At 44.8% G+C, this 57,671-nt stretch carries 34 protein-coding genes (2 of these 34 running past the window's edge); 12 read left to right on the top strand and 22 right to left on the bottom strand.

Features of this window, described 5'->3' with window-relative positions; genetic code table 11:
- Positions 1–148 carry the final stretch of a 7-carboxy-7-deazaguanine synthase QueE gene (gene queE, locus ATB78_RS10170; RefSeq protein ID WP_061008595.1) on the top strand. The gene continues 503 nt to the left of window position 1, outside the view, so the window shows 148 of its 651 coding nt (coding positions 504–651); its start codon lies beyond the left edge, outside the window; the stop codon is at positions 146–148.
- Between the two features lie 14 nt (positions 149–162).
- Positions 163–861, top strand: a complete 699-nt coding sequence (queC, locus tag ATB78_RS10175) for a 7-cyano-7-deazaguanine synthase QueC (protein ID WP_061008596.1) — start codon at positions 163–165, stop codon at positions 859–861.
- On the opposite strand, the gene ATB78_RS10180 is transcribed toward queC, so the two are convergent.
- The 4 genes from ATB78_RS10180 to ATB78_RS10195 all read right to left on the bottom strand — a co-directional run bounded on the left by ATB78_RS10180 (position 818) and on the right by ATB78_RS10195 (position 5,371).
- Entirely contained in the window at positions 818–2,785 is a 1,968-nt protein-coding gene (locus tag ATB78_RS10180; protein ID WP_061008597.1) for a GGDEF domain-containing protein, read from the bottom strand. The two genes, queC and ATB78_RS10180, sit on opposite strands and share 44 nt — an antisense overlap.
- A gap of 191 nt (positions 2,786–2,976) precedes the next feature.
- Positions 2,977–3,330, bottom strand: a complete 354-nt coding sequence (locus ATB78_RS10185) for a DUF2750 domain-containing protein (protein WP_005443612.1) — start codon at positions 3,328–3,330, stop codon at positions 2,977–2,979.
- 106 nt (positions 3,331–3,436) lie between these two features.
- Entirely contained in the window at positions 3,437–4,057 is a 621-nt protein-coding gene (locus ATB78_RS10190; protein WP_061008598.1) for an OmpA family protein, read from the bottom strand.
- A 3-nt stretch (positions 4,058–4,060) separates the two neighbouring features.
- Complete coding sequence (locus ATB78_RS10195) at positions 4,061–5,371, bottom strand: TolC family outer membrane protein (protein ID WP_020197554.1); 1,311 nt, start codon at positions 5,369–5,371, stop codon at positions 4,061–4,063.
- A 404-nt stretch (positions 5,372–5,775) separates the two neighbouring features.
- Between ATB78_RS10195 and ATB78_RS29390 the strand changes: the two genes are divergently transcribed.
- Entirely contained in the window at positions 5,776–20,625 is a 14,850-nt protein-coding gene (locus tag ATB78_RS29390; RefSeq protein WP_061008599.1) for a tandem-95 repeat protein, read from the top strand.
- 101 nt (positions 20,626–20,726) lie between these two features.
- Here the strand turns inward: ATB78_RS29390 and ATB78_RS10205 are convergent, their stop codons facing one another.
- Both ATB78_RS10205 and ATB78_RS10210 read right to left on the bottom strand, forming a co-directional pair.
- Complete coding sequence (locus ATB78_RS10205; protein WP_020197448.1) at positions 20,727–21,350, bottom strand: OmpA family protein; 624 nt, start codon at positions 21,348–21,350, stop codon at positions 20,727–20,729.
- Position 21,351: 1 nt separating this feature from the next.
- Entirely contained in the window at positions 21,352–22,668 is a 1,317-nt protein-coding gene (locus tag ATB78_RS10210) for a TolC family outer membrane protein (RefSeq protein WP_061008600.1), read from the bottom strand.
- 394 nt (positions 22,669–23,062) lie between these two features.
- Between ATB78_RS10210 and ATB78_RS10215 the strand changes: the two genes are divergently transcribed.
- Positions 23,063–29,974 (top strand): Calx-beta domain-containing protein, encoded by a 6,912-nt coding sequence (locus ATB78_RS10215; protein WP_061008601.1) that lies wholly within the window; start codon positions 23,063–23,065, stop codon positions 29,972–29,974.
- A 67-nt stretch (positions 29,975–30,041) separates the two neighbouring features.
- Here ATB78_RS10215 and ATB78_RS10220 read toward each other — a convergent pair whose 3' ends face one another.
- Both ATB78_RS10220 and ATB78_RS10225 read right to left on the bottom strand, forming a co-directional pair.
- Positions 30,042–31,235 (bottom strand): class I SAM-dependent methyltransferase, encoded by a 1,194-nt coding sequence (locus ATB78_RS10220; RefSeq protein WP_061008602.1) that lies wholly within the window; start codon positions 31,233–31,235, stop codon positions 30,042–30,044.
- A 186-nt stretch (positions 31,236–31,421) separates the two neighbouring features.
- Positions 31,422–32,825, bottom strand: coding sequence for a methyl-accepting chemotaxis protein (locus tag ATB78_RS10225; protein WP_061008603.1), 1,404 nt, complete (start codon positions 32,823–32,825; stop codon positions 31,422–31,424).
- Between the two features lie 90 nt (positions 32,826–32,915).
- Here ATB78_RS10225 and yccX point away from each other — a divergent pair, with 90 nt between their 5' ends.
- On the top strand, positions 32,916–33,188 hold the full coding sequence (gene yccX, locus ATB78_RS10230; protein ID WP_061008604.1) for an acylphosphatase: 273 nt from the start codon (positions 32,916–32,918) through the stop codon (positions 33,186–33,188).
- A 45-nt stretch (positions 33,189–33,233) separates the two neighbouring features.
- Here the strand turns inward: yccX and ATB78_RS10235 are convergent, their stop codons facing one another.
- The 7 genes from ATB78_RS10235 to ATB78_RS10265 all read right to left on the bottom strand — a co-directional run bounded on the left by ATB78_RS10235 (position 33,234) and on the right by ATB78_RS10265 (position 39,895).
- Positions 33,234–33,563, bottom strand: coding sequence for a TusE/DsrC/DsvC family sulfur relay protein (locus tag ATB78_RS10235; protein WP_005443942.1), 330 nt, complete (start codon positions 33,561–33,563; stop codon positions 33,234–33,236).
- A 289-nt stretch (positions 33,564–33,852) separates the two neighbouring features.
- The gene (locus ATB78_RS10240; RefSeq protein ID WP_061008605.1) at positions 33,853–34,458 is read right to left on the bottom strand and encodes a hypothetical protein; all 606 of its coding nucleotides are present in this window, start codon (positions 34,456–34,458) and stop codon (positions 33,853–33,855) included.
- A gap of 233 nt (positions 34,459–34,691) precedes the next feature.
- On the bottom strand, positions 34,692–35,354 hold the full coding sequence (locus tag ATB78_RS10245) for a Bax inhibitor-1/YccA family protein (protein ID WP_005443944.1): 663 nt from the start codon (positions 35,352–35,354) through the stop codon (positions 34,692–34,694).
- A 354-nt stretch (positions 35,355–35,708) separates the two neighbouring features.
- A complete protein-coding gene (locus ATB78_RS10250; protein ID WP_005443945.1) occupies positions 35,709–36,458 on the bottom strand; it encodes an amino acid ABC transporter ATP-binding protein in 750 nt (249 codons plus the stop codon).
- A gap of 23 nt (positions 36,459–36,481) precedes the next feature.
- Positions 36,482–37,579: an amino acid ABC transporter permease gene (locus ATB78_RS10255; RefSeq protein ID WP_005443946.1), complete on the bottom strand. Its 1,098-nt coding sequence runs from the start codon at positions 37,577–37,579 to the stop codon at positions 36,482–36,484.
- Position 37,580: 1 nt separating this feature from the next.
- Positions 37,581–38,786, bottom strand: a complete 1,206-nt coding sequence (locus ATB78_RS10260) for an amino acid ABC transporter permease (protein WP_061008606.1) — start codon at positions 38,784–38,786, stop codon at positions 37,581–37,583.
- Positions 38,787–38,866: 80 nt separating this feature from the next.
- On the bottom strand, positions 38,867–39,895 hold the full coding sequence (locus tag ATB78_RS10265) for an amino acid ABC transporter substrate-binding protein (protein ID WP_009706139.1): 1,029 nt from the start codon (positions 39,893–39,895) through the stop codon (positions 38,867–38,869).
- Positions 39,896–40,356: 461 nt separating this feature from the next.
- Between ATB78_RS10265 and ATB78_RS10270 the strand changes: the two genes are divergently transcribed.
- Positions 40,357–41,277 carry a bifunctional precorrin-2 dehydrogenase/sirohydrochlorin ferrochelatase gene (locus tag ATB78_RS10270; protein ID WP_061008607.1) on the top strand — a complete coding sequence of 307 codons (921 nt, stop codon included), beginning with the start codon at positions 40,357–40,359 and terminating at the stop codon, positions 41,275–41,277.
- A 136-nt stretch (positions 41,278–41,413) separates the two neighbouring features.
- Here the strand turns inward: ATB78_RS10270 and ATB78_RS10275 are convergent, their stop codons facing one another.
- Complete coding sequence (locus ATB78_RS10275) at positions 41,414–41,896, bottom strand: YajQ family cyclic di-GMP-binding protein (RefSeq protein WP_005443962.1); 483 nt, start codon at positions 41,894–41,896, stop codon at positions 41,414–41,416.
- A gap of 32 nt (positions 41,897–41,928) precedes the next feature.
- Positions 41,929–42,981, bottom strand: coding sequence for a 3-deoxy-7-phosphoheptulonate synthase (locus ATB78_RS10280; protein WP_061008608.1), 1,053 nt, complete (start codon positions 42,979–42,981; stop codon positions 41,929–41,931).
- 396 nt (positions 42,982–43,377) lie between these two features.
- Between ATB78_RS10280 and ATB78_RS10285 the strand changes: the two genes are divergently transcribed.
- Positions 43,378–43,869, top strand: coding sequence for a DUF4442 domain-containing protein (locus tag ATB78_RS10285; protein WP_009706137.1), 492 nt, complete (start codon positions 43,378–43,380; stop codon positions 43,867–43,869).
- Between the two features lie 22 nt (positions 43,870–43,891).
- Here the strand turns inward: ATB78_RS10285 and ATB78_RS10290 are convergent, their stop codons facing one another.
- A complete protein-coding gene (locus ATB78_RS10290) occupies positions 43,892–45,244 on the bottom strand; it encodes a hypothetical protein (RefSeq protein ID WP_061008609.1) in 1,353 nt (450 codons plus the stop codon).
- A 183-nt stretch (positions 45,245–45,427) separates the two neighbouring features.
- Between ATB78_RS10290 and ATB78_RS10295 the strand changes: the two genes are divergently transcribed.
- Entirely contained in the window at positions 45,428–46,264 is an 837-nt protein-coding gene (locus ATB78_RS10295; RefSeq protein ID WP_045481081.1) for a S1-like domain-containing RNA-binding protein, read from the top strand.
- A gap of 336 nt (positions 46,265–46,600) precedes the next feature.
- On the opposite strand, the gene rsmF is transcribed toward ATB78_RS10295, so the two are convergent.
- From rsmF to ATB78_RS10315, 4 genes are all read right to left on the bottom strand, one after another.
- Positions 46,601–48,037 carry a 16S rRNA (cytosine(1407)-C(5))-methyltransferase RsmF gene (gene rsmF, locus ATB78_RS10300; RefSeq protein WP_061008610.1) on the bottom strand — a complete coding sequence of 479 codons (1,437 nt, stop codon included), beginning with the start codon at positions 48,035–48,037 and terminating at the stop codon, positions 46,601–46,603.
- Positions 48,038–48,171: 134 nt separating this feature from the next.
- Positions 48,172–50,826, bottom strand: coding sequence for an MlaD family protein (locus tag ATB78_RS10305; RefSeq protein WP_061008611.1), 2,655 nt, complete (start codon positions 50,824–50,826; stop codon positions 48,172–48,174).
- A complete protein-coding gene (locus ATB78_RS10310) occupies positions 50,819–52,075 on the bottom strand; it encodes a paraquat-inducible protein A (protein ID WP_155647791.1) in 1,257 nt (418 codons plus the stop codon). The genes ATB78_RS10305 and ATB78_RS10310 overlap by 8 nt, the downstream gene beginning before the upstream one ends.
- A gap of 24 nt (positions 52,076–52,099) precedes the next feature.
- A complete protein-coding gene (locus tag ATB78_RS10315; RefSeq protein ID WP_039840874.1) occupies positions 52,100–53,896 on the bottom strand; it encodes an ABC transporter ATP-binding protein in 1,797 nt (598 codons plus the stop codon).
- Between the two features lie 92 nt (positions 53,897–53,988).
- Between ATB78_RS10315 and ATB78_RS10320 the strand changes: the two genes are divergently transcribed.
- From ATB78_RS10320 to ATB78_RS10335, 4 genes are all read left to right on the top strand, one after another.
- Positions 53,989–54,462: a GAF domain-containing protein gene (locus ATB78_RS10320; protein WP_009706131.1), complete on the top strand. Its 474-nt coding sequence runs from the start codon at positions 53,989–53,991 to the stop codon at positions 54,460–54,462.
- A gap of 98 nt (positions 54,463–54,560) precedes the next feature.
- Positions 54,561–55,187 (top strand): RNA chaperone ProQ, encoded by a 627-nt coding sequence (gene proQ, locus ATB78_RS10325; RefSeq protein ID WP_020197434.1) that lies wholly within the window; start codon positions 54,561–54,563, stop codon positions 55,185–55,187.
- Between the two features lie 17 nt (positions 55,188–55,204).
- Positions 55,205–57,199 carry a carboxy terminal-processing peptidase gene (gene prc, locus ATB78_RS10330; protein WP_061008612.1) on the top strand — a complete coding sequence of 665 codons (1,995 nt, stop codon included), beginning with the start codon at positions 55,205–55,207 and terminating at the stop codon, positions 57,197–57,199.
- Between the two features lie 210 nt (positions 57,200–57,409).
- Positions 57,410–57,671, top strand: the 5' end (the start) of a protein-coding gene (locus ATB78_RS10335; protein ID WP_009706130.1) for a hypothetical protein. Its footprint extends 404 nt past the window's final position; 262 of the gene's 666 nt are visible here — the first part of the coding sequence; the start codon lies at positions 57,410–57,412; its stop codon lies off the right edge, out of view.

The following is a 57,671-nucleotide window of genomic DNA, read 5'->3' on the forward strand; positions in this document are numbered from 1 at the left end:
GGCCACAGCAGACATTGCTGAGAAGACGGTAATCGCACTTCAGCCTATCAGTCAGAAGCCTCGCGCTACGCAACTGTGTATTGATACCTGTGTCGCTCGCAACTGGCGTTTGTCGGTTCAAACTCATAAATACCTAAGTATTGCTTAAGCTCGGAGAGAAAGATGAAAAAAGCAGTCGTTGTTTTCAGTGGTGGACAGGACTCTACAACATGTCTGGTTCAAGCTTTAAAAGAGTTTGACGAAGTACATGCCATCACATTCGATTACGGTCAGCGTCATAAGCTGGAGATTGAAGTGGCTGAGAAAGTTGCAAAAGATCTTAGCGTTGCTGCACACAAAGTGATGGATGTTGGCTTACTGAATGAACTGGCCATTAGCTCTCTGACGCGTGACGACATTCCTGTTTCTCATGAACTTCAAGAAAACGGTTTGCCGAACTCATTTGTTCCTGGTCGCAACATTTTGTTCCTAACGCTTGCTGGCATCTACGCTTACCAAATTGGCGCAGAAACCGTTATTACTGGTGTTTGTGAAACAGATTTTAGTGGTTATCCAGATTGTCGTGATGATTTCGTGAAAGCGATGAACAGTGCCTTGGTTAAGGGTATGGATCGTCAGTTTGAAATCAAAACTCCGCTAATGTGGTTGAACAAAGCAGAAACGTGGGCATTGGCAGATCAATATGATGCGCTGCAACTAGTTCGTGAAAGCACGCTAACGTGTTACAACGGCATCATCGGTGATGGTTGTGGTGATTGCCCGTCTTGCGACCTGCGCAAAGCGGGCTTAGATGACTATCTAAACAACAAAGACGCCGTTATGCAGTCGTTGATTCAAAAGCAGAAGACGGAAGATCAATAGGCTCGTTATACGCATCAATCACGGCATTATGTCCGTTCTTTTTAGATTGATACAAAGCTTGGTCTAGTATCGAATACAACTCATCGAAGTTACTGAGTGGCTTAGACGTTGAGAGGTAGGCCAAGCTTGCTGTCACATTGAGAGTTTCGTCGTTAGTGCTCTTAATTTGTTTTTCAGAGATAGTTTTGTGTAAGCTCTGGATACGAAATGGCACATCAATCTCATCCACGTTCTTCAACAGCAAGATAAACTCTTCGCCTCCCAAACGACCAAGGTATTCGCCTTTGTTCAATTTAACTTGAATCGCTTTACACACGTGCTTCAACACCAAGTCGCCAGTTGGGTGTCCGTGCTTGTCATTGAGCAGTTTAAAGTTGTCTAAGTCGATCAGGGCTAATACATAACGCATATCTTCTGGGGCACTGACGGTCTGATTTCTGATTTTTTCTATGATAGTACTTCGGTTTAACGAACCGGTAAGTCTATCTAAGCGTGATTTGATCTTGGTATTGCGTAATACAAATAGCACGACCAGTAAAATAGTAAGCAAACAGAAAATCACAAAGTTATAAGCACGTTGCTGTTCACCTAACTTCTCAAGTTCCAAGAGCTTAAGGTTTCGCTCGTTGTCTATTTTGACCAGTTGAAGTTCATATTCGTACTCGCTTTTTGTTAGATCCAACGCCTCAATTGCTTTTACGTTGTTGGCATCACGGCTAGCAAGTTCGAGCTTTGCGTATTTTTGATAGTGTGAGAGGGCGTTAGAAAAATCATTCTGCTTTTGATAAATCTGCGACAACAACAGCTGAGCTTTGGCTTGTAGTGCTGATGTGGAATTTTTATTGGCGAGTTCTAACGCCGCTTGCGCGTGTTCCAAAGCCTCACGCAGAGAATCGTGCTTCAAATAAGCAAAGCCTGCCGTAAGATGGCTTTCAGTTTGCAAACGCTTATTTTCGTATTGCTTACCCAATGCAAGCGCACTTTTAATGTAAGGTACTGCACTTTTCAAATCGCCAGAATCAACATAAGCGGAACCAAGTCCAAGATAAGTTAACCCTTGACCGTAGGGGTAGTTAAGATCCTCAAGAAGCGTCAATGCATTCTTGTAGTGGCTGACCGCTTTTTCATAATCCATAGACTTGCTATACATCGCCGCCAAGCTATGTTCGACCTGCGCTACTTCTAGCGGTGTTGATTCAAGTTGGCGTGCCAACAATGCCTGTATTAAGTATTGTTCGGATTGCTCAAACTGACCTAACTCGCTCAGTAAGTTACCGACGTCATTGTAAACACCGGTTGGGTCACTCTGAGTCGGCATTTCTGTCAGCAATCGACGGTACAAATTCAGTGCAATTTCATACTCACCGCGAAAGTCAAAGTTGTTCGCGATAACACGTAAAGCAAGATCCGAAGGGATATTTTGTTGATGAGCGCCCGATAAATGATTGTTCAATGATGAACAAAAGAAACTCGCTTTGTGGTACTGGCCCTGTTGATTCAACGTGTAGCAAAGCTGATAGTTTATCAATGCTTTAGTTTCTTCATCACTTCGCTGTTTTGCACTTTGGAGTAAGGAAGTAAAAACGTTTACCGACGTATCGTAGTTGCCATTTTTTCGTTCTGTCAGTGCAAGAATGTATTTGGACTCAAGCTTGGCAAAGCGGTTTTCTAATATTTGACTGCTTCCATAATACGGTTGATCAATGTTAGACATGTATTCGTAAATCAAGCCGCTAACGTACAACTTTTCGCTATTAGAATCGGCGCTATGATACCGATCTTGTAGCATGCTGAGCGCAGACTTAGCGTTTGTTTTCATCGTAGCTTGATAGACAGCATGCCATTGGGTGATATTTTGAGTGTCACTTGCGTTTGCCTGACCGCCGATTAGAAGTGACGCAAGCAAAGAAAGCAGGGTACGCATAGTGATGTAACCTTATGTTATTTTTATATTGTTTGCTCAGAATGATATACCAATTAGGTACAGTTCATTGTGACAAAAGCCGAAGGGTATAGATAATGGAATGAAGAAAATTATGCGCTCGGTCGAGCTTTACATCGAAAAGGTAAGTAACAATAAAGCAGACCCCAGCACGATGCTGAGGTCTTTAGGAATTAGCCTACGTACAGTTTAGCTAGATCTTGAGGTTCAACCTCTTTACCTTCTAGCTGAGCGTTCCAGTTTGTACCAACAAGCACGCCATCTTCTGCAAGAGTTAGAAGCCAATCTTCAACAAAGATATCTAGAGGGATTTCTAGTACTTCGAAATCTGCCCATTCTTCAACGTTGTGTGTTTGTGCATCTTCCTTAGTAGACCAGAAAGGCATAACCTCGCTGTTTTCGAATTCAGTTGATTCACAAGATAGCCAACCTTCTTCATTACGTAGACCCCAAACCAACTGGTTTTCTTTGGTTTCAGCAACGAAAAGGTCAAGGTTTGCTTGGATATCTGATGTAAGTTTGCTCATTTCAAAACTCTCATTGTTATGACGCGAGTAGATTACCACTAAAGTGCCGATTCCTAAAGCATAATACGGTTTAGCAAGGTTGAAAAAGAAAAGGAGCCGAAGCTCCTTAAATTGTATTTTCAGGAAGAGTGGTAAATATTGTCCACTCTTTCTTGATTTCACCTTTGTAACCCACAACGGAAGCGGTCACTCTGCGGTTGAGCGCATGGCTGACTTCATCCGTGCCTTGTTGGGCTAAATGAGTATCGCCATAACCTACGATTCGAACACGATTTGCCGCAATACCGTAACCTAATAGTGCAGAACGGACGTTGTTCGCGCGACGCTTAGATAGGTCTAAGTTATGGGTTGAGCCACCGACCTTACTTGCATAACCGTGCAGCTCAATAGATGTGGAAGGGTATTCGTTCAAAAACTCAGACAGCTGACGGATTTGACGGTGGAACACTGGGTTAATTTCATCAGAATCATTAGCGAATAAGACGCGAACTTGCATTTGTTCTGATGATTTAATGTACTCACCGCAGCCGTCGTTATCGATCTCTGATGTCGGCGGCGTTCCCGGGCATAAATCTCTGGCGTTAATTACGCCGTCATCGTCATCATCTTGAAGATCTGCTATTTGCTGTGCATTCGGAGTGACCATGTAGTCGTATTCATCTTCTGCGAATGCTTGGTTCACAGACAAAATCAATCCAAGTGAGAATAGAATCTTTACTGTTTGCATGTCTTAGTACTCCACCTTCTGATTCCATTCTGTAGGAACGTCGACGCGTAGGGCATTCAATAGTTGTCCTGTTGCGTTCATCACACGATATTTTGCGTATTGCTCAGCATATTTCGCATCTAAGTAATCTTTGCGTGCTTCGAACAATTCATTCTCTGTGTTCAACAGATCAAGTAAGGTACGTTTACCAATTCGATACTGTTTCTCATAAGCAATAACAGTTTCAGATGCTGAATCTACGTGATCAGACAAAAATTGTTTTTGTTGCTGGGTAAGATCCAATGCACTCCATGACAAACGAAGGCCTTCTTCAACATTTCGGTATGCGCGTTCACGTAAGTCTTTAGCTTTGTTCAATTGATAAGCAAAACTCTCGGCATTTGCTGCGTCGCTGCCACCGTTGTACAAGTTGTAACGCATTCGAAGCATTGCAGTCGTTTCGTCACTATTTCCTTCGATACCAGCGGCATCATCACGCCATGTCTGTGCTGCTTCTACCGAGATCGTAGGGTAATAATTGCCTTTTGATTGCTTGTATTGAAACTTCGCTGAATCAACGTCTGCTTTAGAAATTTTGATCACTGGGTGAGAGTCAAATGCCAAGTCAACGGCGTCATCCACTGTGTATGGAATGAAGTTTTGATCAGCTCGAGGGAAGATTAGTCCTTGTGGAGCTTGCCCTACTAATCGAGTAAAGATGGTATGACTATCAAACAAATTGTTTTGTGCCGCGACCAAATTACCGTGAGCTTTTGCTAGGCGAGCTTCTACTTGGGTTAAGTCTGCGGTTGAGCCAATTCCTGAATCTACGCGTTTTTTGATGTCTTGATAGATCTTTTTGTGCACTTTCAGGTTGTTTTCTGAAAGCGTTAATACTTCATAGGCTTTTACTGCATCTAGATACACTTTAGTCACTTCAAGTGCTGTATCTTGAGCATCTGCAAGCAGTTGATAACGAACAGACTCAGCGTCAGCGGCCGTTCTATCAATGTCGTTTAGCGTTGCAGAACCATCCCATATAAGTTGGGTTAGGGTGACCGTTGCTTCTTTACGAGTTAAGTCTGTTGAGTCTCTGCCACCTTCGGCAGGGTTAATACCTTCATAACCGATACCTGCATCCAGATCGACTGAAGGGAGGTAAGCACCACTCGAGGCTTCATTCACATACTGCTTACTTACGAATTCATTAAACGCGCTTTTGATGTCTGGATTGGTGATAAGCGTGTTTTCTACTGCTTGCTCTAGTGTTTGCCCGAAAGCAGGGCTAACGGTAAGCACACCAAGACATAGGGCGTTGGCACGAGTCCACTTCACTTTAATTCTCCTAGATTTAGTCAAGTCTGAAGGCGAGAAATTATTCTTATAAATTAGGGATAACTCTATAGGCGTCAATAATCTAACGCACAAAGCTATTAACAATCAACTATGGAACTAGTTGCTATACTTAAGTGTGCACCGTTGAAATTTACTATACCGTATGGGCATTAGTATAATCTTTGAATAAAGATCATATTTTCATGATGTTAGAACTATTTTGGCACTTAAACGTAGTGATCCAGTTCTCATACATTTGTTTGGCACTTCATATGGATAATATGTGACTTAAAAGTTGTTTTTTGGTGTTAAAGCTCTGTTATTGCGTTATATCTTCGGGCAATATATAACGAATTAGTATCATTGGTCAAAATGTTGACAGTATTTAAAGGTCAGGGGTTTATATGGATCGTACATCCTTAGTTTCACTTGGTGGTCAGATCGTAGTAATAGGTTTGGATGGGCAATTAAAGACATTAGCTCAAAACGAACAACCGTTACCGGGTGAACTTATTGTTGCTAGAACTGAAGCTGAACCGGAAAAGCTTCAAGTTCAAGTCGCAAGAGAAGAAGGGGTGCAAGACGTCACTGACGATGTCGCTCAAATTATTGACGCACTTCAAGAGGGGCAAGATCCAACGTTACTCAACGAAGAATTCGCACCAGCTGCAGGCGAGAGTAATGGTTCCAGTTTGCAGGCTAGCGGCACTGTAGAGCGAACGGCAGCAGAATTGCTAGCCGATACTGTGTTTGAAACAACGGGGTTAGCTGCGCTTGGCGTTTCCGAAACTCAAAGCCTAACTCTTGCTGAGCTGTATTTAAACCTTCCTAACACCTCTCCAGCCGTCACGCCAATTGCTCCGGTCGCTGAAGATGACAACATTCAAACAGACGAAGACGTTTCGATTACCATTGATGTCCTAGCCAATGACGATGATGAAGATAGCGACTCTCTTACAATTGATTCAGCCACGGTACCTGAAGAACAGGGAACCGTTGCAATCGTTGATGGTGAGTTAGTTTTTACACCTGCTGAAGATTTCAACGGCGAAGCAACCATCACTTATGTTGTTACCGATGGTGAACTAACAGATGAAGCAACGGTTTCGGTTACTGTTAACCCAGTAAATGATGCACCAGTAGCAAATGATGACAGCACTACGACGGACGAAGATACGCCAGTTACCATTGATGTGCTACCAAACGATAGCGATGTTGACGGTGACACGCTGACCATAGTGAATGCGTCTGTTCCTGCAGAGCAAGGCACGGTTGAGATCGTAAACGGTAAGCTTGTTTTTACTCCTGCTGAAGATTTCAACGGTGAAGCAACTATCACTTATGTTGTTAGCGATGGTGAACTAACAGATGAAGCAACGGTTTCGGTTACTGTTAACCCTGTAAATGATGCCCCAGTAGCAAATAATGACAGCACTACGACGGACGAAGATACGCCTGTTACCATTGATGTGTTACCTAACGATACCGATGTTGACGGTGATACGCTGACCATCGTGAATGCGTCTGTTCCTGCAGAGCAAGGTACGGTTGAGATCGTAGACGGTAAGCTTGTATTTACACCTGCTGAAGATTTCAACGGTGAAGCAACTATCACTTATGTTGTTACCGATGGTGAACTAACAGATGAAGCAACGGTTTCGGTTACTGTTAACCCTGTAAATGATGCACCAATAGCAAATGATGACAGCACTACGACGGACGAAGATACGCCAGTCACCATTGATGTGCTACCAAACGATATCGATGTTGACGGTGACACACTGACCATAGTGAATGCGTCTGTTCCTGCAGAGCAAGGCACGGTTGAGATCGTAGACGGTAAGCTTGTATTTACTCCAGCAGAAAACTTCAACGGCGACGCAACCATTAGCTACACGGTTTCTGATGGTGCATTAGAAGATGAAGCGGAAGTTTCGGTAGCAGTTAATCCACTCAATGATGCTCCGACAACCGAAAATGCTATCCCATCCCAAGTTCTACCCGAAGATTTTGCTGAATACACCATTAACTTGAATGACGCATTCAGCGATGTTGATAACGCGGACAGCGAGCTGACGTTCAGCATTTCTGGCAACAATAACATTCAAGTTTCGATTGTTGATGGTATTGCGACGATCACGCCAACCGCAGACTGGAACGGTTCAGAAGAGCTTACGTTTACCGCCACAGATCTTGATGGTGAAAGTGTTAGCCAGACGGTTGATTTCACAGTCAATGCCGTAGCCGATATCGTTTCGGACAGCGCGAATATCGTTGAAGACACTCCAACCGTTTTGAACGTGTTGGGTAACGATACTTTCGAAGGCCAATCGTCGGTGGTATCGGTAGAAGCGGGCAATGGTCCTACAAATGGCAGTGTGGTTGTTAACAACGACGGCACCATTACCTACATACCAAACCAAGATTACAACGGTGCGGATGAGTTCACTTACACAGTTACTTCTGGCGGTGTGACCGAGACCACAACAGTTACGCTGAGCGTTACTCCTGTAAACGATAAGCCGGTGGTTGAGAATGCCATTGCTGACCAAGTTCTACCTGAGGACTTTACGCCTTATACCATCGATTTGAATGACGCGTTTAGCGATGTTGACGATGCAGACAGCGATCTGACGTTTAGTGTTTCTGGTAACAGCAATATCCAAGTATCGATTGTTGATGGTATCGCAACTATCACCCCAACAGCAGACTGGAATGGTTCTGAAGAATTAACGTTTACCGCGACAGATTCTGACGGTGAAAGCGTTAGCCAGACGGTTGATTTTACGGTTAATGCCGTTGCCGATATCGTCTTAGATAGTGCAGATATCGTTGAAGATACGCCAACCATTTTGGATGTGTTAGACAACGATAGTTTCGAAGGCCAATCACCAGTTGTATCCGTAGAAGCGGGCAATGGCCCTGCAAATGGCAGTGTGGTTGTTAACGATGATGGCACGATCACTTACACGCCAAACCAAGACTACAACGGCGCTGACGAGTTCACTTACACAGTCACCTCTGGTGGTGTCACTGAGACTACGACGGTCACGCTAAACGTTACTCCAGTCAACGATAAACCAGTGGTAGAAAACACCATTGCTGACCAAGTTCTACAAGAAGATTTTGCTGAATACACGATTAACTTGAATGACGCGTTTAGCGATGTTGATGACGCAGACAGCGAACTGACGTTTAGCGTTTCTGGTAACAGCAATATTCAAGTTTCGATTGTCGATGGCATCGCGACGATTACACCAACTGCAGACTGGAATGGTTCTGAAGAGCTGACGTTTACCGCGACAGACCCAAGTGGTTTGGAAGTGAGCCAGACAGTTGATTTCACGGTTAATGCCGTCGCCGATATTGTCGCTGATAGTGCAGATATCGTTGAAGACACACCAACAATTTTGGATGTGTTAGACAATGATAGTTTCGAAGAGCAATCACCAGTTGTATCCGTAGAAGCGGGCAATGGCCCTGCAAATGGCAGTGTGGTTGTTAACGATGACGGCACGATCACCTACACACCAAACCAAGATTACAACGGTGCTGATGAGTTCACTTATACAGTTACCTCCGGTGGTGTCACTGAATCCACAACAGTGACGCTGAATGTTACTCCTGTAAACGACAAACCAGTGGTAGAAAACACCATTGCTGACCAAGTTCTACCGGAAGATTTTGCTGAGTACACGATTAACTTAAATGCTGCATTTAGTGATGTCGACGACGCAGATAGCGAATTGACGTTTGCCGTTTCTGGTAACAGCAACATTCAAGTGTCGATTGTTGATGGTATTGCAACTATCACTCCAACAGCAGATTGGAACGGTTCTGAAGAGCTAACGTTTACTGCGACAGATCCAAGCGGTTTGGAAGTGAGTCAGACGGTTGATTTCACAGTCAACGCCGTTGCAGACATTGTCGCAGATAGTGCAGATATCGTTGAAGACACACCAACCATTTTGGATGTGTTAGACAACGATAGCTTCGAAGGTCAATCACCAGTTGTATCTGTCGAATCTGGAGATGGTCCGACTAACGGGAGTGTGGTTGTCAACGATGATGGCACCATTACTTACACGCCGAACCAGGATTACAACGGTGCTGATGAATTCACTTACACAGTCACCTCTGGCGGTGTCACTGAGACGACAACAGTATCTCTAAACGTAACACCAGTGAACGATAAACCAGTGGTTGAAAACACCATTGCTGATCAAGTTCTACCGGAAGATTTTGCTGAATACACCATCAACTTGAATGACGCATTTAATGATGTAGATAACTTAGATAGCGAATTGACGTTCAGCGTTTCTGGTAACAGCAATATTCAAGTGTCGATTGTCGATGGTATTGCGACGATCACACCAACTGCAGACTGGAATGGTTCTGAAGAGCTAACGTTTACCGCGACAGATCTAAGCGGTTTGGAAGTGAGTCAGAAAGTTGATTTCACAGTCAACGCTGTTGCCGATATTGTCGCTGACAGCGCGGATATCGTTGAAGATACACCAACCGTTTTGAACGTGTTGGGCAACGATAGCTTCGAAGGCCAATCACCAGTTGTCACGGTTGAATCTGGAGATGGTCCGACTAACGGTAATGTGGTTGTAAACGATGATGGAACAATTACTTACACGCCAAACCAAGACTACAACGGTGCGGATGAATTCACCTACACAGTCACGTCTGGCGGCGTCACTGAGACTACGACGGTCACGCTAAACGTTACTCCAGTCAACGATAAACCAGTGGTAGAAAACACCATTGCTGACCAAGTTCTACAAGAAGATTTTGCTGAATACACGATTAACTTGAATGACGCGTTTAGCGATGTTGATGACGCAGACAGCGAACTGACGTTTAGCGTTTCTGGTAACAGCAATATTCAAGTTTCGATTGTCGATGGCATCGCGACGATTACACCAACAGCAGACTGGAATGGTTCTGAAGAGCTGACGTTTACCGCGACAGACCTAAGCGGTTTGGAAGTGAGTCAGAAAGTTGATTTCACAGTCAATGCTGTTGCCGATATTGTCGCTGACAGTGCAGATATCGTTGAAGATACGCCGACCGTTTTGAATGTGTTAGGCAACGACACCTTCGAAGGCCAATCACCAGTTGTTACAGTTGAATCTGGAGATGGCCCAACTAACGGCATTGTTGTTGTGAACAACGACGGAACAATCACCTATACGCCTAATCAAGATTACAACGGCGCTGATGAGTTCACTTACACAGTCACCTCTGGTGGTGTCACTGAAACCACAACAGTTACGCTGAACGTTACTCCTGTAAACGATAAGCCAGTGGTTGAGAATACCATTGCAGACCAAGTTCTACCTGAGGACTTTACGCCTTATACCATCGATTTAAATGACGCGTTTAGCGATGTTGACGATGCAGACAGCGAGCTGACGTTTAGTGTTTCTGGTAACAGCAATATCCAAGTATCGATTGTTGATGGTATTGCGACGATCACACCAACTGCAGACTGGAATGGTTCTGAAGAGCTAACGTTTACCGCGACAGATCAAAGTGGTTTGGCAGTGAGTCAGGCAGTTGATTTCAAAGTCAACGCTGTCGCCGACATTGTCGCTGACAGTGCAGATATCGTTGAAGATACGCCAACAATTTTGGATGTGTTAGACAACGACAGCTTCGAAGGGCAGTCGCCAGTTGTGTCAGTAGAGGCAGGCAATGGCCCTGCGAATGGCAGTGTGGTTGTTAACGATGATGGCACCATTACCTACACACCAGACCAAGATTACAACGGTGCTGATGAATTCACTTACACAGTTACGTCTGGCGGTGTGACCGAAACCACAACAGTTAAGCTGAACGTTACTCCTGTAAACGATAAGCCGGTGGTTGAGAATACCATTGCTGACCAAGTTCTATCTGAGGACTTTACGCCTTATACCATCGATTTAAATGACGCGTTTAGTGATGTTGATAACGCAGATAGCGAGCTGAAGTTTGCTGTTTCTGGTAACAGCAATATTCAAGTATCGATTGTTAATGGTATTGCGACGATCACACCAACTGCAGACTGGAATGGCTCAGAAGAGCTTACGTTTACCGCCACAGATCTTGATGGTGAAAGTATTAGCCAGACGGTTGATTTCACAGTCAATGCCGTAGCCGATATCGTTTCGGACAGCGCGAATATCGTTGAAGACACACCAACCATTTTGGATGTGTTGGACAACGATAGCTTTGAAGGTCAATCACCTGTTGTATCTGTCGAATCTGGAGACGGTCCGACTAACGGGAGTGTGGTCGTTAACGATGATGGCACGATCACTTACACACCTAACCAAGATTACAACGGTGCTGACGAGTTCACTTACACAGTTACCTCTGGTGGTGTCACTGAGACTACGACGGTTACGCTAAACGTAACGCCAGTCAACGATAAACCAGTGGTAGAAAACACTATTGCTGACCAAGTTCTATCTGAGGACTTTACGCCTTATACCATCGATTTAAATGACGCGTTTAGCGATGTTGATAACGCAGACAGTGAATTGACATTTAGCGTTTCTGGTAACAGCAACATTCAAGTTTCGATTGTTGATGGCATCGCAACTATCACCCCAACAGCAGATTGGAACGGTTCTGAAGAGCTCACGTTCATTGCAAAAGATCCACGCGGGTTAGAGGTCAGCCAAACAGTTGATTTCACTGTTAACGCCGTTGCCGACATTGTCGCAGATAGTGCAGATATCGTTGAAGATACGCCAACAATTTTGGATGTGCTGGATAACGACAGCTTTGAAGGTCAGTCGCCAGTTGTATCAGTCGAAGCGGGCAATGGCCCTGCAAACGGCACTGTGGTTGTGAACAACGACGGCACGATCACTTACACGCCAAACCAAGATTACAACGGTGCTGATGAGTTCACTTACACGGTCACCTCTGGCGGTGTCACTGAAACCACAACAGTTACGCTGAACGTCACGCCTGTTAACGACAAGCCACTTAATGAAGACTTTGACCACAGCGCTGACGAACTTATAACTAACGTAGTTTTTGATACTGATGATAAGCCTTTGGACCAAGGCTCAGAAAGTGACCATATTTCTGACGTTGAGGATGACTTAAATGGTGATGATCTTCAGATCCGAATAACAGAGCTACCTACATCTGGCACCTTGTACTTCAAAGATGAAAATGGCGATCTTCAAGAAATTACATCGGCCGATGGCTCGTTGTACAACAAAGACAGCATCTACTACGAAGCGGATAATGTCGGATTCTTGCTTGGTATTAAAGACAGACCTAATTCTCCAAATGGAGAAGAGTCAACGACGGATTTCTACAACTGGGGTTTAAGTGCAGACGGTGGTGAGTCACACAGTCGAACCGAATATCTAGTAAATGGAGCGTCTATTGATATCTCCTCTGATAGTGGTGTGCTAGCTCAATACAACCGAGAAGTCTCACATATTGGTCATGGTATTGCTGATAACGATGGGCAAGGCATTCAGCGCGGCGAAACCATCAGCATTGATTTGTCTGAGAACCCTGTTGGCAGCGTGAATCTTGGTCTGGATGGCCTAGGAGGCTTGTTTGAGCACGGCGACAACAATGCTGCTCTTATCACGGTGACATACCTTGATGCTAACGGCACAGAGCAAACTCAAGTTATTGAGTTCTTGAAGCCAGAAGGCAACAACATGCTATTCCAGGAGACTAGTATTGGCTTCGGTAAGGATTACCCTCTACCTGAAGGGGCGGTAATTACTCAATTAGACTTCTCAACCAAAACATCTGGGAATTGGGAATTGCGTTATGTAGAGGGCTTCCCACCTGAAGATAGTTTTGACTACGTTGTAGTTGATTCTGGTAACGCTGAAAGTGACCCTGCAACGGTTACAATTGCCAATCAGATTCTAGACGGCAACGTGTCGGAGAACGGTCCGGATCTATCTTTAACAGGGAACACTGTTACAGAAGGAGAAGACGTTACGTTTTCTGTGGTACTGGATGAGGCGACAGAAACGGCGGTTAAGTATCCAATAACTACATTGGCTCCAGGCTCATCGGCAGATGATTCAGACGTCAACCTATCTAATGCAACCTACACGAATGGTGTTGTTTTTGCCGGGGGCTACCTGATTGTTCCTGCTGGTGTTAGTAGCTTCGAAATCATTGTGCCAACGATTGATGATCTTGTTGTTGAAAATGACGAGACGATGAAAGTTGAAATCGGTAGCGAGTCGGGCTCATCAACAATCTTAGACAATGATAGTACGTCACTTTCAGTGAGTAATGCTGGCGACGTGAGTGAAGGTTCTGACGCAGTATTCACGGTCTCGCTGTCTAACGAAGTTCAAAGTCCTGTTGTCGTCAATCTAAGTCCAAAGACAGATGGCAACTACACCGCTGAAGATGAAGATCTTGGTAACATGACGGTGACTTATATTGACGGAGAAGGCCAAGAGCAGACTCTGGATGTTAGTCCAAGTGGAGACGTTACTATTCCTGCCGGAGTTACTGATATCACGGTAACAATAACAACGAAACAAGACGACGTTTACGAAGGTGCAGAGTCTTTTGGCTTGGTGGTGACCGAATCTGGCGGTATTACATCGAACGGCGTGGCGAGTGGTGAGGCAGTGATAAAGGATGATGGCTCAGCTGTCGGTCCAACAACGCCAGATAACGATAAACCGCTGCTATCTATCAGCGGTGGTGGTGATATTAATGAAGGGGAGGAAGCAATATTTGTTGTTTCTTTGTCTAATCAAACAGAGTCACCAGTCGTTATCAATTTGGCCACGAGCACGAGCGGCGCATATACAGCAGAAAACTCTGACATTAAAGATTTTGTCGTAACCTACAAAGACAGTGAAGGCGAAACGAAATCACTAACCGTTTCAGACAATGGTGATGTCACTATTCCTGCAGGTATTACTGCAATCGAAGTATCTGTTCCTACGACTCAGGATGATGTTTACGAAGGCTCTGAGAGCTTTGGTCTAGTCGCGACGGAGTCTGCTGGCATCACTTCAAATGGTTCTGCCGTTGGCCAAGCGAACATAAAAGATGACGGCTCTGTTGTGGGGCCGACAACACCAGACAACGACAAGCCTGCGCTAACCGTAGATGGTGGCGGGAATGGCAATGAAGGTGAAAATGCAGTCTTTACGGTTTCGTTATCAAATCAAACTGAAAGTGCTGTTGTTGTTAACCTATCGGTAGAGACGGACGGAAACTATTCAACAGAGGATAATGACCTTGGCGATTTAGTTGTGACTTATGTAGACACTAATGGTCAAACACAATCATTGAATGTTGATGGAAATGGGAATGTAACAATACCTGCGGGAATACAGGATATTACGGTTACTGTGCCGACTAACGAAGATCATATCTACGAGGGAAATGAAACGTTTGGCCTCACTGTGACAGAAAGTAATGGGGTGACAACTAATGGTCAAGCGACTGGCCAGGCAACAATTTTAGACGCAGAAAGTGCACCAAAAGTAAGTATTGTCGCCGACCAAGACAGCGTCAATGAAGGTCAAACTGCGGGCTTTACTGTGAGCTTGGACCAAGTCGCTGATGAGAAAGTGACGGTTGAGTTCGAATACTCAGGTGTTGCTCAAGATGGTACTGACTTTACTGGCGTGGCAAGTATTGAAGTGCCGGCAGGTCAGTCTTCTGTCGACCTCGATATCATTACGCTTACTGATGGCACATACGAAGGTGCAGAGTCATTTACTGTTACCATTAAAGATGTGGCAGGTGCAGACGCCACGGCTTCGACAAATAACAGTGCGAGCATGACAATTAATGACGCCCAACAAGCACCGAAAGTCAGCATCGTTGCTGACCAAGACAGCGTCAACGAAGGTCAAACCGCAGGCTTCACTGTGAGCTTAGATCAAATCGCTGATGAGAAAGTGACGGTTGAGTTCGAGTACTCAGGTGTTGCCCAAGATGGCTCTGACTTTACTGGTGTTGCAAGCATTGAAGTACCGGCCGGTCAGTCTTCTGTCGACCTAGATATCACTACGCTTACTGACGGCACGTACGAAGGTGCAGAGTCATTTACTGTCACAATCAAAGATGTAGAAGGTGCAGACGCAACGGCTTCTACGAACAACAGTGCTAGTGTGACTATCAATGACGCTCAGCAAGCACCGAAAGTCAGCATTGTTGCCGACCAAGATAGCGTAAATGAAGGTCAAACCGCAGGCTTTACTGTGAGCTTGGATCAAATCGCTGATGAGAAAGTAACGGTTGAGTTCGAATACTCTGGTACTGCTCACGATGGTACTGACTTTACTGGCGTAGCAAGCATTGAAGTACTGGCAGGCCAGTCTTCTGTCGACCTCGACATCACTACGCTTACTGACGGCACTTACGAAGGTGCAGAGTCATTTACTGTCACGATTAAAGATGTAGAAGGTGCAGATGCAACAGCTTCTACAAACAACAGTGCGAGCGTGACTATCAATGACGCCCAGCAAGCACCGAAAGTCAGCATTGTTGCTGACACAGGCTCTACCGCTGAAGGTGGTGATGCGAACTTTACTGTAAGTATCGACCAGAAAGCGGATGAAGATGTCGTAGTGACATTCACGATTGGTGGTGATGTTAATAGTGATGATTACACCGCGCCAAATACTTACACTGTGACCATTCCTGCGGGTCAAACTTCAGTCGCCCTTGATATTAAGACGCTGGATGACGGTATCTATGAAGGTGCTGAAGATCTGACAGTGACACTAACTGAAACGAGTGGTGCAGACTCTTCGCTGAATACTGCTTCTAAAGAGGCATCTGTTTCTATCGCAGACGCTCAGCATGCTCCGGAGTTTATTTCTGACGGTGATCTTCCTGGCGATGCAGCAAACAATGATGTTTATGACTTTGGCACCGTAAATGAAAACAGTGTTAGTGGCACTGTTGTGGGTACGCTTGTTGCTGAAGATCTAGATAACGATGAACTTACTTACAGTTTTGCCGATGGAACAACAACGAACGGTCTATTTGATATCGACCCATCGACGGGTGAGGTTTCACTCAACAAGACTATTGATGATGTTGACTTAGGCGACTATACACTGCAGGTGAAGGTTGCCGATGGTACGGGTGGCGTAGACACTGCAGAGGTTAATGTTTCACTTGTAAATGTTAATGATGCACCAGAAGCTTCGCCTTCGTCAGTTACCACTCTAGAAGATTCCCAAGTTACTCTGGATTGGGCATCATTTGGCGTCACGGATGTCGACTCAGAAACATCGACGCTGTCTGTCCAAATTACATCGCTTCCTAGCGACGGTGCACTTGAGTACAAAGATGAGCAAGGAAATTGGCAGGCGGTTCAAACAGACCAAGTACTGAGTAAATCGCAGTTTGATGCCGATGGTGTACGTTTCACTCCAGAGGTAAACGAATCTGGTGATGACAGCTTCACTGGAAATGGGGTTGGTAACCAAGAAGGGAACTATGCGCAAATTGGCTTTAAACCAACGGATGGGGAAGATACGGGGCAAGAATCCGTATTGACGATTGATGTCACCCCAGATGCAGATGCGCCGAATTTGGTTACAGTGACTCCAGGGTTATCTCTTCCTCAACAAGATTTCAACGTGACTTCTTGGACAAATGTCATTGTTGGTTCTGATAACGGTCAAGGTGTTGCGGGACAAGTTTTGATTGATGCTATTGAAGCTTTAGATTTAGAAGATGGCAGCCAATCGACCACCACCAATGTTCAGGATACCGCGTCAGGGGCAACAGCAGCGGATGAAGCCGTATTAGTGACAGCGCTAGTCTACTTGGAAGCGGGAACCAGTTATGATTTTACTGGACGAGCAGATGACAGCTTAGCGATCAAAATTGGTGGAACACTGGTTGATGAAGCTCGTTGGGGTAATGGTAGGGGTGATATTAAGGGAGATGCGTTTGTACCTACATCTTCCGGATTTTACCCAATCGAAATCTACCATCATAACCAGAGTGGGCCTGGCAATTTTAATGTAGATGTCTCTATCAACGGCCAAACGCCAGTTGATTTAAGTAACAGCAACTTGTATGTGGTGAGTGACTCAGCTGCTTTGGACGCAGTCGATGTAAGAACTTCTGAGTTAAAAGAAGTAGACGGCGTTCAGTTCTACGAGAATTATGAAGTTAATGAAGGGTTGCAAGATACCGCTATTCCAATTTCAGAAATTAGAGCAAGTCTGACTGATACTGATGGCTCTGAATCACTTGCAGTGACATTAAAAGGTTTGCCAATTGGAGCGGTGCTCTCTGATGGAGTGAATTCTATTACGGTAGCGACAGTGAACGAAGCACTGGATGTTACAGGATGGTCACTTGATTCTTTGACGGTGACACCACCAGCGGGATCGCACGATGACTTTACCATTGCGGTAACGGCGACAAGTACAGAAAGCTCGAATGGTGATACTGAAGACTCACATGCCACGATTAATGTCGTCGTGCATGAAAATCTAGCGACAAACACAACTCGTGATGTTGGCATCACGAATGAAGATGCGTCGCTACAGGGTAACGTTTTATTGAATGATACTGATGGCGATAATGTCCTATTGATCGACCATATTACAGTTAACAATACAGACTACGCTGTTGGTGAAACGGTCTCGCTAGATAATGGTTCATTGGTGGTAAACCAAGACGGTAGCTACAAGTTCGAACCGGTTGAACATTGGTCTGGTAATGTTCCATCGATTACATACACCACGAACACCGGCGCAACAGAGACATTGGATATTGAGGTCGTTGCTGTCGCAGACGCGCCGAAAGTTACGATTTCGGTTGGGGAGCTGTCTAAGACTGACGCTGTCGATTCAAACCATGCTTCAGTTTCAGATGTTACTGAAAATACTTCAGCGCAGAATGATGTTATTGCTTCTGGTTTAGGCCTAGACAGCGTCTACCAAGAAGACAACCCTTCAGCTAACGTCTCATTGGGTAACAACAATGACACATCGGATACAGATAGCCTATTTGTAGGTACGGACTACAACGATACCTTCTATGGTGGTGGCGGTGACGATGTCTTTGTCGGAGGTGGGCAGAATGATTCATTCTATGGTGATGATGCTTCAACCAACACGGAGCATGACGGCACAGATACGGTTTATCTGACAGGCAACTTTAGCGATTACGAATTCACGTTTAAGAATAACCACGGTGGAGACGTTCCATATTGGATCTTCTTGGATAAACGCTCGATAGACTCAGTGAATGACAACACAGGTCAAGAAGACCGAGGCGATCATTTGTACGAAATTGAACGTGTTGTTTTTGCAGATAAAGTCGTTGAACTTAACCCTGACGGTACCTACCAGGTACTGCAAGATCGTTGGATTCCTGTCGATGTCGATGTTGACTTGGTCGATACTGATGGCAGTGAAATGGTAGGGCAAACGGTATTGGTAGATGGATTACCAGACGGGGTTGAGTTGCACGTTAATGGTCAGGTGGTAGCGCAAGAGGTGTCAGGAGGATATCTCATTGATACCGATGCTCAAGGGCAGGCATCATTTGAGATCAAAGTGCCATTCGATTATGACGGCAGCCTTGATTTCCCAATCAGTGTTACTGCAACAGCAATTGAATCTTCAAACGATGATTCAGCGAGTACAACGGAGTCTGCTGATTTAAGCGCTCGTGACTTTGAGTTAGAGTCGGGATCGCATGGTGATGACACCATCTCTGGCAGTGCTGACCATGACCTTATTGTTGGTGATGTTCAGGGCTTAGAGATCATTGCTGGTCAGGACTACAACATTGCATTTGTACTTGATACCTCGGGTAGTATGGGAAGCTGGGTTGGTAACGCGAAAGATGAGATTCTTGACGTGTTTGATGAGTTGTTGGACTCAGTAAACCAAGGCGTTGAACCGGGAACCGTAAACATCATGCTTTCTGAGTTTGCTACTGGGGCGACGAAGGTGATTGAAGTGGATCTGAGTTCAGTAACTGCAAGAACTGATTTTGTCGAGGAACTCAATAAGATCGGTGATTACGGTAGTGGTAATACGAACTATGAATCTGGTTTGCAATCGGCAGTCGATTGGTTTGGTAGTCAGCCAAACGTCAATGGAGAAAATATCACATACTTTATTACCGACGGTCAGCCAAATACATACGATAACCTCGACAATATAAAGCGTCCTGAGTTCTCTAAAGTCATACTTGATGTAAGTGGTGACGGACAGCTTGTTACCTTGCAGGATGTTGTTAATGATAACAACTACAGTTATGGGCAAACCGTTAGCTATAAAGGCAATGTCTTAATCAACAGCTATGGGCATATTTTCTCGCCATTAACGGGGCAGAAAATCGGTGATATTGATCGTCACAATGGCAAGCTTAAGTATGACGATGAAGGAGGCAGCTCTGTTCAGGCTCAGCATATGTATCAAGTGCTTGCCTTGCTATCAAGCGTTGAAGCGATAGGTCTTGGCAGTGGTGTATCAGAGAGTACGCTACAACAATACGATACTGACGGTGTGGTAGAGTCTGAAATTGATGTCACTAAACTGGCTGAAACAATACTAGGTCAAGACGTACCATTGAAGCAGGGTGCTGATACTATCCACGGTGGAGATGGCGATGACATTCTTCTTGGTGATTTGATTGAGTTTGGTGGCAACGAGCAGGGAATCAGTGCTATCCAATCTCATGTCGCGCAAGGAACAGGACAGGATATCTCGACGGTTGATGCTGAGGCGATTCATGACTATGTCAAAGACAATATCGATGAATTTAATCAAAACCATCAAGGTGATAAAGCTGATACTCTGTATGGTCAGCAAGGCGATGACATCCTGTTTGGCCACGGTGGAAATGACATTTTGGTCGGTGGTTCAGGTGACGATATCCTGATTGGTGGTTCTGGTGAAGATACCTTCAAGTTCATCGATGGCGGCTCAGGTATTCGTGATGGCGAGATAGATACAATCAAGGACTTCACGAAAGGTGAAGATAAGATCGATATCTCTGACTTACTTCATACTGACGACACAGACTCGATTGATAGTTTGCTTGCAAATAACGAGATTGGTCTTGAAGCAGATGGTGATAACTTGATTCTGACCATATCTGAATCGGATGGTTCTGCAAGTCAAAAAGTGGTGATTGAAGGCGGCTCTAGCCAATACAGTGAATTCTTAAGTGATGGTTCTTTATCATCGGCAGATGGTAGCGCCATTCTTAACGATCTACTGAAAATCAACAACGATATGAGTTAGTCGATTTAAGGAAGGGGCGAGTATGCTCCTTCCGCTCTGGAGCACCAAGTAAAAAGGTCTAGCAAATGCTAGACCTTTTATTATTGAGTAGAACAAGACAACTAACTCTTAGGTAGGGTTGTGAAAATCGTCCATTCTTTCTTAACTTCGCCCTTGTAACCCACAACTGTTGCGGTTACTCGTCGGTTTAACGCATGGCTTGTTTCATCGGTACCGGTTGATGCGAGCACAGTGTCTCCGTAACCAACAATGGTGACACGATTTGGACTAATGCCGTTTTGTAGCAAGACGCGTCGTACATTTTCAGCGCGACGTTTAGACAAATCTAAGTTGTGTTCGGCAGTACCGGTTCGACTTGCGTAGCCTTGAAGTTCAATTGATGTACTCGGGTACTCTTCCAAGAACTCAGAGAGTTCGCTAAGTTGCTGAGTGAAAACAGGGTTGATCTCATCCGAGTCATTAGCAAACAATACTCGAATCTGCATTTCTTGCGATGTTTTTAGATATTCACCACAGCCATCATTATCAATCTCCGAACCCTGTGGTGTTCCAGGACACAAATCTCGCGCATTAATGACGCCATCACGGTCATCGTCCAGCAAATCAGCAATTTGATCTGAAGTCGGGGTTTCAATGTACTCGTACTCATCACCGGTTTCGGTATTGGAATTCGAACTGCACGCTGAAATTAGGCAAGCCATGAAAAAAATAGGTATTACTTTCATATTAATACTCCACTTTCTCTAGCCACTCTTGCGGAATATCGACTCGCAAAGAGTTAAGCAGTTGTCCAGTCGCATTCATCACGCGGTATTTCGCGTATTGTTCTGCGTACTTGGCGTCCAAATAATCCTTACGAGCTTCGAACAATTCATTTTCAGTGTTGAGCAAATCAAGTAAGGTTCGTTTACCAATGCGGTATTGCTTTTCATAAGCGATAACGGTTTGAGCTGCTGAATCCACGTGGTCAGAAAGGAACTCTTTTTGTTGCAGTGTCAGATCCAACGCACTCCAAGAGAGTCTTAAACCTTCTTCAACGTTTTTATATGCAGAAGAGCGCAAATCCTTAGCTTTGTTGAGTTGATAAGCAAAGTTTTCAGAGTTTGCTGCGTCGCTACCGCCGTTGTAAAGGTTGTACCTTAGTCTAAGCATTGCGAGAGTTTCGTCGCTGCGTCCTTCGATTCCATCAGCATCGTCACGCCATGTCTGCGAAGCTTCGACAGAAAGGGTTGGATAGTTAACCCCTTTGGACTGTTTGTATTGAAACTTAGCGGAGTCAACATCAGCCACAGCTACCTTAATGACTGGATGTTGATCAAATGCAACACTGACGGCTTCATCTACTGTATATGGGATAAAATTAGAATCCGCACGAGGGAAGATCAGCCCTTGAGGGGTCTGTCCCACAAGTCGCGTAAACTGAGTGTGGGTATCATAGAGGTTGTTTTGCGCCGCCGCTAAATTGCCATGAGCTTTTGCAAGACGAGCTTCTACCTGCGTCAGGTCGGCGGTTGAACCGATACCAGAATTCACACGCTTTTTAATGTCAGAGTAAATGCGTTTGTGAACCGCAAGGTTGTTCTCTGACAACGTGAGTATCTCATATGCTTTCACGGCTTCTAGATAGACGTTGGTGACTTCAAGCGCTTTGTCTGATGCATCGGCAAGCAGTTGGTAGCGCAAAGACTCAGCATCCGCTGCGGTGCGGTCGATATCATTGAGAGTAGCAGAACCATCCCATATCAACTGTGTCAACGTTACCGCTGCTTCTTTACGAGTTAAGTCCGTTTCCCCACGGCCTACACTGTCGGCAGGATCAATGCCTTCATACCCGATGCCAGCGTCTAAGTCGATTTGTGGTAAATAAGCACCTGATGAAGACTCGTTCACATAACGACTACTGGTAAATTCGTTAAATGCCGCTTTCAAATCAGGGTTCGTTTTAAGCGTTAAAGCCACAGCCTGTTCCAAAGTTTGGCCGAAAATAGGGAATGACACTATTAGGCTACTGCAGCACGCTATACTTAGTCGGCTCCACTTCACGGCGGTTCTCCCAGATAAATCCATTCATTTTTGTCGCTCTCAAAATTGAGACTTGTCGACATTAAACAGCGATTTTGAACGCAAAGGCTCAACTCGCTGTTATCCCTAGGCTTTTGAGGTTAATTCTCAGTTTGATCCCCTATAACACCGTAGCATATATGACAAAGTTTGCTTATGTTTCGAATGATTATGCTGAAAAAAATGTCTGATTTTTTAAGATCATAGCAATTTTTAGAGTTGTCATCTTGAAGTGATGTCAATTTCCCGCCCCTAGGAAATGCACAGCCGCAATGCCGAAAACCCAAGCAATAAATACGTTTATTTTGACTAAACTATAGTCGTAAATGAAAGGGTGACAAACTTTTGACGCTACAGCGTTCGAGTCGAGGTATTTATGGATAATGCAACCTTGCGCTCATTAATGGGCCAGATCGTAGTTATCGGATTGGATGGTAACTTAAGAGAGTTGGGACAGGGCGAAAGCCCGGCTCAGGGTGAAGTAGTAATTAACGAGTTATCAGCGAGTTCGGAGCCTACCATACAGGTCGTTTCTCAAGAAAACTCGGATCCAGTCAACATCACAGAGGATGTCGCGAGTGTCTTCGAAGCCATCGAGCAGGGTGGTGACCCAACGCAATTAGGGGAAGAGTTTGAACCAGCTGCAGGTGAAAGTGACGGTTCTAGCCCTCAAGCGACAGGCGTTATAGACCGGACGGGGGCTGAACGCCTTGCTGCGACAGACTTTGAAACTATCGGTCTTGAATCTCTAGGTCTATCTGAAACACAAATTTTGTCCCTGCTAGAACTCTATTTCGGAGGCTTTTTCTCACAACCGAGTCAAATTGCTGACGTCATTATCCAAGACATATCTAGCCCAACAGTGAACGAAGGTGAAGACGTAAACTTTGACGTCACTCTTGATGGACCAACAAGCGACGAGACCGAGTTAGTGTTTTCTTTGGATGATGGCAGTGCGTCAGGTGGACAAGAAGACAGTGACGCTGATTTCCTCGATAACATGGTGACGATTACTTTTGAAGATGGCACAGAGCAGCAGGTGAGCGTCGATGAGAATGGCGATTTCATTATTGTCGTACCAAGCGAGACGACCACTTTTACTGTCACTGTACAAACGTTTAATGATGAACTTTTAGAAGGTGATGAAACTTTCACTCTCAGTGGTTCAACACCAAATCAACAAGACCCCGTCACTGGCACAGCAACCATCAGTGATGATGGGGATGGTCCGGGAGAGAATCCTGATGATGATCGTCCTACTGTGCTTTCTATCTCAGATGTCACCGTTAATGAGGGAGAGCCAGCAGTTTTTGAGGTCATCTTAAGCAATCAAAGTGAATCTGAAACATCTGTCACTCTTACACTTGCCGACGGCAGTGCAATAGGAGGGAGTGACTTCGATAACACATCTGTTTTGGTTACCTTCTCAGACGGTACGTCGCAATCTGTAAGCGTTGCAGAGGACGGTTCTTTCACAGTGATGGTTCCTGCAAATGATACTGACTTTTCTATCACGGTCGTAACGAACGATGATGAAATACTTGAAGGGGATGAAACGTTTACGCTCACTGCAAGTACACCTACTCAAGAAGAGCCCGCAGAAGGAACAGCAACCATAAGCGATGATGGTGATGGTCCGGGGCAAAACCCAGACGATGATCGACCTAATGTTGCATCTATTACGAATACAACAGTAAATGAGGGCGAGGCGGCTACGCTCGTCGTAAATCTCAGTAACCCGAGTACAACGAGCACTGTAGTCACCATGCAACTTGCAGGTGATACTGCGACAAGTGGTGTGGATTTTTCGGACACAACCGTCACGATCACGTTTTCAGATAATACCAGCGAAGTCGTGTTACTGAATCCAGACGGTACGTTTGAGGTAAATGTACCCGAAAACACAACGACTTTCAGTGTTACGAGCGATACCTTCGATGACGATATTTTGGAAGGTGCGGAGACTTTCACGCTGACTGGCACAACATCGACACAAAGCACACCAGCACAAGGCACGGGTACCATTGTTGATGATGGTACTGGCCCAGGTCCTGAGCCAGATGATGATCGTCCAGTTGTTGCTGCAATTAGCAACGCGACAGTCAACGAAGGTGATCCGGCAACGTTAGACGTTACCCTGAGCAATCCAAGCACGACAGACACCGTTGTGAGTATGACGCTTGCTGATGGTACTGCTGACGGTGGCGTAGATTACACAGACACCTCTGTGACGATCACTTATGCAGATAACTCAACCCAAGTGGTGGCTGTGAATCCAGATGGTACCTTTGATGTTACTGTACCTGCGAACGACACCTCTTATAGCGTTACTGTGAATACTACCAATGACGATGTCTTCGAAGGTCCTGAGACCTTCACATTGTCCGGCGCAACATCAACTCAAAATACTCCGGTACAAGGAACAGGTACCATTGTTGATGATGGCAGTGGTCCGGGGCCTGAGCCAGATGACGATCGTCCAGTAGTTGCTGCAATTAGCAGCACGACAGTCAATGAAGGTGATCCTGCGACATTAGATGTCACACTAAGCAATCCAAGCACGACCGATACAGTTGTGAGCATGACACTTGCTGATGGCACAGCCGAGGGCGGTGTGGACTACACCGACACCTCAGTCATCATTACTTATGCGGATAACTCAACCCAAGTTGTGGCTGTAAATCCAGATGGCTCGTTTGATGTGACTGTGCCTGCGAATGACACCACTTACAGCGTCACCGTTAGTACGACCGATGACGATGTGTTCGAAGGTCCTGAAACCTTCACATTGTCAGGTTCCACTTCAACTCAGAATATTCCTGCCCAAGGTACAGGTACTATTGCTGATGATGGTAGTGGACCAGGCCCAGAACCAGATGATGACCGTCCAATGGTTGCTGCAATTAGCAGCGCGACAGTCAATGAAGGTGACCCTGACACATTAGATGTCACGTTAAGTAACCCAAGTACGACCGATACGGTTGTGAGCATGACACTCGCTGATGGTACTGCCGACGGTGGCGTGGACTACACTGACACCTCTGTGACCATCACTTATGCGGACAATTCAACCCAAGTTGTAGCAGTAAATCCGGATGGCACATTTGACGTAACTGTTCCTGCGAATGACACGACTTACAGCGTCACCGTTAGTACGACCGATGACGATGTCTTCGAAGGTCCTGAGACCTTCACATTGTCCGGCGCAACATCGACTCAAAATACTCCAGCACAAGGTACAGGTACTATTGTCGATGATGGTACTGGCTCAGGTCCTGATCCAGATGACGATCGTCCAGTTGTTGCTTCAATTAGCAACGCAACAGTCAATGAAGGTGATCCTGCCACATTAGATGTCACCTTGAGCAATCCCAGCACGACCGATACAGTTGTGAGCATGACACTCGCTGATGGTACAGCAGAGGGAGGTGTGGATTACACCGACACCTCGGTCACTATCACTTATGCAGATAACTCAACCCTAGTCGTAGCTGTGAATCCGGATGGTACGTTTGATGTTACTGTTCCAGCGAACGATACAACTTACAGCGTTACGGTGAATACCACCGGTGATGATGTGTTCGAAGGTCCTGAAACCTTTACATTGTCTGGCGCAACATCAACTCAAAATACTCCCGCGCAAGGCACGGGTACGATTGTTGATGATGGCAGTGGTCCGGGGCCTGACCCAGATGATGACCGTCCAGTGGTTGCTGCAATTAGCAGCGCGACAGTCAATGAAGGTGACCCAGCCACATTAGATGTCACGTTAAGTAACCCAAGTACGACTGATACGGTTGTGAGTATGACACTTGCTGATGGTACTGCCGACGGAGGTGTGGACTACACAGACACCTCTGTGACTATCACGTATGCAGATAACTCAACTCAAGTGCTGGCTGTGAATCCAGATGGTACTTTTGACGTTACTGTTCCTGCGAACGACACGTCTTACAGCGTTACTGTAAACACCATCAATGATACTGTCTTTGAGAGTTCCGAAACCTTCACGCTTGCTGGGGCAACCTCTACCCAAAATACGCCAGTGCAAGGTACTGGTACGATTTTAGATAACGACGCGCCTCCGGCCGTCGGCAATGTGGTTGATGCGATTGTTTCTGAAGAAGGGTTACCTGATGGTATCGCCGATACTATGGGAACTCCTTCAGACTCCACGAACTCGGCGAGCTTTGTTGGCTCATTCACAGTCAGTGACCCTGATACGACGAACGTCAGCGTTGTACTTTCCGGCCCCAATGGATTGGCATCTGGAGGTGAACCTGTTACTTGGTCTTGGAACGCCAATACTCAAATACTCACCGCATCGACGGCAAGTATTGCTAGTGTAGCAACAGTCGTGTTGACAGAACCAAATGCCGCAGGGCAAGGAACATGGGGTTACACCATCACACTCTTTGAGCCAATCGATCATCCTGTTAATGACGTTGAAGATTTGATCGACTTTGATTTGCAGATCTCAGTGAGTGATGGTCAAACCACGAGCTCCCAAAGTATGAACGTGGTTGTCGAGGATGACTGTCCACATGTTCCAATGTCTTCTCAAGCCGTAGATGTGTCGCTGGCAGATATTCCCGAAATTCTCACTGGCAATATTAGCTTTGTGGGTAATGAATCCGATGCATTCAGCCGAACTTTCGGAGATGTCGAAGTGACTGCTTTGGGATTTTTGTTTAATGAGTCTACCGATCTTGGCGCCGCGGAGATTAATCAAACCTCATCAGGTATTGGCGTGAAAAGTGTCGGTAATAACGGCTATCCGCTTGCTAATGAAGTGGACTATCGTTTTGCCAATGATACTGGTGTCTCAGAGCAGTTGATCATCGACTTGGGCGATAAGATTGCCTTTGGTGCTGAAATCGAATTCGAGAAAATGTTTGGTGGTGAGTTAGAAGAAGGTCTTGCTTCTTTCTATCGTGATGGTGTTTTGATCGCACAGCAAGCCTTTAACTCTGATGCGGCAAGTGGTGATTATGCGGCTAACTTCAGTGTTCAACAGGGTGGTTTTGATAAGGTTATTCTTGAAGCCACAGGTAATGGTAATGGGCCAAACACCGCAGACAACAGTGACTTTACCGTCAAATCTATCACCTTTACTGGTGCTGACTCCGCCATTCCAATTGCAACAGCAGAGGGGAATTTAGGCGCACTCTATGGTGCTGATGGCCCAGGAAGTATCGTTCTTAATGGTGCAGAGAGTGGTCTAGAAACACTTGATGGCGAGGCGATTAGTGTTGGGACTGATCCTCAAAACCCAAACAGATTAGTCGGTGAAGCGAACGGCGAGTTGGCGTTTGAAGTTCAATTAACGCCAAGCACCGGGAAGTGGGAATTCTTCCAGTACGTACCTTTGACCTCTCCAAGTGGTGATGGTGATATCGACTTCAGTTACACGATTACCGATAACGATGGTGACAGTAAAGCGGGGAATTTTGCGGTTAATCCATATGCGCCTCCGATTGTTGAAGGCGTCACGCTTAATGTTTCTGAAGAGGGTTTGGGTAATGCCATTGCCGATGACTTCGCGCTGAATGGTTTTATGGACACCACAGATTCAACGTTAGATATAGATCAGTTAACACTTGGTCAAACGGTTGACTCGGTCGCACTGAATGTCCCAACTGCGAACCTAACCAGTAACGGTGAGGCAATCACATGGGCCTTGTCCAACAATGACCAATTGCTTGTTGGTTCAGCGGATGGAGAAGAGGTCATTAAGATTTCGGTCAATGATACGGGGGCAATCTTTACTGAACTCCTTGGTCCAATAGATCACCCAGATACTTCTGGCGAGGACTCTTTAAACATTGAGGTTCCTGTCGTTGTTTCGAATGCACTTGGCTTGACGAACTCTGCGGTAGCAAATGTTGTTATTGAAGATGATTCACCTGATTCGACATCCATTGTTCATGATGTGGTCGCGGAAACAAAAGAGAGCGCTAACGTTCAATTGATTATGGATGTTTCAGGCTCGATGCGTACGGGTAATCGCCTTCAAATAATGAAGGACTCGGCAACTCAGTTATTAAATCAGTACGAATCGATTGGCCAGACTCGGGTTCAAATCATCAAATACAGCGGTTCGGCAACAACGTACGCTATTGCTGGGGCAACATGGTTAACCGTAGATGAAGCGAAAGCGTACATTGATACACTTACTGCTGGCGGTGCAACTAACTACAATCGCGCAATTAATGAAGCGAAGGACTCTTGGGATGATGCGGGTAAGTTACCTAGTGCATCAAACGTGAGCTACTTCTTATCTGATGGTCAACCAAATCCAGCCTCATCATTCATAAACGATGCTCGTGAGAACAGTTGGATAGATCACTTGACCGATTCTGATAATCAAATCACAGCGCTGGCTTATGGCATGGGCGTGAACCTGATGCCTGATCAGTTAGACCGTGTTGCTTACGATGGTTTCTTGAACCAAGACCTTGATGGCGTAGTCGTGCCTGACGTTACTCAGCTGCCTCCAGTTATGTTGCAGTCCGTGATTCAACCTGTTGGCGGTAACCTCATGTACACCACATCACCGGATACAGGTATTGGTGCAGATGGTGGTTACATCAGCGAAATAGAACATGACGGTATCACTTATTCATTTGATGGCACAGACCTGACGGTTGTAGACAACAACGACATCTCACATGCGTTTGACGATATCACGATGCTGCTCACTATCTACATCGACAGTAAGCACACGTTGGAAGTCGATTTGAATGATGGCGCATATGCCTTCTATGGTGCGGTAGGTGACACAGTAGAAACGTTAGACTTCGATTACGTGCTTACCGATAACGATGGTGACCAATCTGAAAATACACTTCAGTTTGTGATTGACGAAAATGGTGGTGTAAACGCGGCGAGCGGTGGTGCTGCGAACATCATTGAAGCGGAAGTGGATGTAAGCCATGACATTTTAATTGGTAATGACAACGAAGCGGACATATTTAGATGGGTTAATGACTCACTAGATTCCGGCACGGACTTGGTACGTGGCTTTGAACGAGACCTCGACATTCTCGATCTAAACCAAGTTGTCGAAGATGCAGGGCATAACACCATTGAAGAGCTGCTCAATAGTATTGACCTAAATGTTGACGGCGAAGATCTATCGCTTGAAATCACCCACAACGAGGGTAATTCCATCCAAACGATCGTCATTGAAAAAGGAGCTTCCGAGTTTAGCGATTTAATCATCGGAAATATGGATTTTGAAAGAGATGTCTTATCGGCTCTCACGAAAGTTAATTTAGATTCCTAACAAAAAAGGGCCAACAGGCCCTTTTTCTTTGTTTCAATTCTTTATCGTTGGCTTTGACTAAGCCCGATTATAGAACCTTACACGCAAATCCTTTTAGGTAGAAACCTTCTGGGTAGGCCGTATCCGTTGGGTGGTCGGCTGCTTGTTCGAAACGCTCTACAAACTTAACTTGGCGGTTTGCATCTACTGCGGCGTCAGCAATGATTTTTTGGAACAGAACTTGGTCCATTAAGCCTGAGCATGAGTAGGTCAATAGCGTGCCACCTGAGTTTAGAATTTGCATCGCCAACATGTTGATGTCTTTGTAGCCACGACACGCACCGTTTAGCTGTGCTTTACTTTCTGCGAACTTCGGTGGATCCATGATCACAACATCGAACTTCGTACCTTGGTCACGGTATTCGCGTAGTAGTTTGAACACGTCAGCGTTTAGGAACACAGCACGTTTTTTCGAGATATCAAACTCGTTCAGCTCTGCGTTGAATTTTGCAGTGTCTAGAGCAGGTTGTGATACGTCTGCGTTGATAACACGTTTTGCGCCGCCTTTTAGTGCGTATAGACCAAAACCGCCGGTGTACGAGAAACAGTTCAGAACTTCTTTGTCTTTGACGTACTTCATCGCTTGTTGGCGGCTGTCACGTTGGTCTAGGTAGAAACCCGTTTTATGGCCACCAACGATGTCTACGCTGATTTTTACGCCGTTCTCTTCAATCACCACTGATTTTGGTGGCTCTTCACCGTGCAGTACGCCAGTGGTTTCTTTCAAACCTTCTTTCTTACGTACCGCGACGTCTGAACGCTCGTAAACGTTGCAGTCTGGGAAACACTCAACCAAAGCATCAACAATCGCTTGCTTGTTGTATTCTGCGCCCGCACTTAGAAGCTGGCACACAAAGAAGTTTTGGTAACGGTCGATGGTTACCCCAGGCATACCATCAGATTCTGCCGCGATAAGACGGTAGCCAGTTAGGCCATCGCGCTCGATGATGTCTTCACGAAGAAGCTGAGCGTTGTTGAAACGCTTAACGAAGAAGGCTTTGTTGATTTCTTCTTTTTCAAAACTCCAGATACGAGCACGAATTTGAGAAGCTGGAGAATATGCCGCTTTAGCTAGCCATTTTCCGTCGTGAGTGAATACATCAACGGTTTCGCCAAGAGCAGGTTCGCCCTCAACTTTACTGATGCCTCGAGAGAAGATCCAAGGGTGCTTACGCTTAACCGATTTCTCACGACCTTTAACCAAATAGATAGCAGCTGTCATTTCTTTAGCTCTTGTTGAATTTTGAAAGGGGCGTATTGTCCGGGATGTTGCCCGCAAAAGCAATATCCATCGACAATCCAATCATTTGTAGAGGCTTTAATTATAAACTGATGAGTGGAGTAACGGGTGGGTTTTCCAGATACAAAAAAGGGCCACCGAAGTGACCCTAGTTATTCGTTTAAGCGATTACGCTTTCAAGCCAGTCAGTAGCGACTCCATGGTGTCACTTTGAGCTCGAAGCTGCTCGACGTTTTGCGACGTTGTGCTGATCATCGTACATACATTGTTTGCTTGTATGCGAATCTCTTCAACGCTTGATGCAATATTGTCTGCCACCACGCCTTGCTCTTCAGCGGCTGTCGCAATTTGAATGCTGCTGTCTGAGATAGTTTGGTTCTTGTCTGCTAGTGAGCCGATTTCGTGGTTCACTTCAGCCATCAGAGTTTGGCCTTCGTTCGCATTGTGAACCGTGACTTCCATCAGTTTAGTCAGTGATTGGCTGTTACGTTGTAGCGCTTCAATCATTGCTTGAATCTCAACTGTCGCTTGTTGAGTGCGGCCTGCAAGAGCACGAACTTCATCAGCAACAACCGCAAAGCCACGACCTTGTTCGCCTGCACGAGCCGCTTCAATTGCAGCGTTCAAGGCAAGTAGGTTAGTTTGCTCAGAGATACCGTTGATGGTTGTGACCACTTCATCGATCTGCGCTGCGTTTGCATCTAACTCTTCAACTGCTTGAGATGCCGATTGGATCTCAGTAGAAAGGTTCGAGATAGAGTGAAGGGTATTCTCCACTTTCACCTGACCTGATTGCGCGACGCTTCGAGCATCATCAGTTTGTGTGCTTGAGTCATGAGCCAACGTTGCCACTTCACGAATCGTGGAAGCCATCTGTTCTGTTGCACTTGCCAGTGAGTTAAGGTGCTCTTGTTGAGTGTTTGAGATCTCAGAGCTGTTGTGAATCGAAAGGTTAAGGTCAGAGCTGATTTGCTGCATCAGCGCTACAGATTCTTGAATCGACTGAACCATCTTTTGTTCGCGATCCGCTACTTTGTCGATAGTAATCGCGATTTCGCTGAACTCGTCACGAACACGGAAGAAATTCATACGCGCTGTTAGATCACCATCTGCCAGCGTGTTGAGCGCTTTGTTCATCGTAAACATCGCACCACCGATGAAAGTCATGATGTAGTAAACACCAATCGCGATAATGAACAGAGTCACAAGAATAATACTGACTTGCGTTGTAGAAAGTGCGGTCCATAAAGACTGCTCATGGTTTGCAACTAGGCTAAATGCGCCATTCAATACAGAAACGGAGTCTGGGCCAGTACCAAGGCTAATTGTCTCTGAGCCAGCAATAAGGTTTGCAACTTGAGATTGCGAAAGGTTGCCAGCCTCAATAAGCCCCTTCATTAACATCAACTCTTCCTGATATAAGCCAGAAATCATAGCGTCAGCGGCACTATTCAGGACTAAAGTGAGAATGACTAATGCAAGAAGAGGAAGGAAGAAGAGTAAATAGAACTTTTCTTGAATTTTTAAATGGATGAGATACTTATCAATCCAACGGAAGGGAATTTCTTTCATAATTATTATAACCATATAAAAACCCACTATCCTTAGTGGGGTAAATAGACGCAATTAATATATCACTCAAATATAGGGAGCGGTATACGGATGGTACTAAAGTGTGAGAAGTTTCTGATAGTAGGTCACGTACAAGGGGTAGGATTTCGATACCACACATCGCATCAAGGATTGAAGCTCGGTTTAACGGGGTACGCGAAGAACTTAAACAACGGAGATGTTGAAGTGATTGCCTGTGGCACTGAAGAGCAAATTGCAGCGTTTTCGAAGTGGTTAAAAGAAGGACCGCGGACAGCGAGTGTGGACAGTGTCACTCAGGAAAGTGTGTCTTACAAACCTTTCCGCGGATTTAAGATCTTATAGCTTTATAAGCTGTCATTTTGTAAGTGGTATTTTTAAACCAGAGCCTTACAAACATTTCGCTGGTTTAGGAAGGCCAGCCAATTTGGTTGCCTGTTTCGCTGGGCCTTTCTTAAACAATTTAAACAGGTACTTGCTGTTACCTTTCTCAGGGCCGTGCGCCTTTTCCATCGCTTTCACAAGCATTCTTACCGCAGGAGAGGTGTTGAACTCCTCATAAAAGTCACGTACGAAGTGAACCACTTCTAAGTGCGCATCGGTAAGCTCGATCTCTTCATCTTTTGCTAGAAGCTCAATCATGCCTTCTTCCCACTGAGTGTGGTCAAGTAGGTAGCCTTGAGCGTCGGTTTCAATTTCTTTGCCGTTGTAAACGAACATAGCTTTGTTTCCGCTAAGTAACCATTGATACGTATAGGGTAGCGTAGAGCGAAGCTTAGACTCAACAAAAGAATCTTTGCAGCCTTCTGAGCGAAGTAAATTTACACAATTAATACCAGATAAAGAAAGTGACGGTAGAAGAGGTTGATTACTTTGATTATTCACAAAAATGTAAATTTATTCATCTTGTTAGAAAATTATCGGGGTGAGTATTTTAGTTTTTGCATGAATATTCTTTCATTTGAATGGCTGACGCCAAGTGTTCCGTTAGCGTCAGCCTCTTTTAAGTTTATGTCGGTTCATCAGGAACTAGGTTAGCAATCAAGTGTAGTGGCGACGCTTCGGTATATTTTGAGTAGCCAGCCGTGCCCACTTGTCTGGTTTTAAAAGAACCATAATATTGGACTGTTGTACTCGCATGTCCAATAGTGTCTTTCATACCGTTCCATGTTTTTGCAGATTCGGTGAATCCATACGCTTCAGTTTGGAACCACGTACCACCGTTTCTTGTACCAAATAGTACATTTCCCCAACGGTTAGGGAATAAGATTTCAAATTGTTCGTCATCACTTTGGTGGGATGACTTCCCAGTTCTAGAGCCACCGCGAGCCTGGCCTTGTTGTAAAATAGAGCGCCAATAGCGATAAAACATCTTGTTATCTTCAACTTCAACATGACCGCCTTTAAACACGATAGAGCCACCTTCCGTTCTCAACGTTGCACGATGATATAACTCTCTAATGTCGTTGATAACCTGAAGGTACTTCATGTTTTGCCCTTGAAAGTGAGCCTGATCTTTGAGTAATGCTTGGTAAATAGAATAAGCCGAATGTCCCAAAGCAGCGCCGCCCCAATCACTCCGGCTTTCATGCCTATCTGGTGCCGATAATCTCATGACGTTGATTCTTCCTTTTGTGTTGTATTTTATAAGATAGTTGCCGTAACCAACGATAGTAGAAAATTCAAAATATGCACATAGTTTTATACTTATTGTTTGGTTTTGGACGTAACGTCTCTTGAGGGGGATGCAAATAGAAAGAGGCAGATAGGGATAATGTAACAGGCGAGGGATATAAAAAAGCCCGAAGTAGAACTTCGGGCTTTTGATTTTTAGTTCAATCTAACGAATTAATCGTCGTTCATGATGCCTAGGATGCTTAGTAGGCTGATGAAGATGTTGTAGATTGAAACGTATAGCGTAATCGTTGCAGAGATGTAGTTTGTTTCGCCGCCACGGATGATGCCTTGAGTAGTCATCAGAATTGCCATGGTAGAGAACACAATGAACAAGCTGCTAAGTGCTAGATGCAGAATAGTTGATTGGATGAAGATGCTCGCAATCATACCTACAACTAGAACGACAAATAGTGACAACATAAGGCCGCCCATCATAGATAGGTCGCGCTTAGTTGTTAGAGCGTAAGCAGAAGCTGCCATGAATGACAGAGCGGTACCGCCTAGTGCTGTTAGAACAACGTCGCCCATACCAGCGCCGATGTACATGTTTAGAATTGGACCAATGGTGTAACCCAAGAAGCCTGTGAATAGGAATGTAAACACTAGGCCCATGCTGTTGTTGCGGTTTTTCTCAGTCAGGAATAATAGACCGTAGAAACCAACCAACATCAGGATGATACCTGGACGCGGTAGGTTAAATGCCATAGACACGCCAGCCACAAGAGCTGACCATAGTAGAGTCATAGAAAGTAGTGCATATGTATTACGCAGTACTTTGTTGGTTTGTAGAGCACTCTCTTGAGTAGTAGTGCGAGAAAACATAGGACTGTTCATAATCTTCCTCTATAAGGGACTGTCTTATCTTTAATATATAGACATATATGGGCCCGATAGCTCAAAAAATCAAGCCCGCCACATGTATATCTAGAACAAAATAATAATAGAAATAATGTGTTATGTATGTGGCAACTTGTAACACAATATTACCGCCTTGCATAGCGAAGAAAGGCTTACTATTCAAAGCTCTGAAGCGCAGCTCACGAAGTAGGTTTCAAGATTGCGCGAATTTACAACATCTTGAATCAACTGGATTTTCGTAACATGAGTGAGTAGCAACCGTTTAAACAAAGAAAAAGCGCTGATTTTGATGTCAGCGCTTTACAATTTTAGCTATGTACTTAATCCGTTTTAATGGTGAAGGATTTGAGCTAAGAAGTTCTGGGTTCGATCCGATTGCGGATTCTCGAAGAAGTCGACAGGGTTATTCTCTTCGATGATTTCACCCGCATCCATAAAGATAACTCGGTCAGCCACTTCTTTAGCAAAGCCCATTTCGTGCGTTACACACAACATGGTCATGCCTTCTTCTGCCAGTTCGACCATTACATCAAGAACCTCACGCACCATCTCAGGGTCGAGTGCCGATGTCGGCTCATCAAACAGCATCACTTTAGGGCTCATACAAAGAGAGCGGGCAATTGCCACACGTTGTTGCTGGCCACCGGAGAGCTGGCCTGGATACTTGTCGGCTTGATCGGGGATCTTAACACGCTCTAAATACTGCATTGCGATGGCTTCGGCTTCTTCTTTTGGCATTTTCTTCACCCAGATAGGGGCAAGCGTACAATTCTCCAAAACCGTTAGATGAGGGAAGAGGTTAAAGTGCTGAAAACACATGCCCACTTCACGACGAACCGCTTCAATGTTTTTCAGGTCCTCTGTAAGTTCAGTGCCCGATACATAAATGCTGCCAGCTTGATGCTCTTCGAGACGGTTGATACAGCGAATCATGGTCGATTTACCTGAGCCCGATGGTCCACAGATAACGATTTTTTCGCCTTTCTTTACGTCTAGGTTGATGTTCTTTAGTACGTGAAACTCACCATACCACTTATTCATGTCCTTCAACTGGATCATGTAATCTTGTTGTTGCGTCATAATACGTCCTTGATCTTAGTGAGTTATCGTTTGTGACCGGTATGCAGTTTGTTTTCAAGCCATATCGAGTAACGCGACATGCCAAAACAAAATACCCAAAACACTAACGCGACAAATACATAACTTTCTGTTGCGAAGCCTAACCACTCAGGGTCGGTATTCGCAGCTTGTCCAATGCCCAGTACGTCAAACATACCAATAATAAGCACAAGACTGGTGTCTTTAAAGAGACCGATAAACGTGTTCACGATAGAAGGGATAGTGATCTTCAGCGCCTGAGGCAAAATGATCAGTCCCATCTTTTTCCAGTAGGTAAGGCCGAGTGCATCTGCGGCTTCGTACTGGCCTTTCGGAATCGCCTGCAAACCACCACGTACCACCTCTGCCATATAAGCCGCACTGAACATGACCACACCGATTAGCGCACGGATGAGCTTGTCAGTTTCTGAGCCTTGAGCCAAGAACAGAGGCAGCATTACCGAGGCCATAAACAGAACGGTAATAAGCGGAACACCACGCCACACTTCAATGTAAACAGTACAGATACTGCGGATGATCGGCATATCTGAACGTCGGCCAAGTGCTAACGCCACACCAATTGGAAGTGAAACCACGATACCAACAAGCGCGATGATCAACGTAACTAGTAGACCACCCCATTTGTGTGTCTCAACGACTTCGAGACCAAATACGCCACCGTAAAGCAATGCAGCAATAATGAATGGGTAAATGTTTACGAAGAACAACCAAATCCAAATACGTTTCGGCGTTTTCTCGTAAGCAAGTAGCACCGTAAAGATTGCCAATGTTATGTAGAACAGACGAGGGCGCCAGAGTTCAGCTTCTGGATAGAATCCATACATGAACTGTTCCCAACGGACGCTGATAAAAACCCAACATGCGCCTTCGCGTGTACAATCATCTCTTGTTGTCCCGACCCAATCAGCATTGATGAATGCCCAATCGACGATATTCCAGAGTGCTGAGAATACGATGTAAGCCAGAATCAGCGTCACAATCGAGTTGATTGGTCCATTGAATAGATTTTTGCGTAGCCAACCTACGACACCAACCGTGTTTGCTGGCGGCGGGAGATCTGGCTGAAATTGATGTGTACTCATATTATCTCTCCACCAGTGCCACTTTACGGTTGTACAAGTTCATCAACGCTGAAGTAATCAAACTCAACGTCAAGTAAACGCCCATGGTCATTGCGATGATTTCAATCGCTTGTCCGGTCTGGTTCAACGTGGTACCGGCGAATACAGAAACCAGATCTGGGTAACCAATCGCCATTGCCAGCGAGGAGTTCTTGGTGAGGTTCAAGTATTGGCTAGTAAGAGGAGGGATGATGATACGTAATGCCTGAGGAATCACGACCAGCTTAAGCGTTTTTGTGCGTGGTAAACCAAGCGACATTGCTGCTTCAGTTTGGCCATGACTTACAGCGTTAATACCAGAGCGAACAATCTCAGCAATGAACGACGCGGTATAGACACTCAATGCCAATAGAAGTGCAGCTAGCTCAGGAATGATGCTGATGCCACCTCGGAAGTTAAAGCCTTTTAACTCTGGATACTGCAAAGAGATCGGCATACCTGCGATGAAGTAAACAATCAAAGGAAGCCCAACAATTAATCCAAGCGCAATTCGGCCCATTGGCGTTTGTTGACCTGTTAAACGTTGCTTGTTGTTTGCCCACACGTTAATCAAAACCGTCGCAATGACGCCAAAGATAAGTGCAGCAATAACCAAGCCGCTTCCTGCTTCCATCACAGGAGCTGGGAAATACAATCCACGAACGTTCAAGAAGATCGCTTCACCAAGGCTCATACTTTGTCTTGGTGATGGGAGCGCTTGAAGAACCGCGAAATACCAGAAAAAGATTTGTAGAAGTAGTGGGATATTTCGGAACGTTTCAATGTATACCGCCGCTAATCGACTCACCAGCCAGTTGGAGGAGAGACGCGCGATACCCATAACAAAACCAATAACGGTTGCGAGGATAATACCAAGCACAGAAACCAGTGCGGTATTAAGAAGACCAACGACAAAGGTACGTCCATAAGAGAATGTTTCGTCGTATTCGATAAGAGTCAGGCCGATCCCAAAGCCTGCTTCTTGATTAAGGAAACCAAAACCTGTTGCGATACCACGCGCATCGAGATTGGTCAGTGCATTGTTGATGATTGTGTAAAAGAAAAATACCAGTGCGGCTACGGCAATGATCTGGAAAAGTGCGGAGCGAAAGGCTGGATTGTAAATCAGGCTCTTACTTCCGCTTGGTTTGGACATCGTACTTGGCGATGCATCATTCGTCGGTTTCATACAGCGATAACCTCAAACCCTTATTTATAGATTCACTCACGAAAAAGGGCGGCATAAACCGCCCTGTGATAATCGTTGTATTAGCGGATTGGTGGCGCGTACATGAAGCCGCCTGCATTCCATAGTGCGTTTACACCACGAGAAATTTTCAGAGGCGAACCTGTACCAACCGTGCGCTCGAAGCTCTCACCGTAGTTACCGACTTGCTTGATAACTTGGTAGCCCCAATCGTCACGGATACCTAGACCTTTACCTTTAGGACCGTCCACACCAAGAATACGTTTGATGTTTGGATCTTTCGATTTCAACATCTCATCTGCGTTCTTAGAGGTAATGCCGTACTCTTCTGCGTTCACCATCGCAAATAGAGTCCACTTCGCGATATTGAACCATTGGTCGTCGCCTTGACGTACAACAGGACCTAGTGGTTCCTTAGAGATGATCTCAGGAAGAACGGTAGCAGAAGAAGGGTCTTTCAAATTCAGACGTAGCGCGTACAGACCAGATTGGTCAGTAGTTAGTACGTCACAGCGGCCAGCATCAAAACCTTTAGAAGTTTGCGCAGCAGTATCAAATACCACTGGTTTGTATGCCATGCCTTGGTTACGGAAGTAGTCTGCAAGGTTTAGCTCGGTTGTTGTACCTGATTGAACACATACTGATGCGCCATCAAGCTCTTTTGCACTTGAAACACCAAGGTCTTTCTTAACCATGAAACCTTGACCGTCGTAGTAGTTCACGCCGACAAAGTTCAGACCAAGAGCCGTATCACGGTGTAGTGTCCAGGTGGTGTTACGTGAAAGCACATCGATTTCACCCGATTGTAGTGCAGTGAATCGTTCTTTCGCGGTTAGGGGTACATACTTAACTTTCGTTTTATCCCCAAGAACGGCTGCAGCCAGTGCTTGGCAATATTCTACGTCGATACCTTCCCATTCACCTTTTGAGTTAGGGTTTGAGAAACCAGGTAGACCGGTACTAACGCCACAAGTAATAAAGCCTTGTTTTGTGACTTTGTCCAGAGTAGTGTCTGCTGCTTGAGCTGAAGTAGCCATCATGGCAGTAGAAGCCGCTACGACGGAAGCAAGAACTGTGAGTTTATTTGCCATTTGTATCCTTCCTGTATGATCCATGTTAAATCAGGAGCGACCTGATACAACGTGTCCTGTTCATTTGTGTTTTCGTCCTACGTGATTGATTTTAGAAGAAACGGTCATCGTCAAATCAATCAGTTATAAGCGTAGGAAAGGATCTGCTAATTCTCAAATATATAATTTAAAAAGAGTTTTGGAGAGAAGTCACAACGTTCCTTGCGATTTAGAATGACGAAATGTTAATTGTTTGTAAATAGTGCAACTAATTGTCAGATTGGTGCATCAGAACAATCAACAAAAGATGGATTAAAACAAGAGGATAATAATTTGTTATTAAAAGTGTCATTAGTGTAGGGTGGCTATGTAAGCCAAAAATTTGAACAAATATTATTTGTGAAGTCGAAACAAGGTGAAGTGATTGCCCCATTTTTGGTAGCATGAATTTCGATAGTTATTTGAAGTGATCATGGATTGAAATGCGATATTTTCCTCTATTCTTAGATTTAGTGAATAAACCCGTGTTGGTTGTCGGTGGCGGTGAAGTAGCGAGCCGCAAAGTTGAGGCGTTACTTAAAGCTGGCGCAGATATCACCATTGTCTCCCCAAGTCTTGTCGACTTTCTTGATAAACTTGCTCAAGAGCAGCAAGTGCATTGGATTCAACGTTTTTATTCAAGTGACCTTGTCACAAACTCTTTCATTCAAGTGTGGGCAACCACAGATAACCCAGAACTGAATCATCAGGTCTATAAAGACGCAAAAGAGTTGGGCATCTTAGTCAACGTCGTAGACGACAAGCCTTACTGTGATTTCATTACGCCTTCAATGATTAATCGCGGACGTATTCAAATCGCTATCTCGAGTGGCGGTGCGTCTCCTGTATTGATCCGTAATATTCGAGAAAAGTTAGAAGCGATTCTGCCGCAAAATATGGGATTGATGGCGGAGTTTGCTAATTCAAAACGTAACTCGATTAAAGAAGCGCTACCAAGCGTCGATCTACGCCGTAAGTTTTGGGAGAACTATTTCTCTCATCCTGAAGTAGAAAACGCGCGAGATAATCGTGAGCTTGAAACCATCTATCAAGAAACCATGGTAAAGCCATTGGATGAAACGGGAAGCTGCACTTGGATTCAAGTGGGTAAAGATGTAGAGATGCTGCCGATTAAGGCTGTACGATACATGCAGCAAGCAGAGTTGGCACTTTACTCAACCAAATGCGAAGCAGATGTAATGGAACTGGTAAGAAGAGATGCGGAACGTGAGGCATTTTCTAGCGCGACTGAACTCTCTGACATGCTTAGAAAGGCCAAAGAAGAGAAACTTCGTGTTTGTGTCTTCATTCCTCAAGGAACAAGTGAGTTTTCTCTACTACAAGGACAGGACCTTGTAATCTGATAAGAAGTACACCTTCATAGCTTCTTGCAATAGATAGGGTTTCAAAACAGACATACAAAAACGCCGACGAACATTTCGTCGGCGTTTTTTATTCCACTGTTCCCGTTCTCTATATTAAGAGAATAGGAGAGCGCAATTAATCACGGAAGTTGTTGTACTGAAATGGGATACCCATCTCTGCTTCACGGATCGTTGCAATCGTCGCTTGCAGGTCGTCACGTTTCTTACCCGTTACGCGCAGTTTGTCGCCTTGGATAGACGTTTGAACTTTAAGCTTCGCGTCTTTGATTAGTTTAACTAGCTTTTTCGCTGTTGGCGTATCAATACCTTGGCGGAAAGCAACGTTTTGGTGCCAGTTCTTACCCGTCGCTTCTGGATTTTTTGCATCCATAGCGTTCGCGTCAATGTTACGCTTTGCCAAGTGGCTACGTAGGATGTCACGCATTTGCTTAAGCTGGAACTCGCCTTCTGCTGACACTTTTACATTTTCTTCTACTAGCTCAAAGCTCGCATTCACATTGCGGAAATCGAAACGAGTAGACAGTTCACGGTTAGCGTTATCAACCGCGTTACGTAGTTCAACGGTATCGATTTCTGAAACAATATCAAACGATGGCATGAAGATTCCTTGATTATCTTGTTATAGGGAAATTACTTACTGGATTTTACTGCTTCTGCCAGCATATCTAGCATAGTCACAGTATCATCCCAACCTAGACATGGGTCAGTAATCGACTGGCCGTAAGTTAGGTTTTGAATATCAGTCATTGGCTGATTGCCTTCTTTAATGAAGCTCTCTGCCATGATACCCGCAATGCGAGTACTGCCTGATTTAATTTGTTCACAAATGTCTTGTGCAACTTCAATTTGCTTGCGGTGCTGCTTCTGACAGTTTGCGTGGCTGAAGTCTACAATCAAACGTTGTGGCAAGTCGAATTCTGCAAGCGCTTCACACGCTTGTTTCACTGACGCTTCATCAAAGTTTGGACCTTTCTCACCACCACGAAGAATGATGTGACCATATGGGTTACCACTTGTGCGGTAAACTGTCATACGACCATTCTTATCTGGCGAGTAGAAGTAATGTGATGCTTTAGACGCACGAATCGCATCAATCGCAATTTTCACGTTACCGTTTGTACCGTTCTTGAAGCCAACTGGACAAGATAGGGCAGACGCCATTTCACGGTGAATTTGTGACTCTGTTGTACGAGCGCCAATCGCGCCCCACGTAATCAGATCAGCAATGTACTGGCCTGTGATCATATCAAGAAACTCAGTAGCCGTTGCAAGACCAAGCTTGTTGATATCCAGTAGCAGTTTACGAGCTTTGTGAAGGCCAGCTTCAAGTGCGTATGAACCATCTAGGTTAGGGTCGGTGATAAGACCTTTCCAACCAACAACGGTACGAGGCTTCTCAAAGTAAGTACGCATAACAATGAACAGTTCATCTTTGTACTTATCTTGAATGTCCGCAAGACGAGTTGCGTAGTCAATTGCCGCTTCAGTGTCGTGCACTGAACATGGGCCAACGATAGCAAGGATACGGTCATCCTCACCAGTCAAAATCTTCTCAATTTGTCGACGAGATTGAGCAATACGGTCTGCTACATCATCAGTGATTGGATGTACGCTACCTAGCTCTGCGGGTGTCGGCATTGGACCCAAAGGTTGGGTTCTCAATTCATCTGTTTTAATAGGCATGTTATAGCTTTATTCTCTATTGCGAAGCGGTAAAGATAACGGAATTATAGTTAGGAATAAACCGTTTCACGGGATTCTTATCTAGTAAATACCGAAATGTATGTAATGCTGTGGCTTATCATAAATGATAGTTATGTATAAATGACAAAAACGGCGGCAGAGATCAATACATAGTCGTTTGAATTTATAACTAGTTTTTCTATTTAGTAACACGCAAATTTGGCATTTTAAGCGTTAGAGCTAGGTGTGGTGGGTGTTTCATATTCAACGTAAAACCTTACAGGAAAGAAACCGATTGCTAAATTGCCTACGTAGATCGATTTCTTGTTAACATTTCTTTGACATTTTAGCGCTTCATTGATTAACTGGTCTGACTAGTCTGGTAAGGAGACCAAGATGTTATCTGCTGTTCGCCGTGCAAATCTTTACTTAAACCTTTTTGGCTTTTCTAAAGTTCCACTTATCTGGTTGTGTAGACCAAAGATCCTTGCCATCGATGATCAACACGTTGAAGTTAAAATTCCATTAAAGCGAAGAACGAAGAACCATCTCAATAGTATGTATTTTGGTGCGCTTGCTGTTGGTGCCGATGTCGCTGGTGGCTTTCTTGCTATGAGTAAAGCAGAAGAGCAGGGAGAGCGTATCTCTCTTGCTTTTAAAGGCGTGACAGCTGAGTTTCTAAAACGTCCTGAAGGCGACGTGCATTTTGTGTGTCACGATGGTCCATTGATTGATGAAATGTTGCGAATGACATTAGAAACCGGTGAACGTATCAATCGAGATGTGAAGATCACCGCCTTGTGTCCGAGCATTAATGGTAATGAACCTATGGCCGAGTTTTCTCTTACGCTTTCCATTAAAAAAGCAGCTAAAAAACAAGCTGCTTAATTTCAGAATTCATATTGTGGGCTTAAACCAGTTCGATTTTCTCAAGAGAGACGATCTTTGAACGATTAAGCACGACCTTCCAACGGTAATAAACGGGCTCATCAGTGTGGTTGTCTTCTTTGACAATCACATTGAGAAGGTGGCGTTTCTCTACCGACTCTTTACTTACTTGCCCATCATTCAAACGATAGACTCGGTTCGAGCTCTTATCCATTAAACGAATAATAGGGCGCAAACTAATGTTCAACGTTTCGCGCGTTTGCTCGTAACCACTCAAAAACAACGACGTCGCCATCTCAGTCTTAGCATGGTAATGCAGGATTTGTTCTTCACGCTGAACCACACGCTTCTTACGAATGTTTTGAATACGATCCGGCAAACTTGAAAGCGAACGATAGTCTAGCCATTCCAGTTTACGGCCAACGACTTTCTTCGTCGTCGGATCCATGTACTTTTTACGCCACTTTGGCTTACCCTTACGAATCCAACGCCACATTGCGTCACGCAAGTCGTCTTTAAAGATTTCACGTAGCGCATAGATAAAGGACATCGCAATAATGAAAGGCGCAGAAATCTCACCTAGGTAATCTCGCGCAAGGATAACGGTACTTGTCACAACGACCATAACTAAGCCCGTCGCGATACCTTTGATTGCACGTTTGATGTTGTTACCCATCGACATCGTTTTTTCACGCAAAACAATTGGGTGCTCAATCAAACGTCTCAATAAGCGCATTTTGTTCGACAAACGTGTCACGTCCTCAACGACGCTCGCTGAGTTGTAGTTATTCAACTTACGATGCGCTTGTTCTTTTTCACACAGAGTAATCAAACGCTCTTTGATCGTACTGTAATCACCTTCACGGGGAAGGTGAGCGACAAGGGATAGGAACTTTTGCTCGGTGTACCAAGACAAGTAATTATCGATGTTAACGTAGTAACGCTTGAGGTTTTCTTCGTAAGGGATCGAACGACGCAGACGCTTCAGAATGTCGAGCGTCAATTCAATAACCTCATCCACTTCTTCTGCTGTTACGCTGTCACTATCATGTTTATTTAACGCAGCGACGGCTTTATCAAGCGCAATAACGTATTGATACGCAAACAAACTCAAACTGACGCGGTACTGGCGATTGGACAGACGACCACGTTTAGCAAGACGGCTGTGCACCAAAGGCAAAAGCACCTCTGTACTGTAGTAAGAACGTTTTTGCGTGATTGAAGTGTAGTAGAACTCGGATTCGCTAATGATGTCGGAATTTAAACCCAACTCTCCGGGTACGAAAACATAGATATCAAGGTCGAGCGTTTTACTCTTTGCCAATGCATGGCTAATTTTTAAAGTTACCGAGTCTTGTTTGTCGACAGTGACCAAGGAAAGCTCCTGATTTTGCTAAAGCATCCTATATCCAAAAGCGTCCGTTCATTGAAATAACTTAAGGGCGGGCTAGGATAAATTGTTGAACGAGCACAGCATAACAGAGAGGTTTGGTTTTCTCTCTGATTTTCTTGTTAGTTTGGGTATAATTCCCAGTAAATTTAAAAAGAGACAAACTCAATGATTAAAATTGGTCAAATTAACAGCTTAGAAGTCACTAAAACGGCTGATTTTGGCGTATTTTTGGATGGTGATGATTACGGCTCTGTCATGCTGCCTAATAAATATGTACCAGAGGGTACAAACGTAGGCGATCATATTGACGTATTTCTTTACTTTGATTCAGAAAGTCAGCTAGCTGCGACCATTGATAAACCCATCGCTCAAGTTGGCGAGTGGGGCCTAATGCAAGTTGAAGGTGTGAGCAGCACTGGTGCATTCGTTAATTGGGGTATTAAAGAAAAAGATCTTCTTATCCCGTTTAGTGAGCAACGTGCTCGCTTTACTGCTGGTCAAAACATTCTGGTTTACGTATACACAGACAAAGCATCTGGTCGTATCGTAGGTACAACCAAGTTCAATAAGTGGCTAGATAAAACGCCAGCAAACTATCAAGTAAACGAAGAAGTTAACCTCATCATCGCAGAACGCAGCCAACTTGGTTACAAGGCGATTGTGAACGGCGAGCACTGGGGCATGATCTTCCCATCTGATGTATTCGGAAAGCTGTTTATCGGTAAAAAGCTAAAAGGTTACATTAAGCAAATTCGTGAAGACGGTAAGATTGACTTAGCGCTACAAAAAGTTGGTGTCGCTAAGATGGATGACCTATCTAGCAAGATCGTTGAGCTACTAGAGAAGAAGGGCGGATTCTTGCCTCTTAACGATAAATCTTCTCCAGAAGCGATTTTTGACGCATTTCGCACGAGTAAAGGCACGTTCAAAAAGACCATCGGTGGTCTATACAAAGCAGGCAAAATCGTTATTGAGAAAGACGGAATTCGTCTCGCTGAATAAAGACTAAAGATGCAATTTGGCTGGTGGATCGCGTCCTAGTCGAAAAGATTTGAACGCGAATTGAAAAATACCAGCCAAAAAAATGGCCCAAACTCGTCCTTATTTTGGGCCTAGGGGAAACGGCTCCTTTATAGAGCCTGCGCTAAACTTTTTTGACCAACAATATGGTTGGTTAAACATAGAGAGAAATGCCGTTTCAAAGCGATGCTTTGATAACTTCAGTTTAGTACAGCGCACTCGGATCGCTAGTGAACCCAGTTCCAATCATGCTTTAGAACCAAAAAGCCATCGTAAATACGATGGCTTTTCATTTATTTATAGCATTTCACTTTGCTACTAAAATAAGTTCTTATCTCGCACTAATTCGCGTGGAAGACCGTTTTTGATGCGGTTGCTTACCCATTTCCCAAGGCCAATAATGGCACCTTCGTACTTTACAAGAACTTCGCCTTTACCCGTCTTCATCCCAGCTGGAATGTTTTGAGGACGAACATCACGACCCATATACCATTCACGCGCTTCTTCGATGGTCAGTTCAATCGCATTACTCTCATTACCTGTAGCGAGAGCTGTCGCAACTTGGTGCTGCCAGCGGTAACCGTTTTTATGCGCTTCAGCAATCTTGATGCCCATGCGAGAGAAACGCAGCTCGCCAATCATCGGTTCTAGTGCGTCTGGGAAAAGCCACACATCTTTATCACGAATCCAAACCGTGCTGTCTTCAGGCAGCTTGATGTCCATTGCGTTTTGCAACTGCTTAGCGACCTCTGCAGATTCTTTGTTTGATGCTTTAGCAAATGGGAATTTACCCATGCGCTTCTTCACTTTTGGTGCTTCAACTGCCGCGAGCTTGCGAATTCGAGCGACGAAGAAGCCTTCACAGTCATAAACTTGAGGGAAGATGTGCAAGAATCCTTCTTCGGTCAGTGCCGCTTCTGCATTTTCAAACAGATCTTTTAAGCTTTCGAATTCAACAGCGTCACCAAATGTCTCTTTTAGATGGTGACAAACTTGCTGGTTCTCTTCGGTGCTTAACGTACAGGTTGAGTAAACCATTACGCCACCTGGTTTTAGGGCATGGAACGCACTTTCAATAAGATCTCTCTGCGTATCGGCAATTTCAATGACGGACGCTTGCGTCCAGTTCTTCATTGCATCCTCATCTTTACGAACCGTACCTTCACCAGAACACGGCGCATCGAGTAGAACGGCGTCAAATTGCTCTGGGAGCCAGCCACCAAACACACGACCATCGAAGTTACTTAGCGCCGCGTTACGCACGCCACAGCGCTCAATGTTTGCATGAAGCACTTTCACTCGGCTTGCCGCGTATTCATTTGCAACCAAAACGCCTTCGTTATTCATCAACGCAGCAATTTGAGTCGTTTTTGAGCCTGGTGCAGCCGCAGTATCGAGAACCGCATCGTACGATTCATTATTCATAAATAGGGCAGAGACAGGCATCATTGAGCTGGCTTCCTGGATGTAGAAAAGCCCTGACATGTGTTCAGCGGTGTTACCAAGTGGTACAACCGATTCATCCGCATCAATCCAAAAGCCCGTTTCACACCAAGGTACAGGAGAAAGCTTCCAGCCTTTTGCTTCTGCGCGCTCTAAAAACGCTTCAACGCTGATCTTAAGCGTATTAACACGAATACTTTTTCGCAGTGGCTTTTGGCACGACGCGATAAAGTCTTCCATGTTGAGGTGAGCAGGGAGGATGGTTTGGATTTTTTCCAAAAAGGCTTCTGGGATGTAAACGTTAGGATGCAAAGTGAAATCTCGATTGCAGAATTTGCCGCAAATGATATACGAAAGCGAACCAGAAACGAATAGTCACAAAGGTTTGAGCAATAAAAAAGAGCAGCGATTGCTGCTCTTTAAGTCGTTATGGTTAATCTACCGCATTATGGTTTTGGTATTGCTGTGCGCCACTGTGTCCAGCTTTCTTCCGCTTGCGGGTATAAGTAGAAAGATTGACCGCGTTTCGCCGCTGGCGGGATTTTCGATTGCTCAGGAGTAGAGAAAGCGATACCGCCACGCACTAGGCTGTCAAAAGTTCCTGCCTTTATGTTTGCGCCACCAAGACCGATGGAAACATCGACGCCAGAGACATTCCAGAACACGCTGTTTTGACGAACTAAGTACGCATACTCTGGCTGAATCTCGATTTTCGTTACCACTCGATCCGCAAACTCACCCAGACTCACATCCGTCACAGTACCGACTTCCATTTGACGATATAGGATGGGGGTACCAACTTGAACCGAACCACGCTGTTCACTCTGTAGTGTGAAAGAAATACCTTGTTCAGCTTGCTTGCTTTTCGCTAATTCAAACTTCAACTTCGCTGCACCATTACCCGGCTCAACGCTGATAGATTTCGATACCAAAGCGCCCAAATTCTTAACACCACCTAAGCCAATTTCCGGTTCTGTTAACCAGAAGTGTGACCCGGTAACGGCAATGTTGTCAACGTATTCAGGAAGGATACGAGCCGTAACCTCAACCATTTCTCGATGGAAGTTTGGAACAACCAAAGTAACTTCACCGACCTTAACACCTTGGTATTTGATAGGCGTTCCTTTCGCTACTTCTTGGCTTCCGTCGGTTTCAAGGGAAATCACACGGCCAAACTTACGTGCTTGGTTTTGGTCATTGTAAAGCTTCCAGCGCTGGCCAATTTTATTCTCAATTCCCGGAATGGAATCAAATGCGATACCACCTTTAATGAGAGTTTTAAGAGGGTGCGCCTTCACGCTAATGCCAGCGAGAGATGCGTCAATCTCGACACCTGAGCGGTTCCAGAACACGGTTTGATCCGTCAGAAGGTGCGCATAACGATTTTCAATTGTCGCTTTTACAATGACGCCACCATCGACCAAATTGAAATCGGAAATACTACCCACAGGCAAGTTACGGTAGAGCAGTGGGCTGCCTTTTGAAATTGGTGGCAATTCAGAAGCAAATAGAGTCAGCGTTTTTGACCCTGTTTGGTTGTACTGCGCAAGATCCGCCAAAGAGGCGCTTTGGAACAGCTGGTACTCTTTTTGGACTTTTTCTTGCCCTTGGCTCACAAAGCTAATTGAACCCGTCAGAAGCTGTTTTGCAGGCGGAACGGTAACGCTAAGTCCAGACTCAGTCAGTTCTGCAGAAGCACTGCCAGTGACATAGAAGCGGTTATTCGATTTGATCAGATGCTTGTATTCGTTGTCGATTAGGACATCCATGAATACTTCATGCTTCGCTGCCAGTGCCTTTGCTTCATCCAGCAAGCCGACTTTTATAATCGAGCCAACAACAATACCTTTGTAAAGCACGTTTGCACCGCTGTCTAAACCAAAAGAGTTGTCTGAGACGAGGCGAATGGCAATCGACTTCTGCTGTTGTTGGTTGAACACATTTTTGCGAATGGCGGTAAAGCGTCTTGAACGTTCACCTTCTCCCGGTACGATAGTTAAAAAGTTACCGCGCACAAGGTTTGCAATGTTCTCTACACCCGATAATGAGACTTTTGCTTCTTCTAGAACAAAGCGGGTTCCCGACGTTAGCATATCGCTAAACGCAGGCTGAATGGCTGCAGAAGCTAGAATCACTTCTCGACCTTCAGAGAGTTTTAAATCGGTGATTTGGCCAACTTCTAGGCCGCGATACATAATAGGTGCACCTTCGCCACTGATTTTATTATCATCAGGAAGGGCGATTTTAATTAGAATACCTCGACCCGCTGTTTTCAGATCTTTGTATAAACGGAATTCGGTGTTCTCTTTGACTGGTTCACCGTCGTCTGGCGAATCTACCGCAATTGCGCCGCCAAGAAGGGCACTCATGCTTTCAAGCTGAACATCGACACCATCGAAACCGATACTCGCACCGATACCACTCACATTCCAGAAACGGCTTCGGCTGTTAATGATGTGTTGGTACTGCTCTTGAATGTTTGCTTGGATAGTGATGGATTTAGCGTCTTCATTTAACTGATAACTGAACACTTCACCAATCGGGATCTTTTTGTAGACAATCTGAGAACCAATGGAAACGCCGCCCAAGTCTCGGCTCTTCAATTTAATGTTCAAGCCTTGTGTCACGCGCAAATCTGTTGGTGCAGATTCAAGGGCATGGAAGGTAGTTTCGAACTTCTCGCCATCACCCGGCTGAATAGAGATGTAGTTACCAGAAACAAGAGCATCAAGACCAGACACGCCAGTTAAACTCGCTGTTGGTTTGACCAACCAAAAACGTGTTTTGTCGTTCAGTAATTTAGCGGCTTCTGGATAGATGTCTGCATCAACATAAATGCTGCCCAAGTCTTCAGACAAGTTGATATCTCGTACCATACCGACTTCTAAACCCTGATAGCGAATGGTGGTTCGCCCTGCGACTAAACCTGCCGCATCGGAGAAGTAGATTTGCACGCGTTGCCCGGCGTCATGAATCGACTTCACCACGAGCCAACCGGCTAACACCATGGTCAAAATCGGCAACAGCCAAAGGGGAGAGATACCTTTACTCCTCTTTACCTCTGGCACATATGACGTTTGAGAACTGTTCTGATCACTCATTAATTGACTCTTTTTCTGATTGTGTTGGGGCTTGGTCCCAAATAAGCCTTGGGTCAATGCTCTCCGCCGCGAGCATTGTAAGTACGACAACAACACCAAACGCAACAGCGCCATAACCCGGTGTGAAGTCGAGAATTTGTCCACGATCGACCAATGTCATCATGATGGAAATAACAAATAAATCCATCACAGACCATTTACCAATCCATTTTACTGCAAAGTAAACCATCATTCGTTGTCTTCTGAACACCGAACGTTTGAATTTGATACATAACAAAATGTAGGCAAGGCCAAGAATCTTAGCGACAGGTACGACGATACTCGCCACAAAAATGATGATAGCAATGCCGTACATACCGTTGTTCACCAATCCTGCTACGCCAGAGAAGATCGTATCTTCCAGACGTTTACCGTTTGTCAGCAGAATGGAGATAGGAATTAAGTTAGCAGGGAAGATGGCAATCGTTGCAGCGATTAAATAAGCCCACGTCTTCTGAATCGAGTTTGGTTTGCGATGATACAGTTCGTGATGGCAACGACGACAACGTGAGCCTTCTGGTTGTGAAAGGTGACACTCATGACAATGAACATCTTTATGCTCGAAGTCGAAACTGAGCTCTGATTCCCATGATTCCCATGATTCCCAGTAGCGGCGGACGCTAATGCGAGAAATCAACAAAACAGTGAAGATTTGCAGTAGGACGAGACCAATTAGCCCCGGTCCAACAAAAATATCTGAGTAATCTTGCAGCTTGAAACAGGAGATAGCGATACTGACAAGGAAAACGTCCAACATTACCCAGTGTTTGAGATGTTGAATCAACCATAGCGAAACACGAAGCCCTTTAAACCAGCGCTTATGTAATGACCAATGCGCTGTTACTACCGAGCTACATACGATTAATGGGGCCAACGAACTACAAAATAGAATAAGAATAGAAAGAAGAACGAACCCTTCTTGAAACAGTGTGATCATCCCAGATGGCAGTGTTGCAGGAATCATCACTCCAAACAGACGAATGCTGATGAAGTTAAAAAAGTGCGAAGGAATAAAAAGCAGAATACAGGTGACAGCGATCGCTAGGTTGCCAGATAAACTCGGACTACCACCACGGTACAGTTGTGTGCCGCAACGAGGGCAGTGTGCATTTTTACCACTAGGCAGATCGACAATATCGACAGGCAATTCGCAACCTTGGCACAAGCGAATGCTACTCGGTTGCATGGCGTGTTTAGACAGAGAGGTCACAACGACCTCTCTACATAGAATGGTTTAAGCGTGGGACTGAATGCCCCCATACAAGGTTTGATATAAGCCTTCTTGCTCAACGAGCTCACCATGGGTTCCTGTTTGCGTCACTCTTCCATCTTCAAGCACATAAATCAAATCGGCTTGTTTCACCGCAGATAAACGGTGGGCAACGATTAAAGTAGTTCGACCGCGTAAGAATTCAGTTAACGCCTTATGTAATGCCGCCTCTGTCGCGGTATCCAATGCAGACGTTGCTTCATCTAGGATAACAAATTGTGGGTTACTCAGCACCATGCGTGCAATCGCTAAACGCTGACGTTGGCCGCCTGACAAGCGGATACCATTACGCCCAATCTGTGTATCCAAACCGTGGCTAAGTTGAGAAATGACGTCTTGCAGCTGCGCCACTTCTAGGGCTCGCCACAGTGACATTTCATCGAAGTCGCCACCGAGGGTGAGATTATGCCTCAAGGTGTCATTAAATAGTATAGGTTGTTGTAAAACCACGGCAATTTTGTCGCGTATCACTTCAAAACTAATGTCATCGGTCAGTTCATCATTAAAACGGATAGAACCTGCGTTTTGACGGTAAACACCAATCAACAGTTGAATCAGCGTGGATTTACCGCCACCACTTGCACCGACTAAGGCCACCTTCTTACCGGCAGGAATATGCAAAGAAAGATCGTCCAACACTTTGTTTTCGTTGTTGTATGAAAAATCGACATGTTCAATTTTTACATCAACTTCTCGATTTTCTTTGAAAGGATTTACTTTCGAAACAGGTCTATGTTCTTCTTCCAATTCTAATAGGTCGTTAATACGCTTAAGCGCCGCTTTTGCACTGTACCAAGAGAATTGGATGCCCAAGAGTTCTTGTACCGGAGATAACATAAACCACAGGTAACCAAACACAGCAAAAATTTGACCAATGGTGAGGTCACTGAACATCACCATTAACATGGCAACGGCGCGGAATAGCTCAAAACCAATTAGAAAAAGAAGAAAAGAGACACGACCAGCAGCTTCTGATTGCCAAGCGTATTTGTCGGCGTCGATACGAACTTGGTCGGCACTGCCTTTGAGCTGCTGTAAGAATTCGCGTTCTTTGTTCGCTGCTCTCAATTGGTAAATGCCATCAAGCGTCTCAACCAGACGATTTTGGAAAATCTCAAAAGAATGGTTTTCCTTACGCTTTAGGTGTTTCACCATACTTCCCAATTTACGAGAGAAGTAGATAACAATAGGGTTCACCAGAAGGATAAATAGACCGAGTCGCCAATCGAGCCAAAGCAGAACAATGGCAGTACCAATCACGGTTAGAAAGCTAATAATGAATTTCGCTAACGTAGAACCAATAAATTTATCAATGGTCTCAATGTCGGTGATAAGGTGAGCGTTGATGCCGCCGCTGCCTTTGGTTTCGTACTGACGAATGCTAATACGACCAAGTTTGTCGATCATCTTGCTGCGCATTTCAAAGGTGATGGTCTTTGAAACCAGTGTGAATTGTCGACTTTGAAGAATGTTGAAAGCTTGGCTGCCTGCTCGCATGAGTACAACCAAAAAGAGAGTAAAGAAGATATAACCCGTAGGTGTATGCCACGCCTCAGGTAAAACCGCGTTCATCGCTGCAAGGCCAGATGCCGGTTTGTCCAATAAGACTTCATCCACCATCAGAGGCATAAGAAGAGGGATTGGAACACTAATCAAGGTCGCAAGTACGGCTATCAAGTTCGCTAGAATCAGCTTGGACTTGTGCTTTTTCACTTGTGTTATCAACCAAGAACGGCTAATAGTGTCGTTTTTCGGATTCATTGTAATTGAGAATAAGTCCTATTAAAAAGTAGGGCTGCATTGTAACGCCATACGATAAGAATGGAAGCCTAAATAAAAAGTAGGAAGTTAATATGAACATAGAACAATACCAAAGACTTACCAAGCAAGCTGTTGCGCTGATCGAATCAGAAAAAGACTACATCGCAAACTTAGCAAACATTAGTTCTCTACTATTTATGGAGCTAGACGATCTAAACTGGGCTGGCTTCTACCTTAAGAAGGGAGACGAACTGGTTCTTGGTCCTTTCCAAGGCAAGCCAGCATGTGTTCGCATTCCAATGGGTCGTGGTGTCTGTGGTACGGCTGCACAAACTAACAGCGTACAAAGAGTATACGATGTACATGAGTTTGAAGGTCACATTGCTTGTGATGCAGCGAGCAATTCAGAAATTGTGATTCCTTTTACTATCAATGGGGAAGTGGCTGGCGTGTTGGATATTGATAGTCCAAATATCGGCCGATTCAATGAAATTGACGAAGAAGGTCTCACTCATTTTATGGTTGAAGTAGAAAAGCTGCTTAATTCGCACGCTAACGACGCATAAATTCGCCCTCGAGTGTGGTTTTTCCTTGGCATGTCACTATAATACGAGAATATTTTTTCTTAATGCTTCGCGGAAATCCGCTCAAACCAGGAACCCTCATGACTGAAAAGTTAAAAAACAGCAAAGAAGTTATCGCATACATTGCTGAATGTTTCCCTAAGTGCTTTACTTTAGAAGGTGAAGCAAAGCCTCTGAAAATTGGTATTTTTCAAGATCTTGCGGAACGTCTAAATGAAGACGAAAAAGTAAGCAAAACTCAGCTTCGTGCAGCGTTAAGACAGTACACTTCATCATGGCGTTACCTACACGGTGTAAAACCAGGTGCAGTACGTGTTGATCTAGATGGCAACCCATGTGGCGAGCTAGAAGAAGAACACGTAGAACACGCTAAAGCGACACTTGCTGAAAGCAAAGCGAAAGTTCAAGCTCGTCGTAAAGAACAAGCTCAGAAAGCTCGTGAAGAGGGTAAGGCGAAAGCGAAACCTGCGGCTAAAAAGCCTCAACAGCCTCGTCGTGCTAACAAACCAAAAGTACAAAAAGAAAGTAAGCCTGTAGAAACACGCGCGCTAAACGCTGACGAGATCACAATCGGCAACGCAGTAAACGTGAACATGGGCAAAGGAAACATGGCTGCGACCATTGTTGAAGTCAATAAGGAAGATGTACGTGTTCAACTTGCTAACGGCCTACAAATGGTTGTGAAAGCGGAGCACTTGCGCGCATAAGGGAGATACTCCTACGCATGAATTGCCGTTCAAAAGTGACACTGATTGCTGCTAGCTTCTGGCTAGCAGCATCAGCTCAGGCTCTAGAAGCCAAACTAAACAAAGATGATTTGCCGGTTCTTGCTCCTGAAGTTCAGCATGAAACAGCCAGCAAACGAGTGACTTCTCGATTTACCCGCTCTCATTATAAGCACTTCAATCTGAATGATGATTTCTCCAAAGCGATCTTCGAACGCTATGTAGAAATGCTTGATTACAATAGAAATATTTTTACTCAAGCCGATATCGATTCTTTCAAAGATTGGTCAATTAGCCTTGATGATCAGCTTAAAGCTGGCAACAACAAGATTGCATTTGATGTTTATAACCTTTCGATGCAGAAGCGTTTTGACCGTTTTGCCTACGCACTGACTCTACTCGATAAAGAAATCAAGCTTGATACTGATGAATCTATCGAACTGGATCGTTCTGAAGCCGCATGGCCTAAAAACGAAGCCGAGCTAAATGAGTTATGGCGCAAACGCGTTAAATACGATGCTCTAAACCTTAAAATGACTGGTAAAGAATGGCCAGAAATCAAAGAGGTTTTAGAGAAGCGTTACAACAATGCGATGAAACGCATTACGCAAACTCGCAACGAAGACGCTTTCCAACTTTACATGAATGCTTTCGCTCGTGAAGTTGATCCGCACACTAGCTACTTATCTCCTCGAAATGCAGAACAATTCCAATCAGAGATGAATTTGTCTCTTGAAGGTATTGGTGCCGTACTTCAAATGACCGATGACTACACAGTGATTCGATCTTTGGTTGCCGGCGGTCCTGCTTCTAAGAGCAAACAGTTGGGCGAGGGTGATCGCATCATCGGTGTTGGTCAAGATGGCGAAGAAGTTGTCGATGTCATTGGTTGGCGTCTTGATGACGTCGTTCAGTTAATCAAAGGCCCTAAGGGAACCAAAGTTAACCTACAAGTCTTGCCGGAAGGCAAAGATGCAAAGAGTTACGTTGTCACTATTGTTCGTGACAAAGTTCGCTTAGAAGACCGCGCGGTTAAATCTGAAATCATCGAGAAAGACGGTAAAAAGATTGGTGTTCTTGAAGTTCCAAGCTTCTACGTTGGTCTCTCGAAAGATACAGACAAACTGCTTGCTGAACTAAAAGCCAAGAACGTTGATGGCGTGATCGTTGATTTACGAAACAACGGTGGTGGTGCACTGACAGAAGCAACCGCTTTAACAGGTCTCTTTATTAAAGAGGGCCCGGTTGTTCAAGTTCGTGATAGCTACGGACGTATCAAGGTAAATGCAGATACCGATGGCCAAATAAGTTACGACGGCCCGCTAACTGTATTGATCAACCGTTACAGTGCTTCAGCGTCTGAGATCTTTGCGGCAGCAATGCAGGATTATAACCGTGCGATTATTCTTGGCGAAAACTCTTTCGGCAAGGGTACCGTTCAGCAACATCGTTCACTGAACCATATCTACGATCTTTTCGATAAAGAGCTTGGTTATGTTCAATACACGATTCAGAAGTTCTACCGCATTGATGGTGGCAGTACTCAGAACCGTGGTGTTGCACCAGACATCGCTTATCCAACGCCAGTTGAGCCAAGCGAAACAGGTGAAAGTGTTGAAGATAACGCGTTACCTTGGGATAGCATTGATAAAGCAAAATATCAGACATTCCCAAGTAACGACGCACTTGTGACTCAACTGACTGAACTTCACAACAAACGTATCGCAGATGAAATGGAATTCCGCTTCATCAAAGAAGATATCGAGAAGTACCGTAAAGAGAAAGACGATAACTTATTGTCTCTTAACGAGAAAGTTCGTGAAGATGAATCGGATAAAGCCGAGGCTCTACGTCTAGAGCGCATCAATGAACGTCAAGCTGCAATGGGTAAAGAACCATTCAAAACGCTTGATGATGTGCCAAAAGATTACGAAGCACCAGACGTTTATCTAGATGAATCCGTTGCTGTTATGGTCGATATGCTGAAAAGCTAATAATTCAGTCATAATGACTAACAATTCTGTGTATTAAGAGCGAGTCATAGCGACTCGCTCTTTTTTTTATGTGTATTTACCACTATGTTCAAACTGAATTCGGTGAATCCTACGCTTAATTTTCTTCAATAAATTACGTGATGTAGATCAAATATTTCGCGAAAACGAGATCTAGCACCTAAGCTAAAAGAAAACGATAAGGATACCGTTATGAAATGGTTCATTATTTTACTTAGCTTTTGCTGCTTTAGTGTTTCTAGTGCGGAAACCAACAAGGAAGACGAACTCAGTCACTTCGACACCCCGTTTTTGATCGGCGACTGGTACTTGATGAATCCCAACCCGGAAGAATCATCAGAGAACTTTCGTGCGATCAAATTGACCTTGGGTTCTGATTACACCTTCTCGATCGATATACAGAAAAAAGACTACTCAATAGACCACTGGGAAGGGATGTATAACGCCAATGAAG

This window comes from Vibrio sp. CUB2 (assembly GCF_001557945.1).
Lineage (GTDB): Bacteria > Pseudomonadota > Gammaproteobacteria > Enterobacterales > Vibrionaceae > Vibrio > Vibrio owensii.

Excerpts from the sequence above, each read along its gene's own strand:
- ATB78_RS10245 (WP_005443944.1), bottom strand. The coding sequence starts at position 35,354 with ATGAACAGTCCTATGTTTTCTCGCACTACTACTCAAGAGAGTGCTCTA.
- proQ (WP_020197434.1), top strand. The coding sequence starts at position 54,561 with ATGACTGAAAAGTTAAAAAACAGCAAAGAAGTTATCGCATACATTGCT.
- ATB78_RS10260 (WP_061008606.1), bottom strand. The coding sequence starts at position 38,786 with ATGAAACCGACGAATGATGCATCGCCAAGTACGATGTCCAAACCAAGC.
- ATB78_RS10185 (WP_005443612.1), bottom strand. The coding sequence starts at position 3,330 with ATGAGCAAACTTACATCAGATATCCAAGCAAACCTTGACCTTTTCGTT.
- ATB78_RS10255 (WP_005443946.1), bottom strand. The coding sequence starts at position 37,579 with ATGAGTACACATCAATTTCAGCCAGATCTCCCGCCGCCAGCAAACACG.
- ATB78_RS10295 (WP_045481081.1), top strand. The coding sequence starts at position 45,428 with ATGATTAAAATTGGTCAAATTAACAGCTTAGAAGTCACTAAAACGGCT.
- yccX (WP_061008604.1), top strand. The coding sequence starts at position 32,916 with ATGGTACTAAAGTGTGAGAAGTTTCTGATAGTAGGTCACGTACAAGGG.
- ATB78_RS10320 (WP_009706131.1), top strand. The coding sequence starts at position 53,989 with ATGAACATAGAACAATACCAAAGACTTACCAAGCAAGCTGTTGCGCTG.
- ATB78_RS10315 (WP_039840874.1), bottom strand. The coding sequence starts at position 53,896 with ATGAATCCGAAAAACGACACTATTAGCCGTTCTTGGTTGATAACACAA.
- ATB78_RS10190 (WP_061008598.1), bottom strand. The coding sequence starts at position 4,057 with ATGCAAACAGTAAAGATTCTATTCTCACTTGGATTGATTTTGTCTGTG.
- ATB78_RS10240 (WP_061008605.1), bottom strand. The coding sequence starts at position 34,458 with ATGAGATTATCGGCACCAGATAGGCATGAAAGCCGGAGTGATTGGGGC.
- ATB78_RS29390 (WP_061008599.1), top strand. The coding sequence starts at position 5,776 with ATGGATCGTACATCCTTAGTTTCACTTGGTGGTCAGATCGTAGTAATA.
- ATB78_RS10275 (WP_005443962.1), bottom strand. The coding sequence starts at position 41,896 with ATGCCATCGTTTGATATTGTTTCAGAAATCGATACCGTTGAACTACGT.
- ATB78_RS10235 (WP_005443942.1), bottom strand. The coding sequence starts at position 33,563 with ATGTTCGTTTACAACGGCAAAGAAATTGAAACCGACGCTCAAGGCTAC.
- prc (WP_061008612.1), top strand. The coding sequence starts at position 55,205 with ATGAATTGCCGTTCAAAAGTGACACTGATTGCTGCTAGCTTCTGGCTA.
- ATB78_RS10250 (WP_005443945.1), bottom strand. The coding sequence starts at position 36,458 with ATGACGCAACAACAAGATTACATGATCCAGTTGAAGGACATGAATAAG.
- ATB78_RS10305 (WP_061008611.1), bottom strand. The coding sequence starts at position 50,826 with ATGAGTGATCAGAACAGTTCTCAAACGTCATATGTGCCAGAGGTAAAG.
- ATB78_RS10220 (WP_061008602.1), bottom strand. The coding sequence starts at position 31,235 with ATGACAGCTGCTATCTATTTGGTTAAAGGTCGTGAGAAATCGGTTAAG.
- queC (WP_061008596.1), top strand. The coding sequence starts at position 163 with ATGAAAAAAGCAGTCGTTGTTTTCAGTGGTGGACAGGACTCTACAACA.
- ATB78_RS10180 (WP_061008597.1), bottom strand. The coding sequence starts at position 2,785 with ATGCGTACCCTGCTTTCTTTGCTTGCGTCACTTCTAATCGGCGGTCAG.
- ATB78_RS10225 (WP_061008603.1), bottom strand. The coding sequence starts at position 32,825 with ATGAAAGAAATTCCCTTCCGTTGGATTGATAAGTATCTCATCCATTTA.
- ATB78_RS10205 (WP_020197448.1), bottom strand. The coding sequence starts at position 21,350 with ATGAAAGTAATACCTATTTTTTTCATGGCTTGCCTAATTTCAGCGTGC.
- ATB78_RS10215 (WP_061008601.1), top strand. The coding sequence starts at position 23,063 with ATGGATAATGCAACCTTGCGCTCATTAATGGGCCAGATCGTAGTTATC.
- ATB78_RS10285 (WP_009706137.1), top strand. The coding sequence starts at position 43,378 with ATGTTATCTGCTGTTCGCCGTGCAAATCTTTACTTAAACCTTTTTGGC.
- ATB78_RS10265 (WP_009706139.1), bottom strand. The coding sequence starts at position 39,895 with ATGGCAAATAAACTCACAGTTCTTGCTTCCGTCGTAGCGGCTTCTACT.
- ATB78_RS10270 (WP_061008607.1), top strand. The coding sequence starts at position 40,357 with ATGCGATATTTTCCTCTATTCTTAGATTTAGTGAATAAACCCGTGTTG.
- ATB78_RS10280 (WP_061008608.1), bottom strand. The coding sequence starts at position 42,981 with ATGCCTATTAAAACAGATGAATTGAGAACCCAACCTTTGGGTCCAATG.